Raw genomic sequence first — 57,671 nt, forward strand, 5'->3', positions numbered from 1 at the left:
GGCTGTAGCTTTTTTTAAGATTTCATTTTCCATCTCAAGTTCACGCATCTTCTTCTGAAGAGCATTATACTCTTTTAAGGAAATGGTTTTATTTTCATCAACCTTGATGGTTGCTGCATATAGCTTCTTCCATTTGTAGATGGTTTGCTCGACTAAGCCATATTCATCTGCGAGCTCTTTAACCGGTTTGCCAGATAGGTACAAATCGATAATCTGACGCTTGAATTCTTCAGAGTATCGGTTGCCGTTGTGGGCCATGTGAAACACATCCTTTCCTAATCAAGATTTTAATGTGTCGCACTTTTTGTGTCCACTAAATCATACTAACATCACATCAATATAATTTCATCATTGTGTGATGCCTTTTCTTTGATATGTATTTTGTTAATAGGCATTAATCTATATAATAGTAACTGGATGTTTGCCATTTTGGGCGTACCATTTCTGGTGAGATTATTTGTGTCTAATTTATCTAATTGGTTTCCTACAAATAATGATGATAAAAATTTTAAAAGAGCAATGTTAAATTTTCAACATTCCCCCCTCTATACTGAGTTTCATAGGATAAACACAATGTTATCACCATTTATATTAGAATATGCTTTAGCTCATTATTATAGAGTGGCCTCTTTACTAGGGATTAGCTATGCGGATTTTATTAATACTGGTGGCGATGTTACTAAAGTTCCGGAAACTGATGCATTCTATACGTTTATAAATGAGGATATAAAAAATCTTTGCCACAGAAAAACTGACAGATGAGTTTTTCATTGCTTGCAACATAAAAAATTAGCAAGGATTTTTTATATATAAGAACTTATGATGGCTCTGGACCATATTGATTTTCTCCCGATGTTCCTTTTTTAAATATTAAATAAATAAAAAAGAAAAGACCAACTATTGGGGTGCATAAAAAGATAATATAAAACCCTGCTTTATCAACATCATGGAATCTACGAATAGAGAATATTTCCCATGCAATGAAAAGAATCAATCCAAATATCTGTATTATTAAATCATTATCTATAAAGAAGCATGGGAAAAAAGCAATAAAAAATAGAATATTGCCTATAATGTAGTCTTTCCTATTTATTCTTCCTGACCACAATGTACTTAACCTTGTTATAAAAACACCAGAATAATAATTTTTATCTTTTGTATTGAATGGCTTTTCATTTATTGAGTTGTCGCTGGTAGTATGCGTATCTTTCTTTACTAATTCTTTATCAATAAGATTATTGTCCAATTTAGTTCCACAATACATACAAAAAGTTGAGTCATCTGATATTGGTTTTCCACATTTGCTGCAATACATATATATGCCTCCTTTTTTATTGCTTTGGTGAAATTTTAATACTTTCAATTACCTGTTCTGAAATCCTATCACCATAGTTAAGAGATGCCCTGTATCCAATGTATACGCACCAAATAATATTATTTTTACGAAATGCTACAGACCGAGCCTTATATTCATCTATTCCTTCTGTGAATGTCATATTCAGCTTTGTTCCTTTTAGTTTTCCGATATTTACCTTTTCGTATTTTCCAGAATAAAGGTTAGTTGTTTTCTTTTTCAATTCCTTTACCATTGATAGTAATGCATCAGCTTCACTAAATTCTTCGTCTGAATTAATAAGCTCAATCTCTCCAATTTCACAAATATAATTTTTATCGTATCCAGTTTTATAGACATATCGTTTTATATTGGGACCAGGATTATCTATTCTTTGTTCTTCCATTTTAACTGGAGATAGCATAGTTAAAGTTGATTTAGTTCCTTCAGCACTAACTTCGTTTAAATTGATAGAGAACGGCCAACCGTAATAATCGAAAGCATTTATGCAAGTTACAATGATAAATATGGCTAAACATAATATGGCGACACCTTTTTTTCCTATTTTACTAATGGGAAATTTACTTACAATATCTACAATATGTATACCTGATAGCTTATTACCTTTATGAGGATTTTCTTGTATTTTAATTTTTTCTCCACAGTATTTACAAAATAGCGCATCATCAGGCAGTTCCTTACCGCACTTTCTACAATACATGAACACACCTCCAGTGAAATATTATTCTCACAAATTATTCTATAAATAATATTATAACTCCTGCTTGTTATACAATTTTTTGATGATGCGTATAGTGGTGAAATTGAGATTTCTCACGAAGTTATGCAGAAACTGGATTATATAATTTCCGTGGCGAAACAGCTTATGCAGGAAGTAGCTGTTATTGATTATAAGATGACTGCGTAGTATAGGAATACGAAAAACAGATACTTGGAACAGAGCGAAGTCTTATTTACCCGCTACAAACAGCGATTGCAGGTAAGAAACCAAAATGATAAAATCAAACCAAGAAAGGAAAGCGTTAAATTTGTAGTTGGGGGGATATTATGATTTACCCATTTATGACTTTAGAAGATGATACTGTGATTCCCCACACTGAAATGCATGATGATGGTACTGTGAAAGTTTATATCGAAACTCCTGATGAGCAGGATTGTTTTCATAGTATGGAGTGCTTTTTGCCATCATATAAGGCTGAAAATATAAAAGGATACACCAAGGAAGAAGTAGACTACTATTTAGCATTTATTAAAGAGGCGGCAAATCTGATTATTGAATTCTCACAGGAAGGTGGCTTTGATCATGCCGCAGCTATTTAAAATTGGTAGTTATTGGGTGTTCTTTTGGTCAGATGAAGGGTTGCCTACAGAACCAGTTCATGTTCAATTTGTGAATTCTAACTGGTAAATACAATATTTTTCTATGGAAAAATATATATACATGAGTTATAATGGACACAAGAAAAGGGTGCTGTCTAGCGGTCGCCCTCAGATTGTTATAAGTTTTACTTTATAAACCGCCTAAGTTTGATCGGCTAGGGCGGTTTATTTCTTTGTTTCCACGATTATTAGCAATATTAGCAGTAAAACTACTATAATACTATCGCTCATGGGCATCACCCCTTGCGAGGGCAAATATTCCGCCAAACAACACCCATTGATATTATATAATACATAGAGTCGATAATCAATTTCGAGTATTATTTTGGTACAAAAATGCAACGAAAATATTTTCGTTGCATTTTTGCTTTACATATTATATGATTATTGCAACATAAACGACATGAAACAGGAGGGAGAGAGATGAAAGAGGGGCAGAACTTGGAAGGTTCAAATCTGCATTTTGAAGAGCTGGCTTGCGGAAGTAATCAGCTCACCTTTGATTATTTGGAGAAAAAGCTGAAGGAAATATTGGGAGTATCAAAGCTCACGGATGATATTTTACGGACCTTTGGCTTTTACAATGAGGAAAAACAATATAATATTGCAGCGGCATTATTTGCAGACGAAAATAAAAATAGTGGTATTGATATGGCCAGATTCGGCAATAGTATCAGTGAAATAATGGATAGAGAAACCTATTCGGGGATATCTGTGCTAAAACAATACGATATGGCTGTGGCCATGTATGAGCGTTATTATCAATACGATAAAATTGATGGGATAGAGCGAAGAAAGGTTGACATTATTCCTGAGAAGGCATTTAGGGAGGCTGTGGCCAATGCTTTGGTTCATCGAACTTGGGATAATAACCCTTATATCAGAATATCCATGTTTTCTGACAGAATAGAAATCGCTTCTCCAGGGGGATTGCCAAAGGGACTTACCAAGGAAGAATATATCAATGGTTTTATTTCCGACCTGAGAAATCCAATAGTGGCCAATGTCTTTTTTAGATTGCATCTTATTGAAATGTTTGGAACAGGCATTAAGCGGATAAAAGAGGCTTATAATGGTGCAACCAGACAGCCATCCTTTGAAGTGACTGACAATGCAGTATTTGTGGTGTTACCGGCTTTCACCACTACCTACGAGATAACCACGGACAATAAAAAGGTAATGGAGGTGTTGGAAGTTGGCATGAGGCTTTCCAGCAGTGAAATCGCCGATAAACTGGATTGGAGTAAGTCAAAAACCATTCGGGCTCTGAATACCCTCCATACCAGCGGATACATTAAACGAAAAGGAAATGGCCGGGGAACAACATATTCCATAAATTGAAAGTATTGACTGTTGGTGACATTGTATATATTAAGTACCCTAACCAACTGTTTTGTGATATGATATATGCGATGTTTTACAATAGTTGAATTTTATATACAAACAGAAAAGTGTAAGGTGAAGTAATGCAGAATTTGTTATCTGTCATGTTAAAGGACAGTTCAATAGAGCAAATGAGCACCTGCTATAACAGAGGAAAGGGGCAGGCCTTTGTGTACGGTTTATCCGGTACCCAAAAGCATGCCTCCTTTTGTGCTTGTTATGCGGAAAATCCAAGAACGAGTATAATCATCACCTATGATCAGGACGAGCTGGGGGCATGGAAGGACAATCTCACGTCTTTGCTGCCTGATACTGAGGTGGTGGAGCTGCCTGTTCTTGATATGGTGGATTTTAATGCGGCAGCCAAGGGTATTGCCAGAAATTCCCGCCGTATGGAAATATTGGGAAGCCTCCTTAAGGGGGATACCAGAATTATATTGGCCACTGCCCAGGCAGCAGCCCAGAAGGGTATATCACCAAAACAGTTTAAGGCCCTGAGTCTAAAGCTGAAGGTGGGCACTGTCATCGAGCGTGATGATTTGCTGGATCAGCTGGTAAAAATGGGCTATGAACGGGTGGACCAGGTGGATATGCAGGGGGAATTCTGCGTCCGTGGCGGTATTGTGGACGTATTCCCCGTAAATAGTCATGCTCCATATCGTATGGAATTCTTTGATGATGAGGTGGATTCCATACGCTTTTTTGATGTGGAAAACCAGACCTCCATATCCAAGACTGACAAGGCAGAAATTCTGCCCTTCGATGTATTTGATGATAAGCATCGCAAGGCCATGTTTACGGAATTTATTACCAATGAGGCGGCAGTAATTGTTGATGATCCACTGAAAGTACGTGAAGAAATCATAAAGCTGGCTAAGGAAAATCCGGATATCAAGGGCCGTCTTTTTTCCTGGGAGGATTTTCTGGGGAAAATTAATTCCTATAATGTAATTTACATGGCCATGATGCTTCATAGCCTTCACAGTATAAATCTCGACCACCTTATTGGTGTATCCGTACAGGGGGTGGCTTCCTACCAGCGCCAGTTTGATATGTTTACCAACGATATGGAAAGCTGGCTGGGGGATAAGAATCAGGTTATCGTTACTCTGGGGGATATGGCCAAGGTATCCTCTGTGCGGGAAATATTGGGCCGAAACCGTCTGGCATCCGTTGAAGGGGATACGGATACTGCCCTTAGACCAGGAGTGGCAACGGTAGTTAAGGGAAGTCTTTTAAATGGCTTTGAGCTGCCGGGGGCCAAGCTGGTTGTAATTTCGGAAAAGGATATATTCGGACGCCAGAAAAAGCGCCTTTCCCGCATCAGCAAGGAGGACCGCATACATCATTTCCGCGAGATCAACGTGGGGGATTATGTGGTTCATTCCCAGTATGGTATTGGTAAATACTGCGGTGTAAAGACCGAGGAAATCAACGGGATTAAGAGGGATTACCTCTATATTCAGTATGGCGGTGAGGATCGTCTTTTCGTGCCTACTGACCAGGTAAGCATGCTGCAGAAATATATCGGCAAGGAAGGTGAGGTGCCAAGACTCCACAAGATTGGCAGCTCCAGCTGGACCAAGACAAAGAATAAGGTCCGTTCCTCCGTAAAGGATATTGCCAAGGAGCTCATCAATCTCTATGCCAAAAGGAAGCGGGATGAGGGATATGCCTTTTCTCCGGATACTGTATGGCAACGGGAGTTTGAGGATGCCTTCCCTTATGAGGAAACCCATGACCAGCTGACAGCCATAGCTGAAATCAAGGCGGATATGGAGCGTCAGCAGCCTATGGACCGTCTCCTTTGCGGTGATGTGGGCTTTGGCAAAACCGAGGTGGCCATCCGTGCGGCCTTCAAGGCTGTTATGGACGGCAAGCAGGTGGCGGTGCTGGTGCCTACCACTGTTTTGGCTCAGCAGCATTACCAGACCTTTGCGGAAAGATTTCATAATTTTGGGCCAACTGTGGAGGTTATTAACCGCTTCAGAAGTCAAAAGGAACAAAAGGCTGTGGTGGCCAAGGTTGAGTCCGGTCAGGTGGACATTCTCATTGGGACCCATGCCATTTTAAATGCCAAAAAGGTTAAATTCCATGATTTGGGACTTCTCATAGTGGATGAGGAGCAGCGCTTTGGCGTTTCCCAAAAGGAAAAGATAAAGCAGATGGCCATAGGCATAGATGTGCTTACTCTAAGTGCCACCCCTATTCCAAGAACTCTCCATATGTCTTTGGCAGGAGCTAGGGATATGAGCGTTATTGAAACGCCGCCCCAGGAGAGGTTCCCGGTTCAGACCTATGTGGTGGAGGAAAACGATAATATTATCCGTAACGCTATTAACAGGGAGCTGAAGCGTGGGGGACAGATTTATTTCGTATATAATCGGGTGGATAGTATTTACTCAATGCTGGCCCGATTGGAAAAGCTGGTTCCTGATGCCAATATCCGGGTGGGCCATGGTCAGATGCCGGAGGCCCAGCTGGAGCGAGTTATGGTGGAATTTTACGAGGGACAGTTTGATATACTCCTTTCCACCACTATTATTGAAAGCGGACTGGATGTGTCCAATGCCAATACAATTATTGTGTACGACGCGGATAAATTCGGTCTGGCCCAGCTTTACCAGATGCGGGGCAGAGTAGGCCGTTCACGGAATATTGCTTACGCTTATCTCCTGTACAAGCAGGATAAGGTGCTGTCGGAGGTGGCAGAGAAGCGACTTCAGGCCATTAAGGAATTTGCGGAATTGGGAGCTGGCTTTAAGATTGCCATGCGTGATTTGGAAATCCGTGGGGCGGGAAATCTCCTTGGCTCCCAGCAGCATGGCCATATTGCCAGTGTGGGTTTTGAAATGTATTGTCGCATGCTGGATGATGCGGTGCAGGAGCTTAAGACAGGCAAGCCAGTGGAGCGTCAGACAGACCCATTGGTAGAGATAAAGGTTCAGGCCTATATCGACAATGAATACGTGGGCAACGCCATGCACAAGATTGAGATTTATCAGCGTCTGGCAGCTCTGAGAAATAATGAAGCCCTGAACAGGCTTATGGATGAGATGGTGGACCGCTTTGGTGATCCACCACAGTCTGTGATGAACCTCTTTACGGTGGCCCGTATCAGAAATGAGGCCAGACTTTCGGGAGTTCAGCGCATAACAGAGGGCAGCCAGTATCTGGAAATTTATTTTGCCGGTGAGCCTAAATGTCCGGTGGAAAATCTTCTGGAGGTTTCCGGGATGTACGGCAACCATGTGAAATTTGACAATCAGGCCAAGGCTATGCTCATTGATTTAAGTATTGTGCCAAGGGCTACTATTCACGACTTTGTGCTGGCAATTATGGAAATATTAAACGGCAAGGCTGTGGCTGGTGCCGCTTCAAAATAATTTGTTAATATGTGATGAATGAAACTTATGTGGGAGGATTGTATAAATGGGCAGTATTACTGTTATTGGCCTTGGCCCCGGTGATTTTGGACTCATAACCATAGACAGCTGGGAGCGTATGAAAAACGCCCAGTATTTGTATTTCCGTACGGAAAAGCACCCTACGGTACCAATGATAAAGGAAAGGGGTATCAGCTTTACCTCCTATGACAGCTTCTATGAGGGGGCAGAGAGCTTTGAGGCCCTTTATGAGGCCATTGCCAAGGATTTGGTTAAGAAGGCTGCAACAGATGATTTGGTATATGCAGTGCCGGGCAGTCCTATGGTGGCTGAAAAAACCGTGGTCCTTTTGCGGGAATACTGTCAGCAGGAAAATATTAAGCTGGATATCCAGCCGGGGATGAGCTTTGTGGAGGTGCTGTACAGCAAGCTGGGCATTGACCCTATTGATGGCATGACCATAATTGATGCAGAGGATTTTGACCAGCTGCCGGTGGATATGCCTACAGGACTGGTTATTACCCAGGTTTACAGCCCTCAGATTGCATCGGATACCAAATTGAGTCTTATGGAGGTATTCCCCGATGAATATCCTATTACCTACATTCATAAGCTGGGAATGCCAGACGAAAGCATTCGTACCATTGAGCTTTTTGAGCTGGATCGCCAGCCGGATATAGACTATCTCACCAGCCTTTATGTTCCACCTTTTAAGAGCAAGGAGGAGTTCGATATTACTCCGCTTAAAGATATTGTACACACTCTCCGCTCCCCAGGTGGATGCCCTTGGGACATTGCCCAGACTCATGAAAGTATTCGCACCAATTTAATAGAGGAAACCTATGAGGTGCTGGAGGCTATTGAACTTCAGGACCCTCACCTTTTGTGTGAGGAATTGGGGGACTTGCTTTTGCAGGTCGTCTTCCATGCCCGCATGGCAGAGGAAACAGGGGCTTTTTCCATGCAGGAGGTTATTGATGAAGCCACAGAGAAGCTGGTTCGTCGTCATCCACATATTTTCGGTGACGTGCAGGCTTCAGATGCCGGGGCGGCAGTAATGGCATGGGAGTCCATTAAGAAGAAGGAAAAGAAGGACAGAGACTCTGTATTGGATGGGGTTCCAATGGGACTGCCAGCCCTGATGAGTGCCCAAAAGCTCCAGCACAAGGCCGCAAAGGTTGGCTTTGACTGGGATGAAATTGCACCGGTTTGGGACAAGATAAGTGAAGAAGTGGAGGAGCTGAAGGAGGCCCAGCTGGAAGGTGATCCAAAGCATATTGAGGAGGAGCTGGGAGATGTACTGTTTACCGTGGTAAATCTTGCCCGCTTTTTGAAGGTAGACTCGGAGCTGGCTCTTATGAATACCAACAGAAAGTTTACCAAGCGCTTCCACTATGTGGAAAAGAAGGTAAAAGAATCTGGCAAAAAATGGTCAGAGTTCACCTTAAATGAGCTGGATGAGCTGTGGAATGCGGCGAAATAGTGCTAAAATTCAAAAAAATTCAATAATTTTTTATACTTTTCTTGCAGAAACCCAGTGTTTATGGTATATTGAAGACAACGAAGGGGTGAAAACCTAGTAATTATGCGGGTTTTCAGTTATACCTAAATAAGAGGAGGATGTATATGAATAAGTCTCAGTTGGTTGCAAAGGTTGCAGAAAAGGCTGGCCTTACCAAGAAGGATGCTGAAAAGGCAGTAAATGGCCTGTTTGCAAGCGTACAGGAAGCTCTGGTAGCTGGCGACAAGGTTCAGATGATTGGTTTTGGTACTTTCGAGGTTAAAGCTCGTGCCGCTCGTACCGGCCGTAACCCTCAGACTGGTGAGGAAATCAAGATTGCAGCTTCTAAGAACCCTGCATTCAAAGCTGGTAAGGCTTTGAAGGATGCTGTAAACCCTAAGAAGGGCGCAGCTCCAGCTAAAAAGGACAAGAAGGCTAAGAAGGGCAAGAAAAAATAAAAAACGTTATTTCTTATACAATCTGGCTGCCGCAAATTTCTGAGGCAGCCTTTTTGTTGCCTTCCGTGGGGGAGGCTTGGATTAAGGGAACCGATATTTATGGATAAAAAAACAGTTTTGATTACTGGTGGTACTTCAGGGATTGGTCTGGCCACCGCTATAAGATTTGCCGGAAAAGGGTATAATGTGGTTTTGCTGGGACGGAATGCTGATCGAGGCCTGCGGGCTGTAAAGACCGTAATGGAAAGAATCGGTGGTGCCAGCTGCAATTATATTCCCTGTGATGTGAGAAAAATAGATGATTGTAAAAATGCTGTGGAAAAGGCAACGGAGCTTTATGGCTCCATTGATGTGCTGGTTAATTCCGCAGGGGTTTACTTCGAACGGGCTATTGAGGATATGGGGGAAGAGGATTTTGCCCTCATCATGGATATAAATGTTAAGGGAACGTATTTTATGACCCAACAGGCTGTTTCGGCAATGAAGAAGCAGGGTTCTGGTGTAATAGTAAATGTTTCCTCTGATGCGGGGATTCATGGGAATATGCTTTGTAGTGCCTACTGTGCCTCCAAGGGAGCCGTAAATCTGTTCACCAAGGCTATGGCTTTGGAGCTGGCACCGTGGAATATAAGAGTCAACAGTGTGTGCCCGGGAGATGTGATGACACCTCTCACGGAAAAACAGCTGGAGCAATATCCTGATCGGGAAGCAGCACTGAAAGAAATGAGTTCTGTTTATCCATTGGGGAAAATCGGAACCCCTGAGGAAATTGCGGGAGTAATTGAATTTTTGTGTTCAGCTGATGCAGCCTTCGTCAACGGTGCTATATGGAGTGTGGACGGAGGAATTACAGCTTAGTGTAAAATGTTGATACTTTTTTAGCGGTGTGGTACAATGAGCCTTATTAAGCGGCGGAAACAATGACACCGCTATATTTTTTGCACATATTTAAGGAGGTACTGGTGCATGAAGCCAAAGGCTAAGTCCTTTCTCATTGTAACGGCGTCTGTGGGCTCAGGCCACGAAAAGGCGGCAGCGGCAGTGGCTGAAGGCATAAAAAAACAGCATCCTGATGCTGTCATAAATATTATTGATTTCATGTCCGTGAAAACCTCCTGGGTAAATGCTTTTATGAAGAGCTGCTACCTTAATATGCTGTACTTTGTGCCGAATCTTTACGAGTTTATGTACCAGTTTACCGCCGGCAAAAAGAAGGGCGGCTTTGTAAAATGGGCCATGAGCTCCGTTATTGTGTATTCCATGAAGACACTTATAAAAAAATACAGGCCGGATACCATTATCTGTACCCATCCCTTCCCTGCAGATGCAGTGTCCCATCTCTTGGAGCATAAAAGGGCTGACTTTGATTCCTGTGCCATAATTACAGATTATTCTGTTCATCAGATGTGGGTCTGCCCAAAGCTGAACCATTATTTTGTGGCCATTGATTCCATGCGGGAACAGCTGGTGGAATTCGGTATCAGCCGTGATATTATTCACGTCAGTGGCATTCCCGTTTCAGAGCCATTTTGCCACAGCTATGACAAGGTATTGTGCCGTCAGGAGCTGGGCCTTGATACGGATATGCCTGTGGTCCTAATGATGGGAGGCGGTCTGGGCCTCGGGGGGATGGATGCCGCCATGGATCAGCTGGAAAAAATCAAAATGAAATTACAGCTGCTCGTCATAGCCGGCCGTAATGAAGACCTAAAGAAAAAGGTGGACGCCTTTGCTGCAAAATCCCACCACAATATTATAACCTGGGGATATACTGATAGGGTGCCGGTTATGATGGCTGCCTCTGATATCCTCATAACCAAGCCTGGGGCCCTGACCTTAACAGAGGCTATGTCCTTGGGACTGCCAATGGTGCTTCATGAGCCGATACCAGGACCGGAGACGGATAATGCCCGTTTCATGTCCGAGGGGGGCATGGCTGTGTGGCTTCATTCCGGGGACAGCCTTTCCAAGATAATTGGTGATTTGCTGGCCCATCCTGAAAAGCTGGAGCAAATGAGCCAAAATTCCTTGAAATACAGGCGTACTGATGCTGCCAAAGAAATTGCCCAGCGCATGGGCTAAGATAAAATCAAAATTTTCAGTATTTTAGATTTATTTTTCATGCTATAATATGTGTGAAAAGCTGTCTGGAAAAATCTGGATAGTTTCTATTTTTCTCTTTTTGCTGTTTTCATTTAGTTACACTATAGAAAGTGTGTGGTGGTTAATTTGGCAGTTACCGCATTGGAAAGTGGAGAAAACGGTGCTCTTTTGTGCCCGGAGTGCAAAAGACCCTTAGTGTATAAAGATGGTGGCCAGGTACGGGTAGTGGATGGCAAGGTAGATTATGAAAATATTAAGCCTCGCCATGTGTGCTTTTATTGTCAAAAGTTCTACAGAGAAATGCTTCATTCCGGATATTATGATGTCTTTGATTTGGACGATGAGCTGAAGGAAGAAGCCAAGACCTTGCATCTGGATATTCCGGGGACTGACGAGGAGTCTGGGGAAAAATCATCTAAGGATGTTGAAACTGTGGTTCATCTTATTAAGGGGCGGGGTGGCAGCTATAATTGTCCCCGTTGCAAAAATACCCTGCGCTGCACCGAAGGTGGTGCCATAAGAGTCATAGGGGATAAGGTGGATTACGAAAGCATTAAGCCGAAGTTTATATGTGATAGTTGTAAGGTGTTTTATCGTGAGCTTCTTACCTCTGGTATGTATGATACCTTTCCATTGGAGGAAGAGGACCAGCAGGAACAGCCGCAGAAGAACACCGTTACGGATATTAATCCGGTGGTGGCCCTTGCCAAGAATGGCTCCGGCCATTATCTCTGTCCTGCCTGCAATCAGGAGCTGGAATTTTCTGATGGGGGCCAGGTGCGGGTAGTCAATGGCAAGGTGGACTATGAAAATGTTAAGCCACGTTATATATGTCGTCGTTGTGAGACCTTTTACCGTGAGCTGTTAAGCTCAGGCCTTTATGAGAGATTTGATTTGGAGGAGCTGACTCTGCCACCGGAAAGAAAGAAGATTATCGGAACTGGTGATTTGGAGCCTATGCAGCTCAAAAAGGACGAAAATGGCAATTGCTCCTGCCCTCGCTGCGGTGCCAATATGAGGTATCTGGAGCCGGAGGCCGTTAAGATTATTAATGGGCGTGCTGACATGAGAGATACTGTGGCCCGATTTGCCTGTGATGAGTGCAGCTCCATCTATAGGCGCATTGCCACAACGGATTATTATCAGTGGAGTGAAAATTAATTGATGATTAAGAACCAGAAAGGAGGACGTTTGTGAGCAGGACAAGATTACATAGTGCAAGACCTCAGAGGCGTCAGATTAACTGGTTCGTTATTATAATGGCCCTTATGTTTTTGCTGGCAGCCTTTAAACTGGGTGAACAGGCTTTTACCTATCATGATCTGAGCCAGGACAAGGTTCAGGCGGAGGCAAGGCTTAAGGCGGCTCAGGAGGAAAATGAACAGCTGCAGCAGGAAAAGGAGCAGCTGGTGGATCCTTCTTATGTTGAGAAGCTGGCCAGAGAGGATTTGGGCATGACCAAGGACGGGGAAATTCCTTATATTTATCAAAAAAAGTAGGTACTCTCAGGCCTTGAAATTCTTGACACTGTAAGAAACAGGATAGTATAATAACTTGTGTTAGTGTTATATTATCTAAGGAGGAAGTATTTTGTCCATTGAAGTTGGTAGTATTGTTGAAGGCGTTGTCTCCGGCATTACTAATTTTGGTGCTTTTGTTAACCTTCCAGAGGGTAAGGTTGGCCTTGTGCACATATCTGAAGTAGCAGATGTTTACGTAAGTGATGTTAAGGAATTCCTGAAAGAGCAGGATAATGTAAAGGTCAAAGTACTTTCCGTTGATGAAAAGGGAAAGATTGCACTTTCCATAAAACGCGCTCAGGAAAAGAAACCAGAAGAGCAGCAGAGTTTCGAAAAGAAGCCTTTTGAAAAGAAGAATTTTGAATCTCGTCCTGTATCCAGCAAGCCAGCTGGTGGATTTGGCCGTAATGCCGGTGGCAGTCGTTTCAATAATGCAAATGCATCCTTTGAGGACAAGCTGTCCCGCTTCCTTAAGGACAGTGACGAACGACTCACTGATCTTAGCCGTAAGACAGATTCAAAGCGCGGTGGCCGTGGCGGTGGCCGCAGAAGATAAAAACAGACTTTTTAAAAGCACCTTTAATAAGGTGCTTTTTTGCTTTATGGAGGGTAATTATGACATTGGAAAAACGCCTAACAGAATATTGGCAGTCTAATTCCCTTACAGAGCCAGGAAACACTGTAATAGTGGCCTGCTCCGGCGGACCGGATTCTTTGGCCTTATTGGATATTTTATGGAGCTTGAAGGAAAAGCTGGCTATTAAGGTGGTGGCTGCACATTTTGAGCATGGTATAAGAGGACAGGCTTCCAAGGACGATGAGTCCTTTGTGAAGAATTACTGCCTTGAAAGGGAAATCCCCTTTTATTCAGAGTCGGCCAACATCCCAGAGCTTAGCAGGGCAAGGGGAGAGTCTCTTGAGACCTGTGCCAGACAAATGCGATATGCCTTTTTGGATAAATTGGCTGGGGAATTGGGGAATGCTTTTATTGCCACCGCCCATCATGCTGATGACCAGGCGGAAACCGTATTGATGCATCTATTACGTGGGACTGGACTTAACGGGCTTACGGGAATTTTGCCAAAGCGGGGAAATATTATTCGCCCATTGTTGGCCTTTACCAAGGCAGAGCTGGTGGAATATTGTCATCATCAGGGCCTTTCGCCGCGGCATGACGCCACCAACGAGGAGACTGACTGCACCCGTAACAGGCTGCGTCTTCAATTGCTGCCTTTATTAAAGAAGGAATATAACAAAAACATTACCCGTAGCTTGTGCAACCTTGCGGAAACGGCCTCTGCTGAGGAGGAGCTGCTGCATGAGCTTACCATCAAGGCAGAGGAGAGGCTGTGTCAGTTTGATGGGCAGGGAGAAAATAGCTATAAAATTAAAATTTCTGATTTTATAAAGGAGCCGCTGGCTATCAGACGGAGGCTTATTCAGCAGATGGTCAGCAAGATAAGTCACGGCACGGCCCTTTCATTTCAGCATATCGAAGCGGTGCTGGAGCTTATTGACAGAAATGCTACCGGCAGCTCACTGAATCTTCCGGACAGATGTACTGCCAAAATCAGTTATGATTTTTTTTATTTATCAAAAAAAACTGAAAAAATTTTGACAAGTCATGGTACAATAGAAGATACACCATATAAAATTCTTAAGCTGGGGAGTTCTGTAGTCTTGCCCTATGGTGATACTATATCTGCCTATGTAGCTGATTCCCTGGAAGGGGAGAAGTCCTTTTCCAAAAATAAAATATATTGCGATGCCGCCAGATGCGGTACAGAGCTTATGGTACGTTACCGCCACGATGGTGACAGAATCAGATTTGAGAATGGCAGCAAAAAGCTGAAGGATTTTTTTGTAGATGCAAAGGTGGAACGGAGCAGTCGGGACAGGGTGCCTTTGGTGGTCAATAGCTGTACAGGTGATATCATCTGGGTGGTTGGGCTGAGGCAAACTAAGGTGGCCCTGGCTGACAAGGAGACAAAGCAGTATATAATACTTTCTTATGACAAAGGAGAAGAATAAAATGGAAAAAGATTTGGAAAGTGTAATGTTTGATGAAGAAACTATTGCAGCAAAGGTTGCTGAGCTTGGTCAGCAGATTGCCAAGGATTATGAGGGCAAGGATGTAGTTGTGGTAGGTATCTTAAATGGTGCAGCAGTATTCTTTACTGACCTTATCAGACAGATTAAACTGCCAATCAATATTGATTTTATCGCAGCCTCCAGTTATGGGGATGCTGCTGTGTCCAGCGGCAAAGTTAACATTAAGAAGGATTTGAACAAGGATATTGCCGGCCGTCATGTGCTTTTGGTGGAGGATATTATTGATTCCGGCATTACCATGAGCAATCTTATGGCTCTCCTTCGTGACCGCAAGCCAGCCAGCGTTAAGCTGTGTGCACTCCTTTCCAAGCCATCCCGTCGTCAGGTGGATGTAGATATCGACTATTGCGGCTTTGAGGTTCCGGACGAGTTCCTGGTAGGCTATGGCCTTGATTATGCTGAGAAGTACAGAAACCTGCCAGTAATTGGCGTTCTTAAGAGAGAAATTTATTCATGATATTTTCATGATACTGTAAGATAATCTTTCAATGTGATATAATTATGAGTTGTGAAGATTGTAATACCATTTACCATTGGTTGAATTTTTATTTCACCAGGTTATTGCCTTTTTAGGGGGTTGAGGTTTGAATAAGTTTATCCGTAATGTGGGTTTTTACCTGCTTATCATTCTGGTTGCTATATCATTAATTGATTATTTCTCTGCCAAGGGTCCTTCCAAGATGGAGATGAATTATTCATCCTTTGTACAGGAGACCAATGATGGCAAGGTAGCAAAGGTAGTTATTGTTGAAAATATCATTAAGGGTACCTTAAGTGATGGTACCGAATTTACTACTGTGCTGCCTACTTATCCTAGTGAGAACAGTGATATTATCAAGCTGCTCTCCGATAAAAATGTAGATATTAAGGCGGAAAATCCGCCAGAACCACCATGGTGGTCCACCCTGTTGTCCTCTGTATTGCCTATCCTTCTCTTGGTGGGTGTATGGTTCTTTATCATGCAGCAGAGCCAGGGGGGCGGCGGCAAGGTTATGTCCTTTGGTAAGAGCCGTGCAAAAATGAGCGGTGGCGACAAGGTTAAGGTTCGCTTTGATGACGTGGCTGGTGCTGATGAGGCAAAGCAGGAGCTGGAGGAAGTCGTAGAATTTCTGAAGCATCCGGGCAAGTTTAATCAGCTGGGAGCCAAGATTCCAAAGGGCGTACTTCTCTTTGGTCCTCCGGGTACTGGTAAAACCTTGCTGGCCAAGGCTGTTGCTGGTGAGGCTGGAGTACCGTTCTTCTCCATCAGCGGTTCCGATTTTGTGGAAATGTTCGTAGGTGTTGGTGCTTCCCGCGTTCGCGATCTTTTTGATCAGGCCAAGAAGAACTCACCTTGTATCGTATTTATTGATGAGATTGATGCCGTAGGCCGTCAGCGTGGTGCGGGCCTTGGCGGTGGCCACGATGAGCGTGAGCAGACCCTTAACCAGATGCTGGTTGAGATGGACGGCTTCGCTGCCAACGAGGGCATTATCATTATTGCGGCTACTAACCGTCCTGATATTCTGGACCCTGCCCTGTTGCGTCCAGGCCGTTTTGACCGCCAGATTGTGGTGGACAAGCCAGATGTTAAGGGCCGTGAGGCTATTCTGAAGGTTCATACCAAGGATAAGCCGGTGGACAAGGATGTTGATCTTAATGTATTGGCAAGACGGACTCCGGGCTTTACTGGTGCAGATCTTTCCAATCTTGTAAATGAGGCGGCACTTCTTTCTGCCCGCCGTGACAAGAAGACCATTGCCATGCAGGAGATGGAGGAATCCATCGAGCGCGTAATGGCAGGTCCTGAGCGTAAATCCAAGGTGATGAGCGACAAGGAAAAGAAGCTCACTGCTTATCACGAGGGTGGTCATACTTTGGTAGGTATGCTCCTTCCAAATGCTGACCCTGTCCACAAGGTTACCATTATTCCTAGAGGCAGAGCTGGCGGCTATACCCTTATGCTTCCTAAGGAGGACCGCTCCTATGCTACCAGAAGCGAGCTTCTGGATCAGCTTAAAACACTGCTGGCAGGCCGTGTGGCTGAGGAAGTGGTTTTGAAGGAAATCAGCACTGGTGCCCAGAATGATATCCAGAGAGCATCCCAGCTTGTAAGAAGCATGATTACCCAGTATGGTATGAGTCCTACCCTTGGTCCGGTGGCTTACGGTGAAAGCCGTGACCATCAGGTGTTCTTGGGACGTGACATAAATAATCAGAGAAATTACTCTGAGAATGTGGCCAGCGATATCGATAAGGAGGTTCGCAAGTATATTGAGGAGGCTTATGAAGCCTGCCGCGTACTTCTTACTGAAAATATCGACAAGCTCCATGTTATTGCTGAGGCACTCATTGAGAAGGAAACCTTGGAGGCTGCCGAGCTGAAGGAGCTTGTTGGCTTTGGTAATGTCACCGAAAAGGAAGAGGCTGAAAAGAAAACGGAAGAGCCTAAGGATGACGACGATGAGCCAAAGCTGATTCCTTTGGAGCCAGTGGAAGAGACCCCTGTTCAGGGCGATGCTTCTACTGAAAAGGATGAGGACGAGGTGGAGGTTCCCTATACAGAACCGGAACCAAAACTGAATAGTACCACTGAAAAATAACGAGGTTTATTATCCATAGGGGGCTGAAGCATGAAATCATTAATGCAGCAGCCCCTTTTGATGGTTTTATGGAAAAGTGAGGTTTAATTTTATGCGACAGGGGATTTTGGGGCTTTTGCGGGCTGCCGGTGACTCATATCTCTCTGGTGAGGAAATCGCGGAGAAGCTGGGAGTGTCCCGCACGGCTGTATGGAAGCATATAAATGAATTAAAGGCTGCTGGCTATAATATTGTAAGCCAGGCCAGAAACGGCTACAAGCTTGTGGGAGCCCCTGACAGGCTTCTGCCAGAGGTTATAAGCCATGGTCTGGGCAATAAAATAATTGGAAGTAATATCGTGGCCTTTGAGGATATCGCTTCAACGAATACAGAGGCCAAGAGATTGGCAGCTCAGGGGTCTCCGGATGGGACCATAGTGGTGGCGGAAAGCCAGAATACGGGCAAGGGCCGTCTGGACCGCAGCTTTTTCTGTCCCAAGGGCGGCATCTGGTTTTCTGTTATATTAAAGCCGGATTTTCTTCCCCAGGAGGCACCAAAGTGTACCCTTATGGCAGCTGTGGCCATCGCTGAGGCCATGGAAAAAGTGGGGTTAAGGGCTGGAATAAAATGGCCAAATGATATATTATATCAAGGTCGGAAGCTGGTGGGGATTCTCACTGAGATGAGCGCAGAAATCGACCGTATAAATTACGTGGTAATTGGTATGGGGATTAACGCTATTATTGATCCGAAAATATTCCCCGAGGATATAAAGGATAAAGCCGGTTCCATGTCCATGTTTTTAGGAGATTTTGACAGGGTAGCCTTTTTCCAGGAGGTACTCAGGCGGCTTGAAGTGCATTATCTGGATGTGAGAAGAAGGGGCTTTGCGGGCGTTCTTGAAAGCTGGCGCCGCCTATCCATAACCCTTGGTGAAAGCATTAATGTATTGGGTATCAATGAAACCTTTGCCGGGGAGGCCGTGGATATTGATGAGGACGGGGCTCTGCTGGTGAAGCCTGAGGGCAGTGAGGAAATCCGCAAGGTTTACGCCGGAGATGTATCCATTCGCCCAAGAAAGTAAGTTAGTAAAATGAAAGTGTGGAGGCAAGTATGCTTTTAGTAATAGATATTGGCAACAGTAATGTGGTGTTGGGGACCTATGATGGCAAGAAGCTGTACCGTCATTGGCGTGTATCTACAGAGCGTCAGAAAACCAGTGATGAATACGGTATGGAGATCAATAATCTCTTTCTGTATCACGGTATCAAGATGGAGGATATTACCGCTGTCATTATTTCCTCAGTAGTACCTCCATTGGTGGTGCCTATGGAGAAAATGTGCGAGCGCTACTTCCATTTAAAGCCTCTTATTGTGGGCCCTGGTATTAAAACCGGTATCCGTCTGAAGTATGAAAATCCGCGTGATATCGGTGCGGACCGTATTGTTAATGTGGTTGGTGCCTACGAGCAGTACGGTGGTCCTCTTATTGTTATTGATATTGGTACTGCCACCACCTTTGATGTGGTGGATGAAAATGGCGATTTTCTGGGTGGTGTAATTTCCACTGGCCTTGGAACATCTGCTGAAGGGCTGTTCCAAAAGGCTGCCAAGCTCCCAAGAATTGAGCTGGTTACCCCGAAAAACGTAATTTGCCGCAACACAATAACTGGTATGCAGGCTGGTATTATTTTCGGCTTTGTGGGCCAGATAGATGAAATAGTTCGCCGTATTAAACAGGAATATGGCAAGCCAATGAAGGTCATTGCCACCGGCGGTTATGCCAAGATGATTGCCAAGGAATCCCAGACCATTGATGAAATCGACCATTTCCTCACACTGACGGGGCTGCGGGTTCTCTATGAAAGGAATCAGTAATTAATGAAAATTGGAAATTTCGAATTCCCTATCCCTGTATTTTTGGCTCCTATGGCGGGAGTAACGGATACTCCATACAGAATATTGGCCCGGGAAATGGGCTGTCCCTTGGTTTATTCGGAGATGGTCAGTGACAAGGGAATTAACTACCGCAATGAGCACACATTGAAAATGCTTCACACTGAGGAGGCTGAGCGGCCTATGGCCATGCAGCTTTTTGGAGCGGAGCCTGACAGTGTGGCCAGAGCTGCTGAATATATAGAATCCCTAGGGTGTGCTGATATTCTTGACTTTAATATGGGCTGTCCGGCTCCAAAAATCGTCAAGAACCATGAGGGCTCAGCCATGATGCTGGATCCGGAGCGGGCCTTTAAGGTGCTGAAAGCCCTTGTGGGAGCAGTAAGTATGCCCGTTACCGTCAAAATGCGCATTGGCTGGGATGAAAATCGCATAAATGTATTGGAAATGGCCAAGCTGGCAGAGGAAGCTGGAGTAAAGGCTGTGGCAGTACATGGCCGTACCCGTGAGCAGTTCTATCGGGACCATGCCAATTGGAGAATTATCCGCAAGGTAAAGGAGCATCTGAACATTCCTGTAATTGCCAATGGTGATATCAGAACGGTGGATGACCTTATAAAAATAAGAGAAATAACTGGCTGTGAGGCTGTTATGGTAGGCAGGGCAGCCCAGGGCAATCCTTGGATATTCCGCCAGCTTACCCAGTATTTAAAGACCGGGGAACGGTTGCCGGGGCCAACCATGGAGGAGCGTAAGGAAATTATTCTTCGTCACTTGGATATGCTGCTGAAATTCAAGGGAGACTACGTGGGCCCAAGGGAAATGCGGAAGCATGCCACCTGGTACACCAGAGGCATCAAGGGCAACGCCGAGCTCCGCGTCCTTTTCAATAAGGCTGAAACCCGTGACGACTTCTTGCGTATTCTCGCCAAAATGAAATAAATTATATGAGGAGGATTATTATGGCAAAGGAACAGAAAAAGGACCCAAAGAAGGTTCCGGTTTGGAATAAATATACTGAAGCAGAAAAGAAAGCCCTCCACAAGCTGAATGAAGGCTACAAAAGCTTCCTCAGCCAGTGCAAAACTGAGCGGGAAAGCGTGGTTGAGGCTGTAAAGCAGGCTGAAAAGGCAGGCTACAAAAATCTTGATGACATTATTAAGTCTGGCAAGAAGCTCTCTGCAGGGGATAAGGTTTATGCAGTCTGCATGGGCAAGGCCATTGCCATGTTTAATATAGGAACTGAATCTCTGGAGGATGGTATGGCCATTTTAGGTGCCCATATTGACACCTGCCGCCTTGATTTAAAGCAGCATCCTCTCTATGAATCCGATGGTATGGCTTATTTTGATACCCATTATTACGGCGGTATCAAGAAATACCAGTGGGTAACCCTGCCATTGGCCCTTCATGGCGTGGTGGCACGTCTGGATGGCAGTGTACAGGAAATCGTCATCGGCGAGGATGAGGGAGATCCTGTATTCTGCGTAACTGATCTTCTTATTCACTTATCCCAGGAGCAGATGGAAAAGAAGGCCAGCAAGGTGGTAACTGGTGAAAATCTGGATATTCTTATTGGCAGCTACCCATTAAAGGGCGAGGAAAAGGATGCAGTGAAGGCTGGTATTCTTAAGCTCCTTAAGGATAAGTACAATATTGAGGAAGATGATTTTATTTCCGCTGAGCTTACCATGGTTCCTGCCGGCAAGGCAAGGGATTTGGGCCTTGACCGCAGTATGGTACTGGCCTATGGCCATGATGACAGAGTGTGTGCCTATACCTCATTGGTAGCCATGCTTGAAACCAAGAAGGTTAAGCGTACCGCTTGCTGTCTGCTGGTAGACAAGGAGGAAATTGGCTCTGTAGGTGCCACTGGCATGCAGTCCCGTTTCTTTGAAAACACTGTGGCAGAACTACTCCACGCTTTAGGGGGTTATGATGCCATTTCCCTGCGCCGTTGTCTGGCCAACTCCTGGATGCTGTCCTCTGATGTAAGCTCCGCTTATGATTCCCTTTACGCCTCCGCCTTTGACAAGAAGAATGTGGCATATCTGGGAAAGGGTATGGTATTCAATAAGTTCACCGGCCGTGGCGGCAAGTCCGGCTCCAATGATGCCAGTGCGGAATACCTTGGCAAAATTCGTGCCATTATGGAAAAGCACAAGGTTACCTTCCAGACTGCCGAATTAGGTCGTGTGGATCTGGGGGGCGGCGGCACCATCGCTTACATTATGGCTCTTTATGGCATGAATGTAATTGATAGCGGTGTGGCTGTTCTTAGCATGCATGCTCCTTGGGAGGCCGTAAGCAAGGTTGATGTTTACGAAACAATGAAGGGATATAAGGCCTTCTTACAGGAAATTTAAATTTGTTTATCCAGGTGAATGGTATATGAAAATGAAATTCATATTTTTATTGGTGGTATGCTTGATTGTATTGTCACAGCTTCCCATAAATGCCCATGCGGACAGGGGCAACAGTAAGGCTATTCCCCTCCGTGGCGTGGTGGAGGGCTTTTATGGTGTGCCCTGGACCCATGAGCATCGTCTTGATATGCTTAAATTCATGGCATCCAAGGATCTCAATGCCTATATTTATGCTCCCAAGGATGATGAATATCATCGTAAATATTGGCGTCAGCCCTATCCAGAGGATAAATACAAGGAATTGCAGGAGCTGACCAAAAAAGCCAAGAAGCTAAATATAGATATTATTTTTGCGGTCTCTCCAGGCAATGATATTGCTTTTTCGGGGCAGGATATGTATGAAGACCGTTATGCCATGATTAACAAGATGCAGGCCATGTATGATATTGGCATCAGACATTTTGCTTTGTTTTTTGACGATATTCCCACCAAGGATGCCCATGGTCAGGCAGAATTCGTCAATTGGGTAAATGATAACTTCGTTAAAGCCCGTCCTGATTGTAAACAGCTTATTTTGGTGCCTACGGAGTATTATCTTCGGGATATGGTAAAGAGCGGCTACGTTTCGGACTATACAAGAATATTGGCTGATGAGCTGGAAAAGGATATATTGGTGCTTTATACCGGCGAAGAGGTTTGTCCTGACGGTCTTACGGAGAATACTATTCATCAGACCAATAAAATATACAGGAAGCCTATGGGAATCTGGTGGAATTATCCTGTGACAGATTACCAAAAGGAAAAGCTGGCTCTGGGGCCTCTGGATAAAATGGACAAGGCTATGGACTCAAAGGAGGTTCCAGCCTTCTTCATAAATCCTATGGAAAAGGCTGAGCTTTCCAAGATTGCCATTGCCACGGGAGCAGATTTTGCAAAGAATCCCGGCAAGTACAATGAAAGCAAATCCTGGGATATGGCTCTTAAGGATCAGTTTGGGGATTTGTATGAGCCCATGAGAATTTTTGCCAGCCATTCCCAGCGGTTAGAGAATAAATGGGCCCATATTGGCCGTCCGGACGCCATTAACTTGCAGGTGCTGTATAAGAATCTTTGGGGGACAGTAACTGGCAAGGATACCATTCCGAAAAGAAAGACCATGGATGCCCTGAAAAAGGACAACCGTAAAAGGGAAAGGGCCCTGAAGGAGCTTCAGGATGAGCTGCCCAAAAAGTACCTCAAAGAATGCAAGCTTCAGTTGGAGCAGCTTCAGACTCTTACTGAGGCTGAAAAATACGCTTTGATGATATTGGATAAAAAACCATCTGAGCTTAAGCAACCAGAGCTGTATAAAAAATTCAAGGAAGCAAAAGCCAGATATACCCAGTATGAAGCCTATGCCAGAATTTCCGATGAAGCCATCTGGAGGTTTGTAAAGGATTTTGATGCTTGGTATGTGACCAGTGTAGGGGATGATAGTAGTGCTGACTGATGTTCTCATAAAAAGATTTGTCAAAAACAGTGAACAGATTAACGATACTACAGTGCGTACCAGCTACGGCTACCTCAGTGGTGGCGTGGGCATAATGGTGAATGTAATTCTCTGCCTGATAAAGCTGTTTATTGGTTTTGTTTCCGGCTCCATTGCCATCGTCGGTGATGCCATACACAATTTGGCTGATGCGGGAGCTTCTGTTATAACTATCTTGGGCTATCGCATGTCTGCCAAGCCAGCGGATCCTGAGCATCCCTTTGGCCATGGCCGTATAGAATACATTGCGGGTCTTATAATAGCAGGAGCTATTTTGGTAATTGGCATTGAGCTGCTCCATTCCTCCGTGGAAAAGGTGCTTAATCCTGAGCCAATGGACACCTCCGTAACCGTCATCGTGATTTTAGCCATGTCCCTTATGCTTCAGCTATGGCTGGGGCTATTTAACAGGGGACTGGGCAAGCGGATAGACTCACCGGCCATGCTGGCAGCAGCCACTGACAGTCTCAGTGACTGTGTTGCCACCTTCGTGGTTATTATCTGCCTTATTGTGGACCTCACCACTGGCCATGATTTTGATGGTATGGCTGGTATTATAGTGGCACTCTTTATTATCCACAGCGGCTGGGGGGCAGCAAGGGATACGCTGCAGCCCCTTTTAGGGGAACCGCCTGACCCTGAGTTTGTTCGGGCCATTACCCGCCGTACTCTGGAGGAAAAGCAGATATTGGGTGTTCATGATGTTATCGTCCATAACTACGGGCCGGGAAGAATTTTCGTTTCCCTTCACGCAGAGGTTCCTTCGGATATGAGTCTTATGGAGGCCCATAATATCATAGACAGCCTGGAGGAATCCATCAGGGATGAATTCAAGGTTTCCATGACCGTTCATGTGGACCCTATGGTGGTGGGTGATCCGTTACAAAATGAAATCAAGGAGAAGCTCTATCATATTGTGGCCTGTGTGGACCCCTTGATTACTTTCCACGATTTCCGCCTTACATCCTCCGGAAGGATACTCTTTGATCTGGCTGTGCCATACAATTGCACCTTCACTGATGAGCGCATAATTGAAATGGTGGAGGAGGATATCCATAAGGAATATCCGGACAAGGAAGTAACCATACAGATTGACAGATTGTGACATATTTTGAAATAAAATGAAAAAATGTGTTATTTACTGTTGACACTTTTTACCTTAAGTGCTAGTATCATATTTGTAAGATGAATTAAATAATGATTGGAACAGGTGCCGAAAGGCCTAATAGAGAAGCTGGTTAAATGCCAGCACGGTCCCGCCACTGTATCAGGGAGCGAGTCACAATTATGTCACTGGATTTTATCTGGGAAGGCGTGATGAGCGATGATCTGGAGTCAGGAGAACTGCCTGTTTAACAATCACCGTTTGACCTGCGAGTGATGGGGATGGGGATTTAGCAACGTAGATTGTTTAAATCCTGGCTGAGTGTCAGGATTTTTTATTTGTATTGCCTAAACCTTTCGCTTTCAGGTTACTGAATAAGTCGAAAGGTTTTTTCTTGTGGTTTCAGCGCTGCAAGGAAAAGCATTGCTCATACATTTCATTTCATTCATTGGTTGCCTGGTGCAACACTAGCTTTCGGATAGGTGGAGCTATCCGAAAGCTATCTTTCTTTTAAATGTGGATAATTGAAAAAATGTAAACAATAGTTTGAACAAAAGTTTAAAAGCATAGTTATAATAACCGATGGTTATAATTAACAGTAAAACATGAAAAAAATACATAATTTCTAAAAAATTAATACCTACTGTTAAGTTTATCTTGACATTTAACTTTCAGACTGTTTTAATATAGAAGCTGACTCTAAAACAAGGAGTCGTTAAATACAATTATCTAACAATTTAGGAGGAGATTTTGTAATGGACACAGCAATAATTCTTATTGCGCTTATCGGTCTTATGTACATGGCATATCGTGGTGCTTCCGTAATTTTGGTTGCTCCACTGTTTGCCGTAGTTGCTGCACTTGGAAGTGAGCATGCAGTTTTACCAATATTCAGTGAGCTTTATATGACAAAGGCCGCTGAATATGTAAAGAATTACTATCCAATCTTTCTGTTTGGTGCTGTTTTTGCCCGTCTTATGGAAAAGGGTGGCATGGCAGCATCTGTTGCAGGTAAGATTATTGAAATTTTAGGTGAAAAGCGTGCGGTACTGGCAGTGCTTTTAGGTTGCGGTGCTTTGACCTATGGTGGTCTTTCCGTATTCGTAGTTGCATTCGTTATGTATCCTTTCGGTGCTGTAGTATTCAAGCAGGCTGATATTCCAAAGCGTCTGTTGCCAGCCGCATTGTGGATGGGTATCTTCTCCTTTGCAATGGTTGCTTTACCTGGTACTCCACAGATTCAGAACATTATCCCATCTTCCTACTTTGGTACCTCCACTTGGTCCGGTGTGGGCATTGGTTTGTTCGCCTCCCTGGTTTTCCTTCTTATGGGCTGGGGTTGGATTTCCTTCCGTGCAAAGCGCCTTAAGGCTGCTGGCGAGGGCTATGGCCGTCACATTGAGTTTGGTCAGAGACGCCACAAGCTCCCTAATCCAAATTGGAAGGTTTCCTGTGTTCCACTTTTAATGGTTATTGTTCTTAATGTTATTCTTTCCAACCCATTTGGTTGGGAATGGGGCTTCCACTGGGATCAGAATTCACTGGAGTCCCTGGGTGGACTTAAGTTGTCTCTCTTGGCTCAGTCTGTAGCCAAGATTTCTGCTGGTTGGTCCATCAGTATTTCCTTGATTCTCAGCTCTATTGTGGCTGCCTTTATTGCCCGTCGTCATCTTCGTCTTCAGGACGGTATGCTCCCTACCATTAATGGTTCCGCAGTATCCTCCTGTAGTGCTGTACTGAATGTTGCTTCTGGTTACGCTTTCGGTTGCGTAGTTGTAAGCCTTGGCGGTTTCGCTGTTATCAAGGATTTTCTCTTGAACCTTGACTTCGGTGGTGGTCCACTGTTTTCTGCAGTGCTTACCACCAACGTAATGTGCGGTATCACCGGTTCCGCATCCTCCGGTTTGACCATTGCCCTTTCCATGCTGGGTGAGCAGTGGGCACAGATGGCCACTGCAGCCGGTATTCCTCTGGAGGCTCTCCACCGTATTGTAGCAGTTGCTTCCATCGGTATTGACCCAGTTCCGCATGCGGGAGCTCTTGTTACCCTGTTGGCAATCTGCGGACTCAGCCACAAGGAATCCTATGCGGATATTATCGTACTCATGGGTATGAAGTTCCTCGTACCTTTCCTCTGTATACTGTTCTACATGATTACAGGTATTGCTTAATAGATAAAATTGCAATATACTATACCTAGTTAAATATTTGGAACAGGTGCCAAGGCCTAGTTGCTAGGCTGGCCTAACATGAGAAACCGGTTAAAGGCCGGTACGGTCCCGCCACTGTATCAGGGAATCAGGCGTTACTATATGTCACTGGAGTATTCTGGGAAGGCAACGCCATGGTTATGATCTGGAGTCAGGAGAACTGCCTGTTGAACAATCACCGTTATTACCTGCGAGAGATAGGAAGGGGATTATTTACAGGTTCTCATGGATTTGTAAGTAGTAAGCTCTTTCGCGAGTATTCGCGGAAGGGCTTTTATTTTTTAAAAATTTATTTAAAAGAGAGGTAATTAACTTATGAAGAATTTAAAGAAAATGGTAGCATGCTCCCTGGCTTGTGCCGCATTATTCGCAGTGAACGTAAACAGCTCTGAGGCTGCTTACTCCCTGAATCCAGAGGTTACCACTGCAACCACTGCTTTGAAGAACGCTTCCCAGATTGGCGTAATGGTAAACGAAAACAAGGCATTGGCTAACAAGGCTAACAAGGATGCTATCGTAGTAATGAGCTTCGGCACCACCTACAAGGAGAATCGCGACAAGACCATTACCCAGACTGTGGCTGACATTCAGGCAGCTCATCCTGGCGTAAAGGTGGTTACTGCTTTTACCTCCCATATCATCATTGACCGAATCAAGGCCAACGAGGGTATTACCTACCCAACTCCTGAGGAGGCGCTGGAGCAGCTGAAGAAGGAAGGCTACACCCGTGTAGCTCTCACCACCTTGGATGTAATTCCTGGTATGGAGTATTCCTATGATGTTGCTGTATTCCATCAGTACAAGAACGATTTCAAGAAGATGACCATGGGTACTTCTCTCATGTACTGGATGGGCCAGGAGGAGCAGCGTGACGATATTATGGAAACCATGAACGCTTATGCTACCCAGTTCCCTAAGACCGGTAAGGAGGATGCTGTCCTGATTCTGGAGCATGGTACTCCACATCCTGCAAATGCTTATTACACTGTAATGCAGAACCGTCTGAATCAGCTTGGCTATGACAATGCTTACATCTACACTGTAGAGGGCTGGCCTTCCTTGGAGACTATCATTCCACAGCTGAAGGCAAAGGGCATCAAGAATGTAACCCTTATGCCTATGATGATGGTTGCCGGTGACCATGCCAACAACGATATGGCAGGTGACGAGCCAGATTCCCATAAGTCTATTCTGAAGGCTGAGGGCTTCAATGTTAATACCTACATTCACGGCCTTGGCGAGAACAAGGCAATCCGTGATATCTATGTTGAAAGAGCAAATGAAGCTTGGGATGCTTTGCAGGCAAAATAATTTGGTTTAAATTTCATGATTGAAGCAGTACCCCCTTGGTTGTGATATACTAAGGGGGTAATGTTTTTTGTGCAAGGAGGATTTTTCGTGGAACTAATAATGACTGGAATAGATTTTTTTCATAAAGGCGGCCCTGTAATGTATTTATTGCTGCTTTGCTCCATGTTTGTGGTGGCTATTGCCATTGAGCGCAGTATGTATTTTAAGGCCAAGGATCCTGGTCGCAGCTTTGCCCGTAATTTTGCGGATATGCTCAGCCAGGGAGACAGAAACGGGGCTGCTGAGCTGGCAAGCTCAACCAAGGGCATAATTCCTTCCCTTTTGTCCAAAGGAATGGCCTTCACTGGTGATGAAAATGTGCCTCTCACTACTTTTTTTGAGGTACAGTCCGGTATTGCCCTTACCCGTTTTCGCAAGCGACTCTATTATTTAAATGTCATTGTTACCATGGCACCACTCCTTGGACTTTTAGGTACCATCAGCGGTATGATTTCTGCTTTTAGTGTATTTAATCTGGAGTCTGGTCAGGCAGGAGCAATTACCGGTGGTGTAGGTGAGGCCCTTATTGCCACTGCCATGGGACTTTGCACCGCTATTATTGCTTTGGCTGTTCATGCCTATTTTACTCAGCGCATTGACAGTATCATTTCCGATATGGAGCAGTGCTTCTCCCTGGTGGAGGGTATGGCAGAGGAGCGTGATTGATTATGCGCATCCGTGATCGTCATGATTTCGACAAGCCTGAGGTAATGATTATACCAATGATAGATATTATGTTTTTCCTCCTGGTATTTTTCATGCTCAGCACCCTTTACATGGTTAATCTTAAGACGGTTCCCGTTAATATGCCCAAGGCCCAAAGTGCGGAAACTCAGATGAGTGTCAACTATCTTGTAACCATGAAAAGCGATGGCTCCCTGTGGCTGGAGGATAAGCTCATCGGGGAGAAGGAGCTGATTGCCAAGGCAAAGGCGGAAAATGCCAAAAATCCGCGGTTCGCAGTGGTGGTAAGGGCTGACCAGAATCTGGATTATGGCATGGTTATCGGTCTTTTGGACAAGTTTAGGGCTGCTGGTATTACTAAATTCGGTTTGGCGGCGGAGTCTGGAGGTAATTAATATGAATCCGGACAAAAATGATTCAGACGAAAAGCGTGAGTACCGGGCCTGGCTGGGGTCCTTGGCTATTCACGTGGTTATATTTGCAATTGTATGCTTTACGGGACTCTTTGTTGTGGTATCACCTCCCCAGGAGCAGCCCTTGGATGTAAGTCTTTATGATGCAGACGCTGGGGGCGGCAATCGTGGTGGAGGGGCAGCTGCTGCGGCGGCCGCACTGCCACCGGCACCAACGGCCCCGGCTATTGACGATGTGGTGCTGGACAAAAAGAAGGAGGAGCTTCTGCCTAAAATAGAAGAATCCTTCACCAAGGAACCGGAAAAACAGGAGATATTTAAAAAGGAACACAATGCTCCCACGGCTCCAGCGGTAGTCACTTCTCCAAATGGTGAGGGAAATGGCACTGGCGACAGCCTTTCCCCTAATGGTGGAAATGGCAGTGGCGGAGAAGGCAATGGCACTGGCAGTGGCCCATCGGGGAATGGCAACGGTGGCGCTGGAAATGGCACTGGAGATGGCCCCGGAAACGGAGATGGTAACGGCAAGCGCCCGGCCATAGCTCCTACCCTTATAGAAGCACCTGAACCAGTGTATCCTGAAAGCCTTCGTCAGCGTAATATTAAGGGACAGGTTATCGTTCGCATTGTGGTTGGAACTGATGGTGAAGTGATGAGCGCAGATATTGAGTCCTCCTCTGGTTATGGAGAAATGGACCAGTCTGCCCTTAATGCAGCTTGGGGATATCGTTATACTGTTGCTTACAATGAATATGGTCAGGCTGTTCCTTTCCAGAAAAGGGTAAGAATTACCTTTAAATTGCGATAATATAGTAATATTTTTATGGAGTACCCATTTATGATAAAGATTCAAGGCCTTATAAAGGAATTTCAAGTAAAAAACAAAGATAAGAAAACAGTTACCAAGCGGGCGGTGGATAATCTTTCCCTTCATGTAAAGCCAGGGGAGATTTTTGGTATACTGGGGCCAAATGGTGCCGGAAAAACCACCACTATTCGCATGCTTACTATGGAAACAAAACCTACCCTTGGAGAAATTTATTATAATGGGGAATCCATCAAAAAAAATCCGTTGGAAATAAAGAAACTCATTGGTGTGGTGCCCCAGCATATTAATTTTGATAATGATCTGACTGTGGGGGAGAATATGGAGCTTCACGGCCGCCTTCATCACATGAGCTCTGAAAAGCGTAAGCAGCGCATTCAGGAGATGCTGGATTTTGTGGAGCTGGGGGATACCATTAATCGTATGCCCCGTTCCCTTTCCGGAGGCATGAAGCGTCGTCTTCTTATTGCCCGTTCCCTTATTCATGAGCCTAAAATTCTCTTCATGGATGAGCCCACTGTGGCCTTGGATCCCCAGGTGCGTCGTCGTATCTGGGACCTTATAAGAGCATTGGCCGCCAAGGGAACCACAGTTATTATTACTACCCATTATATTGAGGAAGCGGAAGCCCTTTGTAATCGGGTGGCCATCGTAAATAAGGGCAAGCTCATTGCCATTGATACCCCTGAGGCCTTTTGCAAAAGTCTGGGGCGGATTACGGTGGAATGGGATGATGCAGACGGGCACCAATATCAGTTCTTTGAAAGCCGTCAGGAGGCGGCAGCCTTTGCGGGAACATTGGAGCATGGGGCACATATCAGAAGAACTAATCTGGAGGATGCCTTCATTGAGCTCACCGGCAGAAAGGAGGGGGTATAATGCTGCAGGATATTTGTACCGTCTTTTGGCGGGATTGGGTGGTATTGAAACGACGTTTGCCAAAGTTTATCCTTAGCCGCATGGTGGCCCCTATGCTGTATTTGGTGGCCTTTGGCTGGGGCTTGGGAAGGAACATCCAGGTGGGCTCCGGCTCATATCTGGATTTTTTAGTACCTGGTATTATGGCCTTAAACTCCATGAATATCAGCTATAACAGCCTTACCCCTCTTTGTACTGAGCGTATTTATCACAGAAGCATTGGGGAATATATTATTGCGCCTATGCATTTTAATGCCTTTATTATTGGCAAGATTTTGGCAGCTGTGCTGCGTGGGCTTATTTCTTCTGCAATTATTATGATTTTGGCCCTGGCCTTTGGGGCAAACCTCAATATTACTCCGTTGTTTGTGGGAATTCTCATATTAAACTGCATAATATTTGCGGAGGTGGGATTTTTCGCCGCCATGAAAATGGACAGCTATGAGGAGCTGTCCCAGGTGAATACCTATGTGCTGTTGCCCATGTCCTTTTTGTGCGGTACATTTTTCAGTACACGTACCTTGCCGGAGGTTTTTCGCTGGTTCATCGATGTATTGCCACTGACCCATACCTCCTATCTTTTAAGAGGGATTTCCACCCAGAGCCCCGTGGCTTTGGAGTCAGTTGCGGTGTTGGCGGTTTATGCTATAATAGGTTTTATATTGGGCAACAAGGCCTTTCGCGATCAGTTAAAGTAAATTGTAGCCCTATTCAGTTAGTATTCTATATTCTGACTGAATGTAGAGTAGTTTTACATGTTAGCATCGGATAAAAAGGAATATTGGGAGATGTAGCTGGGGACGTATTTTGCGTCGGTACTTAGTGAATCCAAGCCTATGGGCGTAGGATGAACTTAGTATCCGTTACGCAAACTAGTGAGCGAGAGCGTTCCCCAGTACATCTCCCAATGAGACTGTATTATAGTGCAGTGTAATCAACATTATTGTACACATAGTAGGAATAATATGCTGAAAAGATTATTTAGGCACACTAAAGGAGAGGGCAATGACTGCTCCAAGCTGTGCTGTACCAAAATCGAAAATTTCACAGTTAAAGTAGGTAAGCTGACTATATTTGAGGATGTGAATCTTCATGTCCACTGCGGTCAGCTTACGGCCGTTATTGGACCAAATGGGGCGGGGAAAAGCACCCTTCTCAGGGCTATTTTAGGGGAGATTAGTCATACCGGAACCTTAAAATATGCCGATGCCAAGGGAAAGCGTACGGGAAAGCCGATTATTGGCTACGTTCCCCAATATCTTAAATTTGATGTCAGTGCCCCTATTACGGTGCTGGATTTGTTTTCCGCCTGCCGCTCCCGTCGTCCTATCTGGCTTTTGCCCTCCAACATTCGTAGTGAGGTGGAGGAAAGTCTGAAACGGGTTAAGGCGGCTGATCTCATTGATCGCCGTTTGGGGGCTCTTTCCGGTGGAGAGCTTCAGAGGGTGCTTTTGGCCTTAGCTCTAAATCCAATGCCGGACATTCTCCTTTTGGATGAGCCAGTATCTGGTGTGGACCAGAATGGTCTGGAAATCTTCTATAATATTTTGGAGGATTTGCAGAACAACGAGGATATGGCCATTATCCTCATATCCCACGATCTTAATATGGTGGCCCGTCACGCTGATCAGGTGGTGCTCATGAATAAGGGCGTGGTATGCTCCGGCACCCCGGAGGAGGTTTTCCATGACAGCAGAACCCGAAAGATTTTTGGTATGCTTACAGAGGGCGGTGTCAATCACGGAGGTACCGGCTTTGTTTGGGTTGAGCATAAGAAGAAAAAGCATCAGCAGGGTTGTGGCTGTCCTGATTGTGCAGAAGCAGAGGGGGATGAGGAATAATGGAATGGCTTGAGTACGATTTTATGAAAAATGCCTTTCTGGCAGTTCTTCTCATAACCCCGCTGTTTGGCTTGCTGAGTACCATGGTGGTATCAAACCGCATGGCCTTCTTTTCGGATTCCCTGGGACATGGCGCTTTTACGGGCCTGGCCATTGGTGCGGTGGTGGGGATTATATCACCGATGCAGTCTTTGATATTGTTTTCTGTTGTATTTGCTCTGCTTATTACCTGGATTAAGAATAAAAGCTCAGCCTCCACAGATACCATTATCGGGGTGTTTTCATCTACTGGTATTGCCCTGGGCCTTATGATGATGTCTTATGGTGGCGGCTTTAATAAATTCAGCAATTACCTCATTGGTGATGTGTTGAGCATTACTACCCAGGAGTTAGGTTCCCTGCTTTTGGTGCTGGTGCTGGTGTTTGTCCTTTGGGGGCTGATGTTCAATAAGCTGCTGGTGCTAAGCATCAACCAGTCCTTTGCCCGCAGCCGTGGTATAGATGTAATGCTTACTGAAGGAATATTTGCCGCCATGGTGGCGGTGGTGGTGGCCATCAGTATTCAGTGGGTAGGTCTTTTGATTATTAATTCCCTGCTGGTGCTTCCTGCTGCTGCTGCCCGCAACGTTTCCAACAGCGTAAAGCAATATCACGTTGTATCCATTGGCAGTGCCATGATTTCCGGCATTTCGGGACTTATGTTGGCATACCATTTCAATATGGCTGCCGGTGCCACTATTGTGGTAATATCAGCTGTTATTTTCTTTATTACCCTACTGTTAAAGCCACGCTTTGTTCGTTAGCCTTTGCTGTGCTGACTTTCTCTTGCGGATTAAGCCACTGGATGGTATAATGTCCCTTGTGAGAATTTTCATTCCGCAATGACATTTCATTTGCGCTCGTAGTCCAGTGGATAGGACGTTAGCCTCCGGAGCTGAAAGCGTGGGTTCGACTCCCGCCGAGCGCACCACCAATAATTATTCAACTGCCTTACAGCTTGTGGGGCAGTTTTTTGTATTTCTTTTGAGGTGAACTGTTTTTCTGGAGTGAATATTAAAGAATATACATAGATAGTATTTTGCCTTCCCCTCGAGGGGAAGGGGGACCGCTACTGTATGTAGCGGTGGATGAGGTGTAACATATATGAATAAAGAAAATAATTCATTTTTAACAGGTAACGCACAAAAATTACGTAAAAATATGACTAAGGAAGAACGGCATCTTTGGTATGATTTTTTAAAAAAATTATCTGTCAATATTAATAGGCAAAAGGTTTTGGGAAACTATATTTTGGATTTTTATTGTGCTAGTAAGAAATTAGCCATAGAATTAGATGGAACACAACATTTTGAGGATATAGGCAGAGAAAAAGATGCATTACGTGATAATTATTTGAATGAAAGAGGTATAAAGGTTCTCAGGTATTCCAACAAAGAAGTTAATCAAAATTTTTCTAATGTATGTGAAGATATTTATATTCATCTTTTTGGACAACAGTAAGCGAGAAAAGTTTGATGACACCTCATCCGAGCGCTTTGCGCTCACCTTCCCCTCGAGGGGAAGGCTTACTATACCTTGACTTACAACACATATTTTGCTAAAATTCTTCATAGCGATGAAGAAGAGGAGTAGTCCTTTAGGAACTGTCACGGAATAACTCCTGTATCTTGCTTGTCTAAATATTCACTGTCTGCGTTGTCGTCCTTCGTCATAGCACCACTATGACTCACTTCTCCGCCTAGACAGTAAATATTTATTCTTCGCAATATCCTAGGATTTACTCCGTGACAGTTCCTATCAAGCGATGCAGGGGTGGTGCGAGCCTGCTGTTGGGACGAATGGCACTTTGGAGCGTAAGTAAATATCCATTGAGGCGGAATGCTTTGGCATTCAAGCAGGGTGGAACCGCGGGTTATCTCGTCCCTGTAACATTATTAACCGATGTTACAGGGGCTTTTTATATGCATCTGTAACAAATCAGAAGGAGGCAAACTCTTATGAAATATCAGGAAATAATCCTGGCCCTTCAGCAGTTCTGGTCCGAGCAGGGCTGTATTCTGGGCGAACCTTATGATGTAGAAAAGGGTGCCGGCACCATGAACCCATTCACTTTCCTCAGAGTTCTTGGACCTGAGCCTTGGAATGTGGCCTATGTGGAGCCTTCCCGCCGTCCGGCAGATGGTCGTTATGGTGACAACCCAAACCGCCTTTATCAGCACCATCAGTTCCAGGTTATTATGAAGCCATCCCCTGACAATATTCAGGAGCTTTATCTGGCATCTCTGGAGCGTCTTGGCATCAACCCTAAGGAGCACGATATCCGCTTTGTAGAGGATAACTGGGAATCTCCAACTCTTGGTGCCTGGGGCCTTGGCTGGGAGGTATGGCTTGATGGTATGGAAATCACCCAGTTCACCTATTTCCAGCAGGTGGGCAGTCAGGATATTAAGCCAACTGCCGTTGAAATTACCTATGGTCTGGAGCGCCTTGCTATGTACATTCAGGGCGTGGAGAATGTATACGACATTCAGTGGGTTGGCAACTACACCTATGGTGATGTATTCCATCAGAACGAGTTTGAGCAGTCCACCTATGCCTTCGATCTGTCTGATGCAGATCTGCTCTTTGAGCTTTTCGACAAGTATGAAAAAGAGGCTGTTCGCATAATCGAAAAGGGCTATGTTCATCCAGCCTATGACTATGTATTAAAGTGCTCCCATGCATTCAATATGTTGGATGCCCGTGGTGCTATTTCCGTATCTGAGCGTGCTGCCTTCATTGGTCGCGTTCGTAAGCTCGCCCGTATGTGTGCCGCATGCTACTTGAAGCAGCGTGAGGAGCTGGGCTATCCAATGATGGGAAAGGGGAATAAGGCATAATGAGCAAGACTTTATTATTAGAAATTGGTACTGAGGAAATTCCAGCCTATGCAATGCCTGGTATTATCGCTCAGCTTAAGGAAAATGCCGAGAAGACCTTCACTGACCTGCGTCTTTTCTATGACAATGTAAAAACCATGGGTACTCCACGTCGTCTGGCCCTTATCGTGGAGGGACTGGCTGAAAATCAGGAGGACCTTTCCAAGGAGAACCGCGGTCCGGCTGTTAATATCGCCTTTGATGCCGATGGCAATCCTACCAAGGCAGCTCAGGGCTTTGCCCGGGGCCAGGGTATTGATGCCAAGGATCTGGTTACCAAGGATGGTTATGTATATGCCATGGTACATGAGGTGGGCGGCAAAACCGTTGACCTTCTCAGCGATACATTGAAGGGTCTGGTGGATGGCCTGAATTTCCCAAACAATATGCATTGGGCTGATCTGGACTACAAGTTCATTCGTCCCCTTCGTTGGCTGGTGGGCCTCTATGGTGAGGATGTTATTGATTTTGAAACTGCCAATGTAAAATCCGGCCGCATTTCCCGTGGCCATCGTTTCCTCTCTGATGGGGATTTTGAAATTAAGTGCGCTTGCAGCTATGAAAAGGCTTGTGAGGAGCAGTTCGTCATCGTTGACCATAACCGTCGCCGTGAGATGATTCGTCAGCAGATCGTGGAGCTGGCTGAGTCCAAGGGTGGCAAGGCTCAGATTGAGGAAGGTCTGCTGGAGGAGGTTCTATATCTGGTAGAATATCCAACTGCTCTTTGCGGTACCATTGATGATAAGTATCTGAAGCTCCCTGCTGAGGCTGTTATCACCCCAATGCGTGACCATCAGCGTTATTTCCCTGTATTGAAGGATGGCAAGCTGATGCCTCTCTTTATTACCATCCGTAATGGTGGCAGCGAGCATCTGGAGGTTGTACAGCATGGTAATGAGCGCGTTCTTCGTGCCCGCCTTGAGGATGCCCAGTTCTTCTTCGATGAGGACCGCAAGAAGTCCCTGGAGGAGCATTGTGACAAGCTGAAGACAGTAGTATTCCAGGAAGGCCTTGGCTCTATATACGACAAGGCTGGCCGTTTGGAGAAGCTGGCAGCATATATTGCAGACCAGCTTAAGGTTTCCGACCAGGAGAAAAAGGATGCTGTTCGTGCAGCCAAGATCTGTAAGGCTGATCTGGTAACCGGCATGGTAACTGAATTCACTGAGCTTCAGGGTATCATGGGCCGCGAATATGCCCTTCTTGATGGTGAGAACGAAGCAGTAGCCCAGGCTATTGACGAGCATTATATGCCAAGAAGCGCATCTGATGGACAGCCTGCTTCTGTAGCCGGCCGTATCGTTTCTTTGGCTGACAAGATTGATAATCTGGTGGCAACCTTCAGCCGCGGTCTTATTCCAACAGGCTCCCAGGATCCATTTGCCCTGCGTCGTCAGGCCCTTGGTATGGTAAATATGCTGGTGGAGGCCAAGTACCACATTTCCCTTTCCGGTCTTGTGGCAAAGGCTATGGAGCTCCTTAATATCACTGATGCCAAGGCTCAGGCCAAGATGCAGGAGGATGTGGCTGACTTTATGAAGCTTCGTCTGAAGAATGTTCTTTCCGATGCTGAAATCCGCTATGATGTGGTGGATGCAGTATTTGTGGATGTTGATGATATTTATTCCGTAACCCTCCGTGCCCAGGCTGTCAATGAGGCAGTTAAGAAGGAAGGTATGGAAGAAACGATTCAGTCCTTTAACCGTGCCGGCAACATTTCCCGCAAGGATGAAACCGTTGCTCCTGGCTGTGATGCTTCCCTCTTTGTGGAGGTAGCAGAGGGCGTGCTGAATGATGAGTTCAAGGTAGCTTCTGCCAAGGTTGAAAGCCTGCTGGCAAATCAGGACTATGCTGGTGCCATTGCTGAGCTTACCAAGCTGGCAGCTCCTATTGATGGCTTCTTTGATGCTGTTATGGTTATGGACAAGGATGAGAAGATTAAGAACAACCGCCTTGGATTGTTGAAGGCTGTTGATCAGCTCATCTGCAAGGTGGCAGACTTTAGCAAGATTGTTTTAGGATAAATAATAGACGCAGAGACAGTGGCTTTTAAACTGTTTAAGCCATCTGTCTCCGCGTCATATATTTAACTAAATAAAAAATGCTGTTCCGAAAGGAACAGCATTTTTTGATGATGTTTAAATTAGTCTTTTACAACCTCAGCCAAGGTAGCTGCTACAGACTTGCTCATGATGTCCAGAGCAGTATCAACAGCCTTGAGGAACATCAGACCGCCGTCAGCAACACCACGACCATTAGAAACAGCGTTCAGGTCGATATATTCATGAACTGGCAGCTTGCCGCGCTCTTCAGCAATCTTTGCTTTGAGAATTGCTTCGATAGATTCCTGAGTCATTTAAAACTCTCCCCTCTAAATTCATAATAAACATAATATGCTATATTATATCATAGAAAAATACTTTTGTGTACACTGTTTTTAATTAAAGAAACCTCCAACCCTTGACATAAGTGGGTTAAAATGATAAACCATAAATAGAGATTATGCAAAAGGCGGTGTGACATATGAAGGTTAGGGAAAGAACTGAGGAAAATGAATATCAGATGCTGTCTCCCTTGGCGGCCAAAAGTCGTGATGCAGAAAGGGAACGCCCTGAGGATGATTGCGAATTCCGTACCAGATTCCAGCGGGATAGAGATAGAATTATTCATTCCAAGTCCTTCCGCCGCTTAAAGCACAAGACTCAGGTCTATATTATTTCTGGTGACCACTACCGCACCCGTATGACCCACAGCCTTGAAGTTTCCCAGATAGGCCGTACCATTGCCAGAAGTCTGCGTCTTAACGAAGACCTTACGGAGGCCATTGCCCTAGGGCACGATGTGGGCCATACAGCCTTTGGCCATGCGGGGGAAGCTGTTCTTGACCGTCTTACAGGCCACTTTGCCCACAACGAGCAGAGCCTGCGGGTGGTAAAGTATCTGGAAAAGGGTGGCAAGGGTCTTAATTTGACCAGGGAAACCATGGATGGTATTCTTAATCATAGTGGCAAGGGAATACCTTTTACTATGGAAGGAAAAATTATCCACTGGGCTGACCGTATAGCCTATCTTTGCCATGATTATGACGATAGTATGCGGGCGGATATATTAAAGCCTGATGGCTTGCCGAAGATTGTCATTGAAAAAATCGGCACTGATACCTCAAAAATGATAACCGCTATGGTATCGGACATGATTCGTTCCTCAGAAAAAGCAGGAGATATTACCTTCTCCGAGGAAATGACCGAGGCTATGAGAATTTTTAGAGAATTTATGTTCAATAATATATATCACTCAGAACGGCTGGCCAAAGAGCGGGGGCAGGCAGTTTTTGTTATTGAGCAGCTTTTTAAGTATTTTATGGACAATCCTGACAAGATGCCCCATGAGTTTCAGGCTCGCCAGGCCCAATGGGGGCTGGAGCAGACGGTGGTGGATTATGTGGCCGGCATCACTGACAGCTATGCCGTACAACTTTTTAATGATATTTTCATGCCGCCTGTGGGGGTAATGGTGAAGTAATTTCAAGGTTTGTCACCATTAGTTGAGATACTAATATGATTTTGTCAAGAAAGCAAGATGAAAACATACGGGTTTTCATCAGCCCTTACACGAAATCTAAGGCTTATCTTGACAAATTTGTATAGATTCGCCAAGATTTCGTAGTAAAAAAAGGATATTTTAGATTTATATTGAATATTAATAGTGCAAGGGATTTGAATAAGGCTAGACGAATTTTTGGTGGGTTCTTGCAGGAATTTTATGTTTAGCCTCGAATTATACTGTGTGCCTTTTGGTATCAAGTATAATGGTATGACAAATCTTTGCACTGTTTTTATGCGTTGGAAAAGGATGAGTACACATGGCAACCTGGCTGACAGACGAATTCGTGGAAAGAGTTCGGTCAGAATCAGATCTAGTTTCTGTAATCTCCACTTATGTACCGCTGAAGCGCAAAGGAAAACAGTTTTGGGGCTGCTGCCCATTTCATAATGAAAAAACACCTTCCTTTGCTGTGACCCCGGAGAAGGGATTTTTTTACTGCTTTGGCTGTCACGCAGGTGGGGATGTTTTTAAGTTTATATCTATGATTGAAAGCCTTTCCTACAGGGAGGCCATAATTTTTCAGGCAGAGAAGCTGAACATTCCCCTTCCTGAAAGAGAGCGGACACCTGAGGAAATAGCCCGGGAGGAAAAGCTGAAAAAGCTCCGGGAGGCCCATGAACTGGCTGGTAAATTTTTCCATAATTGTCTTACTATGACAAAATATGGAATCGCTGGTTTGGATTATTTTCATCATCGTGGTATAAACGACAATATAATAGAAGAATTTAACCTTGGTTTTGCACCTGATGCCTGGGACAAGCTCACCACTGCCTTTGCAAAGCGTGGTATTGATACCGAGCTTTTGCTGGAAAGCGGTTTGGTGGTAAAAAGGCAGAAGGGGCAGGGGGAATATGACAGATTCCGCAACAGGGTCATGATTCCAATTATGGATGAACGGGGCCGTGTGTGCGGTTTTGGGGGCCGTGTTATTGATAATGGCAATCCCAAGTATTTAAATTCCCCTGAGACTGCTTTGTTTAACAAGCGCAGACTCCTCTTTGGGCTTGACAAGGCCCATAGGGCTATTAGCCAGGAAGGCTTTTCCCTTGTGGTGGAAGGCTATATGGATGTAATTTCCGTAGCTGCAGCCGGCATCAAAAATGTGGTTGCTTCCCTGGGAACAGCATTTACCGTAGATCAGTGCAAAAAGCTGTTGCGCTATGCTCCTGCTATTTATTTTTGCTATGACAGTGATAGCGCCGGGCAGGAAGCTATCGCCAGAGCCATAGGCATAGCTGCTGAAACCTCTGCCATAGTTAAGGTAGTTCAGCTTCCGGATTGCAAGGATCCTGATGAATATATCAGAAAGCATGGAGCTGATGATTTCAGAAAGGTTGTAAGTCAGGCTGTTTCTGTGGTGGAGTTCCGCTTACGGCACGTTATGGCCCACAGTGATGTATCCGGCCTGGAGGGCAGGCTTAAAGCCTTGTCAGAAATGCTTCCTATTTTGGCCACTATCAAAAATACTGCTGAGCGTTCAGCCTATGTATCCAAGGTTGCACAATTGCTAAGTGTGTCAGAAAATGATATACTTGTAGAGTTAGGCAAAAAAAGTCGCTGGCCAGTAAACCAGCCCAGCTCCGGCAGGACCGTAAGAAGTGTGGTGCGTCAAGTTGATGACGCAGGCCGCCGGGCAGGCAGGGTAATCATTCGCATGGTATGGGATGAGCCCGCTATCCTGGATCATTTTGTAAGTCTGGTGCCTATGGAGTCAGTGCCTGACGAGATTCACAAAAGAATATTGGAGGCTCTGTATGAAAAGTACAGGGCGGGTGAGAAAATAAGCGACATAATGGGGTTGGCCAATTTAGGCGACGAGGCAGTAGAGGAATTATCCCGGGCTGTAGTCGAGGATTTAGGAGAGGAAGACCACTCTGTTTTATATGAAGCTTGTGTGCGCCAATTACGAAGAAATTATCTGGTGAGTCAGTATGAAGTGCATTCAAAAAATGCCGAGGAATTGTATCGGCAGGGTGATGCAAAATATTTGGAGGAGCTGGCCACCAGTCAGAAAATAAAACATGAAATGGATGAATTACAAGGTGTTAATTGACAATCAACTACCAAAATTCTGAGAAAGGAGGTTTATCAATGGCTGAAAAAAAGAAAAAGACAACCACTACTGAACAGGAAGATGCTAAGGCAGTAGCAACCCAGAAAAAAACAAAGACCACCAAGGCAGCAGAGCCAGCGGAGAAGAAGACTGGTAAGACTACCGCCAAGAAATCTACCAAAACTACAACTACCAAAACAACTGCCAAGACTGTAGAAAAGAAGACGGCGTCACCAGCCAAGGCTGCAAAGACTACTACTAAAGCAGTAAAGAAGACAGTTGCTGAGGATAGTGCAAACAAGACAGACAAGGGCGCCAAGGCTGAAAAGGATGCCAAGGCAACCAAAGCTACAAAAGCCGGCAAAACAACAAAGAGTACCAAAGCTAAAGAAAGTGCTAAGCCAAAGGCTTCAGTTGAAGCAGAGAACACTGTGGATAATGCCATGGATATGGAGACTGGCAATTTAGCTGATTTAGTGGAGCGTGCCCGTGATAATGGGAATAAGATAACAGCAGGGGAGATTATGGAAGCATTACAGAAACAGGATATATCTCCAGAAGAGCTGGATGAGATTATCGTTGACAAGTTCAGTAAGAATGGTGTGGAAGTTTCTTTTGACGATAACGACTCGGATGATGATGTTGATAAACCTGAAGACGAAGAAGACGTCGACGTTGAGGTTGGTATTAACATACCTGACGGTGTAAATATAGATGACCCAGTTCGTATGTATCTGAAGGAGATTGGCCGTGTGCCACTTCTTACAGGCTCTGAGGAGAAGGAACTGGCAGAGCGTATGGAGGACGGCGTATCCGCTGAAATCCGTTTGGCTGCCGATGAGGTTGTTAAGCATGATGCTGAGGCCGGCACTGACAGTGTAAGACCGCTGTCCGAGTGGACGGAGCTGCTGAAGCTGGACAACAATGATGTTACCCGTAAATATCTTCATGTGGACAATGACAGTGTAAATGCCATTGTGGAGCAGTACAAGGAGGATATTGACGGTCTGGAGGACTTTGATAGTGAGCTCTTCACCAATTATAATGAAGCATTAGGCTATGCTGAGCTTGAGGTGGAGCCACTTTCCAAGACTGATATTATCGCCATGAATACCGCCAAGGCCTTTGGTGAGGATGCCCAGAAACGTCTGGCAGAGGCTAACCTTCGCTTGGTTGTAAGTATCGCCAAGCGTTATGTAGGTCGTGGGATGCTTTTCCTTGATTTGATTCAGGAAGGTAATCTGGGCCTCATAAAGGCTGTGGAGAAGTTTGACCATACCAAGGGGTATAAGTTCAGTACCTATGCTACCTGGTGGATTAGACAGGCCATCACCAGAGCTATTGCGGATCAGGCCAGAACCATCCGTATTCCGGTTCACATGGTGGAGACAATTAATAAACTGATTCGTGTTACCAGACAGCTGGTTCAGGATTTGGGTCGTGACCCTAAGCCTAACGAGATCGCCAAAAAGATGGATATCAGCGTTGAGCGTGTTAGGGAAATCATGAAGATAGCCCAGGAGCCAGTTTCTCTGGAAACTCCTATTGGTGAGGAGGAGGACTCCCATCTTGGTGACTTCATTGAGGACCACGATGCACCGGCACCTGCAGAGCAGGCATCCTTTATGATGCTGAAGGAGCAGCTGGCAGAGGTGCTTGATACCCTTACAGAGCGTGAGCGTAGGGTTTTGGTTCTGCGCTTCGGTATTGAGGATGGACGTGCCCGCACTCTTGAGGAGGTTGGGCAGAGCTTCGGTGTAACCCGTGAGCGTATCCGTCAGATTGAGGCCAAGGCCCTGAGAAAGCTGCGTCATCCAACCCGCAGCAAGAAGCTGAAGGATTTCCTCGACTAAGTTCTGCATATATCGTTAATATTCAAAGGGGACTGCTTACGCCGTCCCCTTTACTGTTTTATATTAGGCAGTGGGGCTGTGTTTTTCGCGACGGTCCCGGTTCTAAAACTTTTTCTTGCATTTATATAGTGAAAAAAATCATAACTCGCTTCGCCCTTAAAGGACAAGATTCGCGTCGCTCAGACAAATGATTTTTTTCACTAATATTAAGGTTTAGCAATAAAAAGTTTCTTTACGTACCGTGCCGTATTGCTCAAAACATCAACCCCACTGCCCTTAATAAACAAAAGAGGTGACAAAATGTTAGATGACCGCTTGCAAGCTGTGGCAGATTTTGTTCCACCGGCCTCCAGTGTGGCCGACATCGGTACCGACCACGGCTATCTGGCCATTGAGCTTTTTAAAATAAATAGCACCCGTAGAGTAATTGCTGCAGATTTAAATGCAGGCCCATGCCAGGCTGCCCGGCGCACTATTTCTGAGGCTGGCTTCAGTGAAGTAATAGAGGTCCGCCAGAGGGACGGACTGGCTGCCCTGACTCCCGGTGAGGTGGATACTGTCTGTATCGCTGGCATGGGGGGCAAGCTGGAGGCAGATATCCTGGAGGCACAGCCTGATGTAACAGCCAAGCTGCAATGCCTGGTGCTTCAGCCACAAAATGGCTTTGAATATCTTAGGGGCTGGCTTTATGACCATAATTGGCACATAGAGGATGAGAGGCTATCCAAGGTTGATGGCAGGGTATATCAGATAATAAAGGCCATTCAGGGGCATAAAGAACCCCTTACAGAGGCGGAGCTTATTTTGGGTCCAGTCCTTATCAAAAACCGCCCTGCGCTGTTTGCTGAACACGTTCAAAACAACATTGAACAGCTGGATAAAATCCGTCAGGGCCTTCAAAAGGGCGGCAGTCACACCAGGGACAAGCTGGCAGAGATTGAAGCCAGAATAAAGCTGTTGGAGGAATATACATTATGAAGTGTCAGACTATAATGGGTATTATGGAAAAGCTGGCCCCTAAAAAGCTGGCAGAGAACTGGGATAATCCCGGCCTTCAGCTGGGAAATCCGGAGCAGGAGATAAGTAAGATTTTGGTGTGTCTTGATGTTAGTCAGCCAGTGGTGGACAAGGCTATTGAGATTGGGGCGGATATGATAATATCCCATCACCCGGTGATGCTCTTTAAGGGACTTCTTAGTATTAGAACCGATACTTATGATGGCGAAATGCTCCAAAAAATATTGTCCCATAACATTGCCGTGTATTCTGCCCACACTAATCTGGATATTGCTCAGGGCGGGTGTAATGATATTTTGGCACAATTGTGGAATCTGGAAAAGGTAGAAGGACTTGCCCTTACAGACTCGGAAACTGGGGACAGTTTAGGACGAATTGGCTATCTCTCCAAGCCCATGCCCATAGAAGCATTTTCCAAAATGCTGTGTGATACTCTTAGATGTCATCATGTGCGTCTTGTGAAGGGCGGTAAGGATATGGTGAAAAAGGTGGCCCTTTGCAGTGGTGCCGGTGCTGAATTTATAAGCAAGGCAGTGTTTAAGGGAGCCGATGTGTATGTAACTGGCGATATTAAGTACCATGAAGCCCAACAGGCTGTAAAGCAGGGCATTAATCTTATTGACGCCGGCCACTTTGCCACTGAATTTCCCATGGTAGAGGCCGTGGCGAAATATCTTCGTCAGGAGATGGCCACCATGAAACATGGGACTGATGTGGAGGTTTGTGAGGATAATATATCCGAAGATTTCTTTAAGGTAGTTGGCGGGAAAGAAGGCTGATTATGACAAGACAGGAAACCATGGAGCTATTTAAGAGCTTCCCTATTTATGGAATTACAGCAGAAAAAGCATCATTGGGGCGTAGCAACTATGAAGTGGTAAGGGCCATGCTGGAAGCTGGAATCCGCTTTGTACAGTATCGTGAAAAGGAAAAGAGTGGTCTGGCCCGTTACAGGGAATGTGTGGAGCTTCGAAGGCTCACCCGTGAATATGGGGCGGCATTTATCATTGATGATTTTGTGGATTTGGCCCTTGCTGTGGAAGCTGACGGAATTCATGTGGGGCAGGATGATTTGCCTGTGGAAGTTGTCAGACGAATCGTGGGGAAAGACGTGGTTATCGGACTTTCGACCCATAACCCGGACCAATTAGAGGCAGCAAACCGCTTAAAAGATGTGATAGATTATGTGGGAGTAGGTCCTGTCTTTGCTACTCAAACCAAGGCCACTGCTGAGCCCGTGGGCTTTTCCTACGTTGAGTATGCAGCTCAAAATTCTCTTGTGCCATTTGTAGCAATTGGTGGCATAAAAACTCAAAATATTTTTCATGTATGGGAACATGGAGCTAAAAATATGGCTGTAGTTACCGATATAACGCAGTCTGATAATATCGAACAAAAAATACATGAGTTGGTCAATAATATCAAAAGATAATCAAAACATAACCATTATATGACCAATTTTGGCCTATGTGGTTTGACACCTTTTTTTCAGAATGATATAATTATCGTGTTATGAGCGTGAAAGACAATCGCTGACGATTTACTTCGTTTGAGGAAAGTCCGGGCTCCACAGGGCAGTGTGCTGGATAACGTCCAGCGAGGGTGACCTTAGGGAAAGTGTCATAGAAAAGGAAACCGCCTGGTTCGCCAGGTAAGGGTGGAAAGGTGCGGTAAGAGCGCACCAGCAGTCAGGTGACTGGCTGGCTTGATAAACCCCACATGGAGCAAGACCGAATAGGGAAGGGTATGAGGCGGCCCGCTGACCTTCCGGGTGTGTCGCTAGAGCTGTCAGGCAACTGGCAGTCCAGATAAATGATTGTCACCGCTTCGGCGGAACAGAACTCGGCTTATTGATCACTCATAGCATTTTTACAATCTAATATAATGGGCATATATATCTATAAAAAGCCTAATCCAGCCCATGGAGCGGGGGAACCAAATTTTTGGGGTGAATGAAAATCAGCTGTTGCAGCACGGATGCTGCACAAGTGGATCTTAAAGGGTAGTCTTTCTCAACCCTAACCCGACAGCTAACCTCGTAGGCGCATAGAGAGAGGAGTGTCTTTTTGGGTAAGTTTATGCGTATTTTCGCGCTATCCATGATGTTTGTGTGCGTTTTTTCCGTGTGCAATGCGACAGCATTTCGTATGGGAGATCAGGGAAGTGAGGTGGCAGAGATCCAGGGTCAGTTAGCTAACCTTGGATATGATGTTGCCGCTGACGGTGACTTTGGACCAGCTACTGTAGAAGCAGTTAAGATGTTCCAGAGCAACCAGGGGCTTGATGCTGATGGTCTTGTTGGCCCTTCTACTTATTCTGCTTTGATGGGTAGAGAGATGCCACAGGTAAGCCGTAGCTTTAACTCCATTTCCCGCCGTATCATTGCCAATTCAATGAACTACATTGGTGTACCTTATGTATTTGGTGGTACTTCCCCAAGTGGTTTCGATTGTTCTGGTTATGTACGCTATGTATTTGCAAATGCCGGAATTTACCTTCCACGCACTGCAGATGCACAGTATGAGGTTGGTATGCCAGTATCCCGTGGTGAGTTAATCCCAGGCGATTTGGTATTCTTCTCCACTTACGATTATGGTGCATCCCATGTTGGTATCTATCTCGGCGATGGTTCCTTCATCAATGCATCTTCCAGCCGTGGTGTTGCTGTAGATTCCCTGTACAGTGGTTACTGGGGTTCATGCTACATCGGCGCACGCAGAGTAATTTAAAACTTCTATTTGGCGGAGCTTAGTGCTCCGTCTTTTTTTTGTCTTAATTCCATTTTCCTCGTTAAAAAAATAAGACGCTTAAAAGACTCAATTATCGCAATAAAAAGAACCTGCACTGGGGTACAGGTCCTTTGCATATACAAAATTATTAAATTATTGAGCCTTGCGGATAACCTCAACTTCTACGAAATCCAAGGCACCAGAGATAGGCACATACTGCTTGCGGATGGTAACCTTAACTTCAGCCACCACGTCACTGTGAGCAATCAGCTTGTCGCCAATATGTCCCCCCAGAGCCTGCAGCACATGGAACTTCTTGTTTTCTACTGCTTCCTTTACTATGGAATAAATGGCACTGGAGTTAATGGTGTCTGCCATATCATCACTATCCACAACCTTGTCGCTCTTGGTGGTTACTTCCACATCAAAGTAAAATTTCTGGCCCTGCTCACGCTCATACTCGTACTGACCGTGGAATCCATAAAACATCATATTGTTTATTCTGATTTTTGCCACATAAATCAACTCCTTTGGAATATTTTGTCGTATAGGTACTTATTCGCCAAAGGAATTTTAATTCCTGCCTAAAAAAATATAAATAAAGATATAATATTTTACAAATACTCTTTTTCAATTTGATGGGCAATGGCCTTTAATCCCCAGGGCTGTTCCTTGAGACGAGCTACAGCATGTCTGAGCTGGTGCAGGGTGGCACCGATAATTACATCCGTGTGGCTGGCACTTAAATTTACCGTACCTGCGGAAACAGCTGCCTCGGCCCCTTGACTAAGCATAGTCTGCTTTAAAATGTTGGCTGCTCTGGTATCCACATCAGTTATTCTAAAGCAGCGGAAAATCAGCTTTTCCTTCATTATTTCTATACCTCGTGCAGAAGCCTGGATGCTTTGCAGTTCCTTTTCAATATCATTGGAGGATAAAGGGGATAAAGTTATAATATGGCTTTCCATGGGAAAATCTCCTTATTTTTATTTGCGTTTATTAACCTTTTCATTGTATCATAATAAAGTATTAGATAACATAGGGAACTTAGGAGGCATATTTTATGACAAAGAAGCGGCTTAATCCAGAAAGCTTTGACTTTCCGGTAGACGAGATTAAGAGCGGACTGTATAGTGACATATATTTTCTCCGTACTCAGGAGATTCTCAATCATGCTGACTATCATCCAACTGTAACCATGCAGATTTTTCAGCGTGATTATGCCACCCTCTGCGGTATAGATGAGGCCATTGCCCTTATTAAGCGTTGTGCCTATCATCCGGAAAAAATCAAGATTCGCGCTCTCCATGATGGCGATAAAATCGAGCCATGGGAGACCGTTATGACCATTGAAGGGGATTTGGCTGATTTCAGCCACTTGGAAACCGTGTATCTTGGTATTATTGCCCGCCAGACCAAGGTGGCAACCAACTGTGCCAAGGCAGTGGAGGCAGCTAACGGCAAGCCTGTATTGTTCTTCCCATCCCGTTTTGACCATTATGCAGTTCAAAAGGGGGACGGTTATGCAGCCAAGATTGGTGGCATGACTAATGTTTCCACACCTGCTAACGCTATTAGCTGGGGAATTGAAGCAGCAGGTACCATTCCTCATGCTCTTATTGCAGCTTGCGAGGGCGATACCCTTAAGGCCACTGAGATGTTTGATAAATACATCGATCCTAAAATCGGTCGTGTGGCCCTGGTGGATTTCAACAATGACTGTGTAGGCACCAGCCTGAAGGTGGCTCGTGCCCTGGGTGACAAGCTCTATGGTGTGCGCCTTGATACCTCTGACAAGATGGTGGACAAGTCTCTTATCGGTCAGATGGGCCATTTCAAGCCAACCGGCGTAAACGAGCAGCTGGTAAGAAATGTTCGTGAAGCACTGGATGCTGAGGGCTTCAATCATGTGAAAATCATGGTTTCTGGTGGATTCAATCCTGAGCGTATTCGTCTCTTTGAGACTAATAATGTTCCTGTAGATGTATATGCTGTGGGCAGCAATATTTTTGCCACTAATGCGGACTTCACCGCTGATATCGTTTTGGTTAACGGCAAGCCATGTGCAAAGGCAGGCCGGGCATATAGTGATAACCCAAGACTTGAGGATGTGGATTAATTATGGGTGATGTAATCATCTTAATATTGGTGTTCCTGATGATTCTCTACGCATATTGGGATAAGCTGTTTACAAATTAAATAATATTTTTCGGCAGACTGCAATTATTGTAGTCTGTCTTTTTTATATAAGTGGAACTATGATTTTTTCCACTAATACTAAGGTTGAGCAACAAAAAATTTATTAACGCACCGAACCTAATTGTTCAAATCATTAGTTCCACTTTATATAACAACTAAACACTTCACAATCTATTAATTATTTTATACAATATAGATATAATTCAGAAAAAAATAAGTGGAGAGAACCATGGAAAAATATTATTTATCAGTTTTACAGAATATCCCAGGGATGACCAGCACTATATTAGCCAAACTGTTGGAGAATTTTAAATCTGGTGCAGCTATCTGGCAGGCATCAGAAAAGGAGCTGGCCCATACCAACCTCTTAACAGAAAATAAACTGGAGAGCTTCCTGCAATTTCGCCGGGACAATTTCTCCTATCCAGAGAAATTGCCGGATATATGCCATAAGCAGCACATTAAGCTGGTATCACAGGAGGATGAGGAGTACCCTATTTTATTGAAGGAAACCTTCGAACCACCCCACATTTTATTTTACAGAGGTCACTTAGATAATACTCAGCCCAGCATTGCTATGGTTGGCTCACGAAAAATAAGTCCCTATGGCAGGGCGGTGGCTGAAAGATTTTCCTCTGGCCTTGCTTCCTTGGGAATAACCATTGTCAGCGGTGCGGCCTATGGGGTGGATACTGAAAGCCATAAAGGGGCATTATCTGTTGGGGGTATAACGGAAGCCATTCTGGGTTGTGGAGTGGATGTGGCCTATCCACGTTCCAATATAAAATTATTGGAAGAAATAACTGAGAGGGGGGCGGTTATTTCTGAATACTTACCAGGTACCCAGCCCACCAAGTATACCTTTCCAGCCCGTAACCGAATTATTGCCGGCATGTGTAGTGGCACCCTGGTTGTGGAGGCGGCCCAAAGAAGTGGTGCTCTTATAACTGCGGACTATGCCCTTAAGGAAAATCGTGATGTATTTGCCATTCCTGGTGGTATCTTTACCCAGGAAAGTATTGGCTGTAATAAGCTGATTCAGCAAGGGGCCAAGCTGGTACTTGACATTGGCGATATAATATCAGAGTACGGTGATTTTATAAAAAACAAGACTTTATCAGCAAAAAATGATAATATGGAAAAGAAATTTGCATTATCAGAGGAAGAAAGGCGTATTTACAGCCTTCTTACTCCTGACAGACCATTATCAGTTGATGAGATCATATACAATTTGCATGGCGGCGACCCTGCCAGCGTAGCCTTTTTGCTGCTCCAGTTGGAAATACGGGGGATAATAAAGAGTAATGAGGCTCATTTGTATGTAAGGAAATAAAGGGGGACATTTTGTGACTGCAACGCAAAATGAAGACGTAAAGAAAAAGAAAACAGCAGCCAAAAAAACTGCTGCCAAAAAGACCACCAAGAAAACTGCCAAAAAGACCACTGCCAAGTCCAAGAAAACCAAGGACACCAAGAACACTCTGGTATTGGTGGAGTCTCCTACCAAGGCCAAGACCATTGAGCGTTACCTTGGCAAAGGCTATGTGGTTAAGGCCTCTATGGGGCATCTCCGGGACCTGCCAAAGAGTCAGTTTGCCATAGATGTGGACAATAATTTTGAGCCAAAGTATATTAACATCCGTGGCAAAGGTGATCTGATAAAGGAATTGAAAAAAGAAGCCAAGAAGGCTGATAAAATATATCTGGCAAGCGACCCGGACCGTGAGGGCGAGGCCATTGCCTGGCATTTGGCACATATCTTTGACATCGACAGTAATTCTGACTGTCGTATTGTATTTAATGAAATAACCAAGCCAGCTATTCAGGCGGCTGTCAAGGACCCCCATTCCATCAATTTGGATATGGTGGATGCCCAGCAGGCCCGCCGCATGCTGGATCGTATAGTGGGTTACAAGCTGAGCCCACTTCTTTGGCGTAAGGTCAGAAAGGGCCTTAGTGCCGGTCGTGTACAGTCAGTTACTGTAAAGCTTATTTGCGACCGTGAAAAGGAAATAAAGGACTTCGTGTCTGTAGAGTATTGGACAATTGGCACCAAGCTGAAAAAGGGGACTTCTCCTCAGTTTGAGGCGGAGCTTTCCCAGATTAACGGTAAAAAGCTGGAAATCAGCAAAGGGGACCAGGCCAGGGCTATTCAGGAGAAAATGGAAGCCTGCAAATGGAAGGTAAGCGACATCAAGGAACGTCAGACCTCCCGCAAGGCGGCACCACCTTTTACGACATCCAGTCTACAGCAGGATGCTGCCAGAAAGCTGGGCTTTACATCCAAGCGTACCATGATGGTGGCACAGCAGCTTTACGAAGGTATTGATTTAGGACGCAAGGGCCCTGTGGGTCTTATCACATATATGCGTACTGATTCCGTGCGTATTTCAGAGCAGGCACAGCAGGAGGCCAAGGAATATATACTTGAAAACTTCGGCGAAAAGTATTATCCCGCCAAAGCCAATGTTTACTCCGTTGGGAAGAAGGCCCAGGATGCCCATGAGGCTATTCGCCCTACCAGTGCCATGATGGTACCACAGCAGATTGAAAAATATCTCAGCAAGGACCAGTTTAAGCTGTATCAGCTCATTTGGCAGCGCTTTGTGGCCAGCCAGATGGTACCGGCTGTATTTGACAGACTTACTGTTACCATTAAAAATGACGGTAAGGCCAAGGATGTTAAGGAAGAATTTACTCTGAAGTCCACTGGCTCCAAGATGAAATTTGCCGGCTTTACAGCCGTTTATACCATGGCAGATACCAATGACAAGGATGTAATTCTGCCAGATATGACTATAGGTGATGAGATTAACCTCTTTAAGGTTAATCCGGTTCAGCACTTTACTGAGCCACCACCTCGCTATAACGATGCCTCTCTGGTTAAGACCTTGGAGGAAATGGGAATTGGCCGACCAAGCACTTATGCTCCAATTATCGAAACCATATTGGCCCGTGGTTATGTACAGCGTATCAGCAAATCCTTCCAGCCAACTGAGCTGGGAGATATTGTGGTGGATATGCTGAAGGAATATTTTAAGGATATTGTAGATGCCAAGTTCACCGCTGATTTGGAGGGCAAGCTGGACAGCGTTGCCGTAGGCAAGGTGGACAAGACAGATCTCCTTCGCGAATTTTATGGGCCATTTGCAGAGACCCTGGAGAAGGCTGACGAGGCCATTGGCCATGTAGAGCTTCCAGTGGAGGTTTCTGATGTGCCATGTGATATTTGTGGCCGCATGATGGTGGTTAAACAGGGGCGTTTTGGCAAGTTCCTTGCTTGTCCTGGATTCCCTGAATGCCGTAATACCAAGGCAATTTTGAAGGACACCGGCGTAAAGTGCCCTAAATGTGACGGCCATATCGTGGAGCGTAAATCCCGCCGTGGTAAGGGCTTCTATGGCTGCAACAAATATCCGGAGTGTGATTTTGTAAGCTGGGATGCACCGATTCCAGAGCCATGTCCTGAGTGCGGTTCACTGCAGCTGAAGCATTATTACAGAAATGGTCGTGGACTGGTATATTGCTATAATGCAGACTGCAAGACCAGAATTGACCATCCGATAAACAAGGAGCTTTTAAAGCAGGCCAAGAAAGCCCAAAAGGCAGAGGAGGCCCAAAAGTCAAAAGAGGAACAGAATGGATAAAATAATCGTAGTTGGCGCCGGAATGGCAGGCAGTGAAGCTGCCTGGCAGGCTGCCAGCAGAGGGATAAAGGTTGATTTATATGAGATGCGCCCGGTAAAGAATACACCAGCTCATAAGACTGATCTGTTTGCGGAGCTTGTTTGTAGCAACTCCCTTCGTGGCGCTGGCCTGGAAAATGCTGTAGGTGTTCTTAAAGAGGAAATGCGTCGTTTAGGCTCCGTTATCATGGAGGCTGCGGACGCCACCAAGGTTCCGGCAGGTGGGGCTTTGGCTGTGGACCGTTTGGGCTTCAGCCGTTACATTACCGAAAAGGTAACCAATCATCCATTAATCAACGTCATTCATAGGGAGCTGGAAGAAATTCCCTATGAAGATAATGCAGTTACCATCGTTGCAAGTGGCCCTCTTACAGAAGGCAAGCTGGCAGAAAAAATTGGGGAGCTTATGGGACAGGAGTATCTTTATTTCTATGATGCTGCTGCACCAATAGTTACCCTGGAGTCAATTGATATGACCAAGGCCTGGAAGGCTTCCCGCTATGGCAAGGGTGAGGCGGCTTATATTAATTGCCCCATGAATAAGGAGGAATACCATAAGTTCTGGACAGAGCTGGTTAATTCCGAGAAGGCACCTACCCATAATTTTGAAAAGGAAAAATTTTTTGAGGGCTGTATGCCAGTGGAGGAAATGGCCTCCCGTGGTGAAGACACCCTGCTTTTTGGGCCACTAAAGCCAGTGGGATTGGAAAATCCTGCGGATGGCAAGCTGCCTTATGCAGTGGTACAGCTTCGTCAGGACAATGCAGATGGTACCCTTTATAATATTGTAGGCTTTCAGACACATCTGAAATGGCCAGAGCAGCGTCGCGTATTTGGAATGATTCCAGGGCTTGAAAATGCAGAATTCGTCCGTTATGGGGTAATGCACAGAAATACCTTTATTAATTCCCCGGAAACCATGCGACCTACCATGCAGTTCAAGGGCAACGATAATCTTTTCTTTGCAGGCCAGATGACAGGCGTTGAGGGCTATGTGGAATCCGCTTCCTCCGGCTTGGTGGCTGGCATTAATGCAGCCCGCATTTGTAAAGGCTTGGAGCCGGTAGTATTCCCACAGGAAACCGCCCATGGTTCTCTGTGTCACTATATTACTACTGCCCCTGCAAAGCACTTCCAGCCAATGAACGTAAACTTTGGCATCATGTCCCCTATAAAGGAAAAAATCCGCGACAAAAAGCTCAAAAAGCAGCGCATCGCTGAGCGGGCATTAGAGACATTAGAAAAGTTTAAGGAGCAGTTATAAATGGATACACAATTTCATGCAACCACAATAGTTGCAGTTAAGCATAATGGCAAAACCGCCATCGCTGGTGATGGCCAGGTTACCTTTGGTCAGAATACCATAATGAAGGCAAGTGCCAGAAAGGTGCGTCGCCTGTACCATGGCAAGGTGCTGGCTGGATTTGCCGGTTCTGTGGCCGATGCCTTCACTCTTTTTGAAAAATTTGAGGCAACCCTGGAGGCCTATAACGGCAATCTGCCAAGAGCTTCTGTGGAGCTGGCCAAGCAGTGGCGTACAGACAAGGTGCTTCGCAAGCTGGAGGCCCTCCTGTTGGTGGCAGACAAGGAAAATCTTTTAATGATTTCCGGTAATGGCGAGGTTATTGAACCGGATGGTGAAGTAGGAGCCATTGGCTCTGGCGGCTTTTACGCTCTTTCAGCAGCCCGTGCCCTTGTAAAGCATACTGAGCTTTCTGCTGCGGAAATTGCCAAGGAAGCCCTTACCATTGCCGCAGATATTTGTGTATACACCAACCACAATATTAAGGTTGAAGAATTGGACTAATAGTACGAATACGGAGGAATTTATAAATGAATGAACAGACTCCAAAGCAAATTGTTGAGGAATTAGATAAATATATAGTAGGACAGAAGGCAGCCAAGCGTTCCGTGGCTATTGCCCTTAGAAATCGTTGGCGCAGCCGTCAGCTTGACAGCGAAAGTATGAAGGATGATATTATTCCAAAGAATATCCTTATGATTGGTTCCACAGGTGTGGGCAAAACCGAAATTGCCCGACGCTTGGCCAAAATGGTAAAGGCTCCATTCATTAAGGTGGAGGCTACTAAGTTTACTGAGGTTGGTTATGTAGGCCGGGATGTGGAATCCATTATCCGCGATTTGGCTGAGACCTCCGTGCGTATGGTACGTTCTTCCCGTCTGGAGGAGGTACAGGAGAAGGCTGCGGAAATGGCAGAGGAGCGAATCCTTGATGTTATGGTTCCACAGCCAAAGAAATCCGTGGTGAATCCATTTGGTCAGCTCTTTGGCAGCTCCAATGATGAGGAAGCCGAGGGGAATTCTGATGAGGAACCAAAGCAGTACCAGGCAGGACGTGAATGGTGCCGTAAAAAGCTCCTGGCCGGTGAGTACGAAGACAAGATGATTGAAATTGATATTGAAGATAACAATAAGCCAATGGTGGGTATGTTTGCTGGTTCTTCTTTAGAGGGAATGGGTGACAATATTCAGGATATTATTGGCAGCATGATGCCAAAGAAGCACAAAAAGCGTAAGGTTACTGTGGAGGCAGCCCGTAAGCTGTTCCAGCAGGAAGAAGCCATGAAGCTGGTTGATATGGAAGAGGTTACTGAGGAAGCCGTAAAGGTGGCAGAAACCAGCGGTATCGTATTTCTTGATGAGATTGACAAGGTGGCCTCCAGCGGTGGTCATGGCAGTAATCATGACGTGGCCCGTGACGGCGTACAGCGTGATATCCTGCCAATCGTTGAAGGCTCCACTGTAATGACCAAGTATGGTCCTGTAAAGACTGACCATATACTCTTTATTGCCGCCGGTGCCTTCCACACCTCAAAGCCATCTGATTTAATTCCGGAGCTTCAGGGCCGCTTCCCAATTCGCGTGGAGCTTACTTCCCTGGACAAGGAAGATTTCAAGAGAATTCTCACTGAACCACAGAATGCCCTTATTAAGCAGTATAAGGCTCTTATGGGTACTGAAGGCATAGATTTGGAATTCACCGATGAGGCCATTGATTGTCTGGCAAAGCTGGCCTGTGATGTAAACAACCAGAATGAAAATATAGGTGCCCGTCGCCTTCACACTATTTTGGAGAAGCTGCTGGAAAATCTTTCCTTCGATGCACCTGATCTGGAGGAAAAGCATGTGGTTGTTGATGAGGCCTATGTCAAGGAAGCACTTTCTGAGATTGTTGTTAATCAGGATGTGAGCCAGTTTATTCTCTAATAATGGGAAAAGCTGGAATACGCAAGTGTATCAAAAAAGAAGAATATTTAAAATATAAATAATTAAAACAAAAATAATCACAATTTTATGTGATTATTTTTGTTTTTTGTGGTAGAATAAATTGCACTAAAAAGGAAAAAAGATAAATTATAACTAGGAGGGAAAAGAGTATGGCTACTCTTTTGGAGAGAACAAGAAAAATTAACAGAGTATTGCAGCGGTTTCACAATGTAGAATACAAGGAAATTGCCACGGTGCTCAGCAATGTTATTGATGCAAATGTATATATTGTAGATACAGATGGCAGTATTTATGGCTATGCGTTCCAGGATGATTTTGAATGTGATTTGATGGTTGACAATGTAGTGGCTGTGGGAAAATTCCCCCGCCATTATGTAAACTGGCTCAACAAGATTGATGAGACCTCTGCCAACCTTCGTTCCAAGTCCGGTCTCTGTGCTTTTGTGGATGATAGTGAGACCAAGTGCAAGTTCCATGGAAAGAATACCACCATTGTTCCTATTTATGGCGTAGGTGAGCGTATTGGTACCCTGGTGGTGGCACGATACAATGAGGATTTTACCAATGACGACCTTCTTTTGGCAGAGTACAGTGCGGCCGTAGTTGGTATGGAAATGCTCCATGACCGTTCCAGAAAAAATCAGGAAGAGACCCAGAAGAAGGAAAATGTCCGCATGGCTCTGGGAACTCTGTCCATATCCGAAGCACTTGCCACTATTGAAATCTTCCGTGAACTGGGAGGCAAGGATGGCGCCGTTAACGCCTCCAAGATTGCCGCTAACCTGGATATTACCCGTTCCGTTATCGTTAATGCCCTTCGCAAGCTGGAGTCTGCTGGTGTTGTTGAACCAAAGTCCCAGGGGATGAAGGGAACTCATATTAAGGTGTTGAATGAGTATCTTTGGAAGGGTATCGAAGAATTGGCAAAAGAAGCTGAATGATAACAAAGGATTGTTCTCATTAGTGATGATTTTAAAAGCAAGGAGCTTGTTATCTTTAGGTTACAAACTCCTTGCTTTTTTTAACAAAAAAATATAATAAAAATTAACCTAAAGCGATAATAAAGTATAGTGGACAATAGTCACATTTCCTTGCTATTTATGGAAAAAGTGTGAAAAAATCTTCTTGATTCTCAATAAATATGTTAGAATATACAAGGATTTTTTTATTATTTGTAGAATTGTAGTAGTATATCGAATTGCGCCTATTTGCGTTATAAGATAATTTTTTTAGGAGGATATGACCCCATGTTGGACCAGATTTTTAATACTTCTACTATGGATTATCTGTCACGAGGCATGTCAGCAGCTAACCTCAGACATGAAGTAATCAGTAACAATATAGCCAACGTAAATACTCCTAAGTTTAAGAAAAGCGACGTTGTATTTGAAAGCCTGTTGGCCAAGGAAATGGGCCTGGATAAAAAGCTGGGTCTTGAAATGGTGCGTACCCATGACCGCCATTTG

The 57,671-nt window shown here is 45.0% G+C and carries 53 protein-coding genes, 1 tRNA gene, 1 other RNA gene, 1 pseudogene and 3 riboswitches (1 of these 59 running past the window's edge); of the genes and pseudogenes, 50 read left to right on the top strand and 6 right to left on the bottom strand.

Going from position 1 to position 57,671, the window contains the following annotated elements; genetic code table 11:
* Positions 1–258 (bottom strand): transposase (locus T355_RS0108945; protein WP_027397343.1); only part of this gene is annotated, 258 nt, incomplete at its 3' end.
* Between the two features lie 201 nt (positions 259–459).
* Here T355_RS0108945 and T355_RS15295 point away from each other — a divergent pair.
* Positions 460–762 carry a hypothetical protein gene (locus T355_RS15295; RefSeq protein ID WP_155851705.1) on the top strand — a complete coding sequence of 101 codons (303 nt, stop codon included), beginning with the start codon at positions 460–462 and terminating at the stop codon, positions 760–762.
* Between the two features lie 55 nt (positions 763–817).
* Here the strand turns inward: T355_RS15295 and T355_RS15435 are convergent, their stop codons facing one another.
* The gene (locus tag T355_RS15435) at positions 818–1,315 is read right to left on the bottom strand and encodes a DUF805 domain-containing protein (protein WP_027397457.1); all 498 of its coding nucleotides are present in this window, start codon (positions 1,313–1,315) and stop codon (positions 818–820) included.
* Between the two features lie 16 nt (positions 1,316–1,331).
* Positions 1,332–2,054, bottom strand: a complete 723-nt coding sequence (locus tag T355_RS0108960; protein WP_027397458.1) for a zinc ribbon domain-containing protein — start codon at positions 2,052–2,054, stop codon at positions 1,332–1,334.
* A 347-nt stretch (positions 2,055–2,401) separates the two neighbouring features.
* Between T355_RS0108960 and T355_RS0108965 the strand changes: the two genes are divergently transcribed.
* From T355_RS0108965 to glyS, 32 genes are all read left to right on the top strand, one after another.
* Positions 2,402–2,674, top strand: a complete 273-nt coding sequence (locus T355_RS0108965) for a hypothetical protein (protein ID WP_027397459.1) — start codon at positions 2,402–2,404, stop codon at positions 2,672–2,674.
* Between the two features lie 483 nt (positions 2,675–3,157).
* Positions 3,158–4,075: an ATP-binding protein gene (locus T355_RS14100; protein ID WP_051555504.1), complete on the top strand. Its 918-nt coding sequence runs from the start codon at positions 3,158–3,160 to the stop codon at positions 4,073–4,075.
* 125 nt (positions 4,076–4,200) lie between these two features.
* Entirely contained in the window at positions 4,201–7,503 is a 3,303-nt protein-coding gene (gene mfd / locus T355_RS0108975) for a transcription-repair coupling factor (protein ID WP_027397460.1), read from the top strand.
* A gap of 46 nt (positions 7,504–7,549) precedes the next feature.
* The gene (mazG, locus tag T355_RS0108980) at positions 7,550–8,986 is read left to right on the top strand and encodes a nucleoside triphosphate pyrophosphohydrolase (RefSeq protein ID WP_027397461.1); all 1,437 of its coding nucleotides are present in this window, start codon (positions 7,550–7,552) and stop codon (positions 8,984–8,986) included.
* A 143-nt stretch (positions 8,987–9,129) separates the two neighbouring features.
* Positions 9,130–9,462 (top strand): HU family DNA-binding protein, encoded by a 333-nt coding sequence (locus T355_RS14105; RefSeq protein ID WP_051555505.1) that lies wholly within the window; start codon positions 9,130–9,132, stop codon positions 9,460–9,462.
* A gap of 99 nt (positions 9,463–9,561) precedes the next feature.
* On the top strand, positions 9,562–10,320 hold the full coding sequence (locus T355_RS0108990) for an SDR family NAD(P)-dependent oxidoreductase (protein ID WP_027397462.1): 759 nt from the start codon (positions 9,562–9,564) through the stop codon (positions 10,318–10,320).
* 108 nt (positions 10,321–10,428) lie between these two features.
* Positions 10,429–11,544, top strand: coding sequence for an MGDG synthase family glycosyltransferase (locus tag T355_RS0108995; protein ID WP_027397463.1), 1,116 nt, complete (start codon positions 10,429–10,431; stop codon positions 11,542–11,544).
* A gap of 147 nt (positions 11,545–11,691) precedes the next feature.
* A complete protein-coding gene (locus T355_RS14815; RefSeq protein WP_051555506.1) occupies positions 11,692–12,726 on the top strand; it encodes a hypothetical protein in 1,035 nt (344 codons plus the stop codon).
* A 32-nt stretch (positions 12,727–12,758) separates the two neighbouring features.
* The gene (locus T355_RS0109005) at positions 12,759–13,064 is read left to right on the top strand and encodes an FtsB family cell division protein (RefSeq protein ID WP_052212157.1); all 306 of its coding nucleotides are present in this window, start codon (positions 12,759–12,761) and stop codon (positions 13,062–13,064) included.
* A 91-nt stretch (positions 13,065–13,155) separates the two neighbouring features.
* Positions 13,156–13,641 carry a S1 domain-containing RNA-binding protein gene (locus T355_RS0109010; protein ID WP_027397465.1) on the top strand — a complete coding sequence of 162 codons (486 nt, stop codon included), beginning with the start codon at positions 13,156–13,158 and terminating at the stop codon, positions 13,639–13,641.
* 59 nt (positions 13,642–13,700) lie between these two features.
* Positions 13,701–15,116 (top strand): tRNA lysidine(34) synthetase TilS, encoded by a 1,416-nt coding sequence (gene tilS, locus T355_RS0109015; protein ID WP_027397466.1) that lies wholly within the window; start codon positions 13,701–13,703, stop codon positions 15,114–15,116.
* A 1-nt stretch (position 15,117) separates the two neighbouring features.
* A complete protein-coding gene (gene hpt / locus T355_RS0109020) occupies positions 15,118–15,654 on the top strand; it encodes a hypoxanthine phosphoribosyltransferase (RefSeq protein ID WP_027397467.1) in 537 nt (178 codons plus the stop codon).
* Positions 15,655–15,781: 127 nt separating this feature from the next.
* A complete protein-coding gene (gene ftsH, locus T355_RS0109025) occupies positions 15,782–17,779 on the top strand; it encodes an ATP-dependent zinc metalloprotease FtsH (protein WP_027397468.1) in 1,998 nt (665 codons plus the stop codon).
* Positions 17,780–17,870: 91 nt separating this feature from the next.
* The gene (locus T355_RS0109030; RefSeq protein ID WP_027397469.1) at positions 17,871–18,842 is read left to right on the top strand and encodes a biotin--[acetyl-CoA-carboxylase] ligase; all 972 of its coding nucleotides are present in this window, start codon (positions 17,871–17,873) and stop codon (positions 18,840–18,842) included.
* Between the two features lie 29 nt (positions 18,843–18,871).
* Positions 18,872–19,636 (top strand): type III pantothenate kinase, encoded by a 765-nt coding sequence (locus T355_RS0109035; RefSeq protein WP_027397470.1) that lies wholly within the window; start codon positions 18,872–18,874, stop codon positions 19,634–19,636.
* Positions 19,637–19,639: 3 nt separating this feature from the next.
* A complete protein-coding gene (dusB, locus tag T355_RS0109040; protein ID WP_027397471.1) occupies positions 19,640–20,596 on the top strand; it encodes a tRNA dihydrouridine synthase DusB in 957 nt (318 codons plus the stop codon).
* Between the two features lie 20 nt (positions 20,597–20,616).
* Entirely contained in the window at positions 20,617–22,020 is a 1,404-nt protein-coding gene (locus tag T355_RS0109045; RefSeq protein WP_027397472.1) for an aminopeptidase, read from the top strand.
* Between the two features lie 25 nt (positions 22,021–22,045).
* Positions 22,046–23,509 (top strand): protein O-GlcNAcase, encoded by a 1,464-nt coding sequence (locus T355_RS14115; RefSeq protein WP_051555507.1) that lies wholly within the window; start codon positions 22,046–22,048, stop codon positions 23,507–23,509.
* The gene (locus T355_RS0109055; protein ID WP_197019577.1) at positions 23,499–24,653 is read left to right on the top strand and encodes a cation diffusion facilitator family transporter; all 1,155 of its coding nucleotides are present in this window, start codon (positions 23,499–23,501) and stop codon (positions 24,651–24,653) included. The genes T355_RS14115 and T355_RS0109055 overlap by 11 nt, the downstream gene beginning before the upstream one ends.
* An 86-nt stretch (positions 24,654–24,739) precedes the next feature.
* A riboswitch (cobalamin riboswitch) is annotated at positions 24,740–24,915 on the top strand.
* A gap of 493 nt (positions 24,916–25,408) precedes the next feature.
* The gene (locus T355_RS0109060) at positions 25,409–26,824 is read left to right on the top strand and encodes a GntP family permease (protein ID WP_027397474.1); all 1,416 of its coding nucleotides are present in this window, start codon (positions 25,409–25,411) and stop codon (positions 26,822–26,824) included.
* A 27-nt stretch (positions 26,825–26,851) separates the two neighbouring features.
* Positions 26,852–27,046: riboswitch (cobalamin riboswitch) on the top strand.
* A 132-nt stretch (positions 27,047–27,178) separates the two neighbouring features.
* Positions 27,179–28,174, top strand: a complete 996-nt coding sequence (locus T355_RS0109065) for a sirohydrochlorin cobaltochelatase (protein WP_027397475.1) — start codon at positions 27,179–27,181, stop codon at positions 28,172–28,174.
* Between the two features lie 87 nt (positions 28,175–28,261).
* Positions 28,262–28,879: a MotA/TolQ/ExbB proton channel family protein gene (locus T355_RS0109070; RefSeq protein WP_027397476.1), complete on the top strand. Its 618-nt coding sequence runs from the start codon at positions 28,262–28,264 to the stop codon at positions 28,877–28,879.
* A 2-nt stretch (positions 28,880–28,881) separates the two neighbouring features.
* Complete coding sequence (locus tag T355_RS0109075) at positions 28,882–29,292, top strand: ExbD/TolR family protein (RefSeq protein ID WP_027397477.1); 411 nt, start codon at positions 28,882–28,884, stop codon at positions 29,290–29,292.
* A gap of 1 nt (position 29,293) precedes the next feature.
* On the top strand, positions 29,294–30,118 hold the full coding sequence (locus T355_RS14820) for an energy transducer TonB (protein WP_051555508.1): 825 nt from the start codon (positions 29,294–29,296) through the stop codon (positions 30,116–30,118).
* 30 nt (positions 30,119–30,148) lie between these two features.
* Complete coding sequence (locus tag T355_RS0109085) at positions 30,149–31,015, top strand: ABC transporter ATP-binding protein (RefSeq protein ID WP_037330076.1); 867 nt, start codon at positions 30,149–30,151, stop codon at positions 31,013–31,015.
* Positions 31,015–31,752 (top strand): ABC transporter permease, encoded by a 738-nt coding sequence (locus T355_RS0109090; RefSeq protein WP_027397479.1) that lies wholly within the window; start codon positions 31,015–31,017, stop codon positions 31,750–31,752. Before T355_RS0109085 ends, T355_RS0109090 begins: the two co-directional genes overlap by 1 nt.
* A gap of 267 nt (positions 31,753–32,019) precedes the next feature.
* Positions 32,020–32,895 carry a metal ABC transporter ATP-binding protein gene (locus T355_RS14125; protein WP_081777656.1) on the top strand — a complete coding sequence of 292 codons (876 nt, stop codon included), beginning with the start codon at positions 32,020–32,022 and terminating at the stop codon, positions 32,893–32,895.
* Entirely contained in the window at positions 32,895–33,698 is an 804-nt protein-coding gene (locus tag T355_RS0109100; RefSeq protein ID WP_051555509.1) for a metal ABC transporter permease, read from the top strand. Before T355_RS14125 ends, T355_RS0109100 begins: the two co-directional genes overlap by 1 nt.
* Before the next feature lie 92 nt (positions 33,699–33,790).
* A tRNA-Arg gene (locus T355_RS0109105) sits at positions 33,791–33,865 on the top strand.
* A 173-nt stretch (positions 33,866–34,038) separates the two neighbouring features.
* Positions 34,039–34,395 carry an endonuclease domain-containing protein gene (locus T355_RS0109110; RefSeq protein WP_027397481.1) on the top strand — a complete coding sequence of 119 codons (357 nt, stop codon included), beginning with the start codon at positions 34,039–34,041 and terminating at the stop codon, positions 34,393–34,395.
* 497 nt (positions 34,396–34,892) lie between these two features.
* Complete coding sequence (glyQ, locus tag T355_RS0109115) at positions 34,893–35,774, top strand: glycine--tRNA ligase subunit alpha (RefSeq protein ID WP_027397482.1); 882 nt, start codon at positions 34,893–34,895, stop codon at positions 35,772–35,774.
* Positions 35,774–37,837: a glycine--tRNA ligase subunit beta gene (gene glyS / locus T355_RS0109120; RefSeq protein ID WP_027397483.1), complete on the top strand. Its 2,064-nt coding sequence runs from the start codon at positions 35,774–35,776 to the stop codon at positions 37,835–37,837. The genes glyQ and glyS overlap by 1 nt, the downstream gene beginning before the upstream one ends.
* Positions 37,838–37,956: 119 nt before the next feature.
* On the opposite strand, the gene T355_RS0109125 is transcribed toward glyS, so the two are convergent.
* Positions 37,957–38,169, bottom strand: coding sequence for a hypothetical protein (locus T355_RS0109125; protein WP_027397484.1), 213 nt, complete (start codon positions 38,167–38,169; stop codon positions 37,957–37,959).
* Positions 38,170–38,336: 167 nt separating this feature from the next.
* On the opposite strand from T355_RS0109125, the gene T355_RS0109130 reads away from it, so the two are divergent.
* The 9 genes and pseudogenes from T355_RS0109130 to T355_RS0109160 all read left to right on the top strand — a co-directional run bounded on the left by T355_RS0109130 (position 38,337) and on the right by T355_RS0109160 (position 47,071).
* A complete protein-coding gene (locus tag T355_RS0109130; protein ID WP_027397485.1) occupies positions 38,337–39,335 on the top strand; it encodes a deoxyguanosinetriphosphate triphosphohydrolase in 999 nt (332 codons plus the stop codon).
* A gap of 340 nt (positions 39,336–39,675) precedes the next feature.
* On the top strand, positions 39,676–41,472 hold the full coding sequence (dnaG, locus tag T355_RS0109135) for a DNA primase (RefSeq protein WP_027397486.1): 1,797 nt from the start codon (positions 39,676–39,678) through the stop codon (positions 41,470–41,472).
* Positions 41,473–41,921: 449 nt separating this feature from the next.
* A pseudogene (locus tag T355_RS15615) lies at positions 41,922–42,128 on the top strand (RNA polymerase sigma factor region1.1 domain-containing protein); the annotation flags it as partial.
* 72 nt (positions 42,129–42,200) lie between these two features.
* Entirely contained in the window at positions 42,201–43,325 is a 1,125-nt protein-coding gene (gene rpoD / locus T355_RS15620) for an RNA polymerase sigma factor RpoD (protein WP_419670102.1), read from the top strand.
* Positions 43,326–43,625: 300 nt separating this feature from the next.
* Entirely contained in the window at positions 43,626–44,303 is a 678-nt protein-coding gene (locus tag T355_RS0109145; RefSeq protein WP_037330077.1) for a tRNA (adenine(22)-N(1))-methyltransferase, read from the top strand.
* Positions 44,300–45,121 (top strand): Nif3-like dinuclear metal center hexameric protein, encoded by an 822-nt coding sequence (locus T355_RS0109150; protein ID WP_331279588.1) that lies wholly within the window; start codon positions 44,300–44,302, stop codon positions 45,119–45,121. Before T355_RS0109145 ends, T355_RS0109150 begins: the two co-directional genes overlap by 4 nt.
* A gap of 2 nt (positions 45,122–45,123) precedes the next feature.
* Positions 45,124–45,774 carry a thiamine phosphate synthase gene (gene thiE / locus T355_RS0109155; RefSeq protein ID WP_027397489.1) on the top strand — a complete coding sequence of 217 codons (651 nt, stop codon included), beginning with the start codon at positions 45,124–45,126 and terminating at the stop codon, positions 45,772–45,774.
* A gap of 81 nt (positions 45,775–45,855) precedes the next feature.
* Positions 45,856–46,207: RNase P RNA component class A (gene rnpB / locus T355_RS14830), an RNA gene on the top strand.
* 31 nt (positions 46,208–46,238) lie between these two features.
* Positions 46,239–46,403: riboswitch (cyclic di-AMP (ydaO/yuaA leader) on the top strand.
* A 17-nt stretch (positions 46,404–46,420) separates the two neighbouring features.
* Positions 46,421–47,071 (top strand): NlpC/P60 family protein, encoded by a 651-nt coding sequence (locus T355_RS0109160; protein WP_197019578.1) that lies wholly within the window; start codon positions 46,421–46,423, stop codon positions 47,069–47,071.
* A 153-nt stretch (positions 47,072–47,224) separates the two neighbouring features.
* Here the strand turns inward: T355_RS0109160 and folB are convergent, their stop codons facing one another.
* Together folB and T355_RS0109170 are read right to left on the bottom strand one after the other, a co-directional pair.
* Entirely contained in the window at positions 47,225–47,587 is a 363-nt protein-coding gene (folB, locus tag T355_RS0109165) for a dihydroneopterin aldolase (protein WP_027397491.1), read from the bottom strand.
* A 98-nt stretch (positions 47,588–47,685) separates the two neighbouring features.
* Positions 47,686–48,039 carry a hypothetical protein gene (locus tag T355_RS0109170; protein WP_027397492.1) on the bottom strand — a complete coding sequence of 118 codons (354 nt, stop codon included), beginning with the start codon at positions 48,037–48,039 and terminating at the stop codon, positions 47,686–47,688.
* Positions 48,040–48,134: 95 nt separating this feature from the next.
* Here T355_RS0109170 and T355_RS0109175 point away from each other — a divergent pair, with 95 nt between their 5' ends.
* From T355_RS0109175 to flgB, 8 genes are all read left to right on the top strand, one after another.
* Positions 48,135–49,190 carry a nicotinate phosphoribosyltransferase gene (locus T355_RS0109175; protein WP_027397493.1) on the top strand — a complete coding sequence of 352 codons (1,056 nt, stop codon included), beginning with the start codon at positions 48,135–48,137 and terminating at the stop codon, positions 49,188–49,190.
* 309 nt (positions 49,191–49,499) lie between these two features.
* The gene (gene dprA, locus T355_RS0109180; protein WP_027397494.1) at positions 49,500–50,603 is read left to right on the top strand and encodes a DNA-processing protein DprA; all 1,104 of its coding nucleotides are present in this window, start codon (positions 49,500–49,502) and stop codon (positions 50,601–50,603) included.
* 13 nt (positions 50,604–50,616) lie between these two features.
* Positions 50,617–52,917: a type I DNA topoisomerase gene (gene topA, locus T355_RS14135; protein WP_081777657.1), complete on the top strand. Its 2,301-nt coding sequence runs from the start codon at positions 50,617–50,619 to the stop codon at positions 52,915–52,917.
* Positions 52,910–54,220: a methylenetetrahydrofolate--tRNA-(uracil(54)-C(5))-methyltransferase (FADH(2)-oxidizing) TrmFO gene (trmFO, locus tag T355_RS0109190; RefSeq protein ID WP_027397495.1), complete on the top strand. Its 1,311-nt coding sequence runs from the start codon at positions 52,910–52,912 to the stop codon at positions 54,218–54,220. Before topA ends, trmFO begins: the two co-directional genes overlap by 8 nt.
* Positions 54,221–54,763, top strand: a complete 543-nt coding sequence (hslV, locus tag T355_RS0109195) for an ATP-dependent protease subunit HslV (RefSeq protein ID WP_027397496.1) — start codon at positions 54,221–54,223, stop codon at positions 54,761–54,763.
* Between the two features lie 26 nt (positions 54,764–54,789).
* Entirely contained in the window at positions 54,790–56,184 is a 1,395-nt protein-coding gene (gene hslU / locus T355_RS0109200; RefSeq protein ID WP_027397497.1) for an ATP-dependent protease ATPase subunit HslU, read from the top strand.
* 170 nt (positions 56,185–56,354) lie between these two features.
* A complete protein-coding gene (gene codY / locus T355_RS0109205) occupies positions 56,355–57,146 on the top strand; it encodes a GTP-sensing pleiotropic transcriptional regulator CodY (protein ID WP_027397498.1) in 792 nt (263 codons plus the stop codon).
* Between the two features lie 306 nt (positions 57,147–57,452).
* A protein-coding gene (gene flgB, locus T355_RS0109210) for a flagellar basal body rod protein FlgB (protein WP_027397499.1) crosses the window boundary here: on the top strand, positions 57,453–57,671 show its 5' portion. It continues 195 nt past the right edge of the window; 219 of the gene's 414 nt are visible here — the first part of the coding sequence; the start codon lies at positions 57,453–57,455; its stop codon lies beyond the right edge, outside the window.

The organism is Anaerovibrio lipolyticus LB2005, from assembly GCF_000621545.1.
Classification (GTDB): Bacteria; Bacillota; Negativicutes; order Selenomonadales; family Selenomonadaceae; genus Anaerovibrio; species Anaerovibrio lipolyticus_A.

Bases quoted from the DNA above. Each gene is read 5' to 3' on its own strand.
- T355_RS14100 (WP_051555504.1), top strand. From the start codon at position 3,158: ATGAAAGAGGGGCAGAACTTGGAAGGTTCAAATCTGCATTTTGAAGAG.
- T355_RS0109100 (WP_051555509.1), top strand. From the start codon at position 32,895: ATGGAATGGCTTGAGTACGATTTTATGAAAAATGCCTTTCTGGCAGTT.
- T355_RS0109130 (WP_027397485.1), top strand. From the start codon at position 38,337: ATGAAGGTTAGGGAAAGAACTGAGGAAAATGAATATCAGATGCTGTCT.
- T355_RS0109045 (WP_027397472.1), top strand. From the start codon at position 20,617: ATGGCAAAGGAACAGAAAAAGGACCCAAAGAAGGTTCCGGTTTGGAAT.
- dusB (WP_027397471.1), top strand. From the start codon at position 19,640: ATGAAAATTGGAAATTTCGAATTCCCTATCCCTGTATTTTTGGCTCCT.
- T355_RS0109060 (WP_027397474.1), top strand. From the start codon at position 25,409: ATGGACACAGCAATAATTCTTATTGCGCTTATCGGTCTTATGTACATG.
- glyS (WP_027397483.1), top strand. From the start codon at position 35,774: ATGAGCAAGACTTTATTATTAGAAATTGGTACTGAGGAAATTCCAGCC.
- dprA (WP_027397494.1), top strand. From the start codon at position 49,500: ATGGAAAAATATTATTTATCAGTTTTACAGAATATCCCAGGGATGACC.
- T355_RS0109150 (WP_331279588.1), top strand. From the start codon at position 44,300: ATGAAGTGTCAGACTATAATGGGTATTATGGAAAAGCTGGCCCCTAAA.
- trmFO (WP_027397495.1), top strand. From the start codon at position 52,910: ATGGATAAAATAATCGTAGTTGGCGCCGGAATGGCAGGCAGTGAAGCT.
- T355_RS0108990 (WP_027397462.1), top strand. From the start codon at position 9,562: ATGGATAAAAAAACAGTTTTGATTACTGGTGGTACTTCAGGGATTGGT.
- T355_RS15435 (WP_027397457.1), bottom strand. From the start codon at position 1,315: ATGTATTGCAGCAAATGTGGAAAACCAATATCAGATGACTCAACTTTT.
- T355_RS14115 (WP_051555507.1), top strand. From the start codon at position 22,046: ATGAAAATGAAATTCATATTTTTATTGGTGGTATGCTTGATTGTATTG.
- T355_RS0109170 (WP_027397492.1), bottom strand. From the start codon at position 48,039: ATGGAAAGCCATATTATAACTTTATCCCCTTTATCCTCCAATGATATT.
- rpoD (WP_419670102.1), top strand. From the start codon at position 42,201: ATGTATCTGAAGGAGATTGGCCGTGTGCCACTTCTTACAGGCTCTGAG.
- T355_RS0108995 (WP_027397463.1), top strand. From the start codon at position 10,429: ATGAAGCCAAAGGCTAAGTCCTTTCTCATTGTAACGGCGTCTGTGGGC.
- mazG (WP_027397461.1), top strand. From the start codon at position 7,550: ATGGGCAGTATTACTGTTATTGGCCTTGGCCCCGGTGATTTTGGACTC.
- T355_RS0109075 (WP_027397477.1), top strand. From the start codon at position 28,882: ATGCGCATCCGTGATCGTCATGATTTCGACAAGCCTGAGGTAATGATT.
- T355_RS0108960 (WP_027397458.1), bottom strand. From the start codon at position 2,054: ATGTATTGTAGAAAGTGCGGTAAGGAACTGCCTGATGATGCGCTATTT.
- codY (WP_027397498.1), top strand. From the start codon at position 56,355: ATGGCTACTCTTTTGGAGAGAACAAGAAAAATTAACAGAGTATTGCAG.
- T355_RS0109160 (WP_197019578.1), top strand. From the start codon at position 46,421: ATGCGTATTTTCGCGCTATCCATGATGTTTGTGTGCGTTTTTTCCGTG.
- T355_RS0109035 (WP_027397470.1), top strand. From the start codon at position 18,872: ATGCTTTTAGTAATAGATATTGGCAACAGTAATGTGGTGTTGGGGACC.
- dnaG (WP_027397486.1), top strand. From the start codon at position 39,676: ATGGCAACCTGGCTGACAGACGAATTCGTGGAAAGAGTTCGGTCAGAA.
- T355_RS0109090 (WP_027397479.1), top strand. From the start codon at position 31,015: ATGCTGCAGGATATTTGTACCGTCTTTTGGCGGGATTGGGTGGTATTG.
- T355_RS0109030 (WP_027397469.1), top strand. From the start codon at position 17,871: ATGCGACAGGGGATTTTGGGGCTTTTGCGGGCTGCCGGTGACTCATAT.
- T355_RS14820 (WP_051555508.1), top strand. From the start codon at position 29,294: ATGAATCCGGACAAAAATGATTCAGACGAAAAGCGTGAGTACCGGGCC.
- T355_RS0109110 (WP_027397481.1), top strand. From the start codon at position 34,039: ATGAATAAAGAAAATAATTCATTTTTAACAGGTAACGCACAAAAATTA.
- T355_RS0109175 (WP_027397493.1), top strand. From the start codon at position 48,135: ATGACAAAGAAGCGGCTTAATCCAGAAAGCTTTGACTTTCCGGTAGAC.
- T355_RS0109145 (WP_037330077.1), top strand. From the start codon at position 43,626: ATGTTAGATGACCGCTTGCAAGCTGTGGCAGATTTTGTTCCACCGGCC.
- hslV (WP_027397496.1), top strand. From the start codon at position 54,221: ATGGATACACAATTTCATGCAACCACAATAGTTGCAGTTAAGCATAAT.
- T355_RS0108965 (WP_027397459.1), top strand. From the start codon at position 2,402: ATGATTTACCCATTTATGACTTTAGAAGATGATACTGTGATTCCCCAC.
- glyQ (WP_027397482.1), top strand. From the start codon at position 34,893: ATGAAATATCAGGAAATAATCCTGGCCCTTCAGCAGTTCTGGTCCGAG.
- T355_RS14105 (WP_051555505.1), top strand. From the start codon at position 9,130: ATGAATAAGTCTCAGTTGGTTGCAAAGGTTGCAGAAAAGGCTGGCCTT.
- T355_RS0109065 (WP_027397475.1), top strand. From the start codon at position 27,179: ATGAAGAATTTAAAGAAAATGGTAGCATGCTCCCTGGCTTGTGCCGCA.
- thiE (WP_027397489.1), top strand. From the start codon at position 45,124: ATGACAAGACAGGAAACCATGGAGCTATTTAAGAGCTTCCCTATTTAT.
- T355_RS0109125 (WP_027397484.1), bottom strand. From the start codon at position 38,169: ATGACTCAGGAATCTATCGAAGCAATTCTCAAAGCAAAGATTGCTGAA.
- T355_RS14125 (WP_081777656.1), top strand. From the start codon at position 32,020: ATGCTGAAAAGATTATTTAGGCACACTAAAGGAGAGGGCAATGACTGC.
- T355_RS0109085 (WP_037330076.1), top strand. From the start codon at position 30,149: ATGATAAAGATTCAAGGCCTTATAAAGGAATTTCAAGTAAAAAACAAA.
- tilS (WP_027397466.1), top strand. From the start codon at position 13,701: ATGACATTGGAAAAACGCCTAACAGAATATTGGCAGTCTAATTCCCTT.
- hslU (WP_027397497.1), top strand. From the start codon at position 54,790: ATGAATGAACAGACTCCAAAGCAAATTGTTGAGGAATTAGATAAATAT.
- hpt (WP_027397467.1), top strand. From the start codon at position 15,118: ATGGAAAAAGATTTGGAAAGTGTAATGTTTGATGAAGAAACTATTGCA.
- mfd (WP_027397460.1), top strand. From the start codon at position 4,201: ATGCAGAATTTGTTATCTGTCATGTTAAAGGACAGTTCAATAGAGCAA.